This window comes from Rhodovulum sp. PH10 (genome assembly GCF_000293785.1).
In the GTDB taxonomy this organism is placed as follows: domain Bacteria; phylum Pseudomonadota; class Alphaproteobacteria; order Rhizobiales; family Xanthobacteraceae; genus Rhodoplanes.
Genome location: NZ_AKZI01000008.1, coordinates 114,241 through 171,911, shown reverse-complemented (window position 1 = coordinate 171,911; position 57,671 = coordinate 114,241). Strand labels below are relative to the sequence as shown.

Sequence of the window (57,671 nt, the reverse complement as noted above, 5' to 3'; positions counted from 1 at the left end):
TCGGCGAGCTTTCCGGGCTCCACCGAGCCGATGTGCTTTGAGACGCCGTGCGTGATCGCCGGATTGATCGTGTACTTGGCGATGTAACGTCGCGCCCGCAGATTGTCGTTGTCGCCGGTCTCGTCGGGTAGACGGCCACGCTGCTTCTTCATCTTGTCGGCGGTCTGCCAGGTGCGAATGATCACTTCGCCGATCCGGCCCATCGCCTGCGAATCCGAAGACATCATCGAGAGCGCGCCGAGATCGTGCAGGATGTCCTCCGCCGCGATGGTCTCTTTCCTGATGCGGCTTTCGGCGAAAGCCAAGTCCTCCGCGATCGACGGGTCGAGGTGGTGGCACACCAACAGCATGTCGAGATGCTCGTCGATGGTGTTCTTGGTGAACGGCCGGGTCGGGTTGGTCGACGAGGGCAGCACGTTCGGCAGCCCCGCGACCTTGATGATGTCGGGTGCGTGGCCGCCACCCGCACCTTCGGTGTGAAAGGCGTGAATGGTGCGGCCTTTGAAGGCAGCGATGGTGTCCTCGACGAAACCGGACTCGTTGAGCGTATCGGTGTGAATCATCACCTGCACGTCGTGATCGTCGGCGACCGACAGGCAGCAGTCGATCGCTGCCGGCGTTGTGCCCCAGTCCTCGTGCAGCTTTAGAGCACACGCGCCGCCTTCGATCTGCTCGACCAGCGCGGCGGGCAGCGACGCATTGCCCTTGCCCGCAAAGCCGAGATTCATCGGGAAAGCGTCGGCCGCCTGGATCATCCGCGCGAGGTGCCACGGCCCGGGCGTGCAGGTGGTGGCGTTGGTGCCCTCCGCCGGACCGGTGCCGCCGCCCAGCATCGAGGTGATGCCGGCCATCAAAGCTTCCTCCACCTGCTGCGGGCAGATGAAGTGGATGTGAGAATCGAAGCCGCCGGCGGTGAGGATCTTTCCCTCGCCCGCGATGATTTCCGTGCCGGGGCCGATCACGATCGTCACGTCCGGCTGCACGTCGGGATTGCCGGCCTTGCCCACCGCGACGATGCGGCCGTTCTTCAGGCCGACATCCGCCTTGACGATCCCCCAGTGGTCGAGGATCACCGCGTTGGTGATCACGGTGTCGACGGCGCCGTCGCGGTTCGTCACCTGGCTCTGGCCCATGCCGTCGCGGATCACCTTGCCGCCGCCGAACTTCACCTCCTCGCCATAGGTGGTGAAGTCCTTCTCGACCTCGATGATCAGATCGGTGTCGGCGAGCCGCACCTTGTCGCCGGTGGTGGGCCCGAACATGCCGGCATAGGCACGGCGGGAGATTCTTGCGGGCATAGCGGAACCTCGAACCAGAGTCTGCTCACATCGTTCGTTCGCACGTCGTCAGACGACGTGGAGAACGCCCGTACCTACAACGGCCCCATCACGCCCTGCCGAAAGCCGTGGACCGTGCGGGTGCCGGCGAGCGCGACCAGCGTGACGCTGCGCGACTGGCCGGGCTCGAAGCGCACCGCGGTGCCGGCAGCGATGTCGAGCCGGAAGCCGCGCGCCTTGTCGCGGTCGAAGGCGAGCGCCGGGTTGGTCTCGGCGAAATGATAGTGCGAGCCGACCTGGATCGGACGGTCTCCGGTGTTGGTCACCGTCAGCGTCACCGTCTCGCGGCCGGCATTGAGGGTGATGTCGCCGTCCTGGACGAACAGTTCACCGGGGATCATGGATTGCTCCTCGAAGACACGTCCTGGCCGCGCTCTCGGCGTCGGGCGATCCGGGTCACCGGATCGGCTCGTGCACGGTGACGAGTTTCGTGCCGTCCGGAAAGGTCGCCTCCACCTGGACGTCGTGGATCATCTCCGGGATGCCGTCCATCACCTGGTCGCGCGTCAGCACGCCGGCGCCGTCGGCCATCAGCTCGGCGACGCTTCTGCCGTCGCGTGCGCCTTCCAGGATGAAGTCGGTGATCAGCGCCACGGCTTCCGGATGGTTGAGCTTGACGCCGCGCTCGAGCCGCCGCCGCGCCACCTGCGCGGCCATGGCGATCAGGAGCTTGTCCTTTTCACGGGGAGTGAGATGCATGGCTCGTCGACTGCTCTGATGGCCGGCGCGCGGCCGACGTCTCGCAGTGGCATCATACAACAGGCGCCGCCCAGGACCAGCCCCCGTGTGCGGATGGGAGACGACGTCGTAGGGTGTGCAAAGGCGCGCCAGCGCCGTGCGCACGCGGACGAAACCACGACGACGTGCGCACGCTTCGCTTTGCGCACGCTACGTCGACGTCGCGACCATGATGGCCGTGCGCACGCTTCGCTTTGCGCACCCTACGGCTGCGGCTGCCCGCACGCTGCCACCCCGTCAGTTCACCCACAAAGGCGGCAGCGGCCCGGCGAGCGCGAAGCCGAGCGCGGTGGTGAGGTCCTCGCGAAGGCTCTCACCGTCGGGGGCACAAAAGCGCACCGCCGTCATGCCGTTCCAGGAGGAGGCGCCGACCTCGCCGTGCAAGCCCTCGCAGCGGCGCAGCGCGGCGACGAACGCCTCGTCGGCCGGCATCAAGAGGATGATCGCGATGGCGACGCCGTTGTTGGTCACCGCCGGCTCGCGCAGGGTTTCGGCGATCGCGCCGTCGAGCCGGATGGTCTCCGCATAGACCAGCCGGCCGGCGCGGCGCACCCGCCAGCGATCGGAGAACCAGCCCTCGTCGACCCGCTCCTTCATGCCGGAGCGGCCGAACACCACGGCCTCGGCGAGCAGCAGGCGGGAATCCTCGGCGAGATCGATGTCGATCGTGCGCGAGAGGCGCGAACGATCGAACAGAATCGTCTCGCGCGGCATCCAGGCGAGGCTCGCGCCCTGGCCGACGGTGAGATGCACCGCCATGGTCGCTTCCGCCTCGGGCGAGCGATAGACCTTCTCCGCCGACGCGGTGGTGACGCGCAGCGAGGCGCCCTCCTCCACCGCGATGTCGACCGCGGACTGGTCGCCGCCGGCGATGCCGCCCGAGGTGTTGACGATGACCGCCTCGAGGTCGTCCGGCCCGGCATCCGGAAACCGCACGCGCAGCGAGCCTTCCTCGAACACCTTGGTGCGGCGGCTCACGCCCTCGCGCATTCCGACCCGAAGAACGATGCGCCCGGCGGCCCGATTGGCGGCGAACGTCTCGCGCTCCGACCGCGTGTCCGTACCAGACAATGCGTCCGTCACTGATCCCCCAGCGGGTTCACAGCGCCAGCGCGCGGCGCAGCTCCCCCTCTTCCAGTTCCGCGCGGCTCGCCGCATAGACGACGCTACCGCGATCCATCACCGCGAAATGATCGCCGAGTTCGCGCGCGAAGTCGAGATACTGTTCCACTAGTATGATTGCGATCCCCCCCAGGCCGCGGAGGTAGGCGATGGCGCGGCCGATGTCCTTGATGATCGACGGCTGGATGCCCTCGGTCGGCTCGTCGAGCAGCAGGAGGCGCGGCCGCATGACGAGCGCACGGCCGATCGCGAGCTGCTGCTGCTGCCCGCCCGAGAGGTCGCCGCCGCGCCGGCGCAGCATGGTCTCGAGCACCGGGAAGAGCGAGAACACGTCCTCGGGGATGCTGCGCTCCTTGCGGGCGAGCGGGGCAAAGCCGGTCTCGAGATTCTCCTGCACGGTGAGCAGCGGAAAGATCTCGCGGCCCTGCGGCACGTATGCGATGCCGCGCCGGGCGCGGCGATCCGGCGAGAGGCCACGCAGGTCCTGTCCCTCCCACTCGATCGCACCTTTGGCGACGGCGTGCCGCCCGACGATCGCGCGCAAAAGGCTGGTCTTGCCCACGCCGTTGCGGCCGAGCACGCAGGTGACTTTTCCGGGTTCTGCCGAAAGGCTCACGCCGCGCAACGCCTGGGCCGCGCCGTAATGGAGGTCGATGTTTTTGACGGACAGCATGTGATGTCCTCGATCGGGCGAGTGGCGAATAGCGAATGGCGAATGGCGAATAGAGGAAGAGACGAGAGAGCAGGCGGGCAGTTCGATTGCAGAGGCTTGCGACGGATTTTCCCCGTCATCCCGAGGTGCTCGCGTCGCGAGCCTCGAAGGATGAACGACCACCGTCGCCCTTCGAGGCTCGGCCTGCGGCCGAGCACCTCAGGGTGACGGGTCGGAGATCTCGGCCGTCACTCTCACCACTCGCCATTCGCTATTCGCCATTCACCATTCGCTATCGTCCCAAATACACCTCGACCACCCGCTCGTTCTCGGAGACCTGATCGATCGAGCCCTCGGCGATCACGCTGCCCTCGTGCAGCACGGTGACTTTCACGCCGAGCGCGCGGACGAAGGTCATGTCGTGCTCGACGACGACCACGGTCTTGTCGCGGTTGATGATCTTCAACAACTCGGCGGTCTGCTCGGTCTCGGCGTCGGTCATGCCGGCGACCGGCTCGTCGACCAGCAGGAGCTTCAAATCCTGCGCGAGCAGCATGCCGATCTCGAGCCATTGTTTTTGGCCGTGCGACAGGTTGCCGGCGAGATTTTCACGGAGATCCCCGAGGCGGATGGTGGAGAGAACCGCGTCGATTCTCTCACGCTCCGCGCCGGTCTCGCGCCAGACGATCGCGCGGCTCGCCCGGCGGTCGCCGCGCAGCGCGAGGCGCAGATTGTCGAGCACCGTGTGGCTGTCGAACACCGTGGGCTTTTGAAACTTTCGCCCGATGCCGAGCACCGCGATCGCCGCCTCGTCGAGCCGTGTCAGATCGTGGGTGCCGTCGAACGTCACCTCGCCGCTGTCGGGCCGGGTTTTCCCGGTCACGACGTCCATCATGGTGGTCTTGCCGGCTCCGTTCGGACCGATGATCGCCCGCATCTCGCCGGGCGCGATGGTGAGCGACAGCTCGTTCAGCGCGCGAAAACCGTCGAACGCGACGCTGACGCCGTCGAGATAGAGAAGCGCAGGCGTCGTGCGGGCGTCCATGCGCGTCACTCCGCCGGCAGCGGCTCGACCGCTTTCCCGTCGTCGCCGCGCCGGGCCTTGCGGCGTGCGCGCCACTGCGCCCGCCAATGGGCGAGCGTGCCGACGATGCCGCGCGGCAGCAGCAGCGTCACGACGATGAAAAGCCCGCCGAGCAGAAAGAGCCAGTATGGCGCGAGCGGCCCGCTGGTGAAGGTGGTCTTTGCGTAGTTCACGAGAATCGCGCCGACGACCGCGCCGACCAGCGTGCCGCGCCCGCCGACCGCGACCCAGATCACCGCCTCGATGGAGTTCGCCGGCGAGAACTCGCTCGGATTGATGATGCCGACCTGCGGCACGTAGAGCGCGCCGGCGACGCCCGCCATGCAGGCGGACACGGTGAACACCACCACCTTGTAGGCCTCGACCCGGTAGCCGAGAAAGCGGGCGCGCGCCTCGGCGTCGCGGATCGCCACCAACACCATGCCGAACTTCGAGGCGACCAGCGCGCGGCAGATCAGATAACCCAGCGCCAGCGCGAGGCAGGAGGCGGCGAACAACGCTGCGCGCGTCTCGTCCGACTGCACGTTGAATCCCAGAATGTCCTTGAAGTCGGTGAGGCCGTTGTTGCCGCCGAAACCGAAATCGTTGCGGAAGAAGGCGAGCAGCAGCGCGTAGGTCATCGCCTGGGTGATGATGGAAAAGTAGACGCCGGTGACGCGGCTCCGGAAGGCGAACCAGCCGAACACCAGCGCGAGCAGGCCGGGCACGAGAAGCACCATCAGCATGGCATAAGGGAAGGATGAAAAACCCCACCAGGCGAGCGGCAGCTCCTTCCAGTTCAGGAAGACCATGAAGTCCGGCAGGATCGGGTCGGCATAGACGCCGCGCGAACCGATCTGGCGCATCAGATACATGCCCATCGCGTAGCCGCCGAGCGCGAAGAAGGCGCCGTGGCCGAGCGAGAGAATGCCGCAAAAGCCCCAGATCAGATCGATCGACAGCGCGAGCAGCGCGAAGGTGACGTACTTGCCGAACAGCGAGACGAGATAGGTCGGCACGTGCAGCGCGGCCGACTCCGGCGTCGTGAGATTGAGCACCGGGATCACGATCGCCACCGCCAGCACGAGGGCGAGGAAGGCGAGCGTGCCGCGATCGAGCGCACGGGTGGTCACGGCAACATCCTTCCATGCGCCCGCGAAAGGACCGGAGCAGAGCCCTGCAGCATCCGCCCCTCTCTCACGAGGGGAGAGCCATGAGATGCACACGAGAGCAGAATGCCGAGTGTTTCAGTGAGAGGAACGGAGGTCGACAAGCTCTCCGCCGTCATCGCCGGGCTTCGACCCGGCGATCCGTCAAACCGAAAACAAAGACACCTTCTGATTGCGATGGATGCGCGGGTCGAAGCCCGCGCATGACGGCTGCATGCATCCGAGACGACGCGTGCATGCCCGAGTGCGGGAGAGGGAACCGGAGGCCGTGGCTCGCTCTCGCCGAACCGATGTCCGCGCAGCGTGGACAGGAAAAGCGACACGGGTGTCCTCATGCCTCCACCGCCCTTCCCGCGAGCGCGAACAGGCCGCGCGGACGGCGCTGGATGAACAGGATCAGCAGCACCAAGATGAGGATCTTTCCCAGCACCGCACCGGCGAACGGCTCCAGAAACTTGTTGGCGATGCCGAGCGTGAAGGCGCCGACCAGCGTGCCCCACAGATTTCCCACGCCGCCGAACACCACAACCATGAAGGAGTCGATGATGTAGCCCTGGCCGAGATTGGGGCTCACATTGTCGATCTGCGACAGCGCCACCCCGGCAATGCCGGCGATGCCGGAGCCGAGCCCGAAAGTGAGCGCATCGATCCGCCCGGTACGGATGCCGACCGACGCCGCCATCGCCCGGTTCTGCGTCACCGCGCGCATCTCGAGGCCGAGTCGGGTGAAGCGCAGCATCAACAGGAGCGTCGCGAACACCGCGAGCGAGAAGCAGACGATCCACAATCGGTTGTAGGTGATGACGAGATGGCCGATCTCGAACGCGCCGCTCATCCAGGAGGGATTGCTCACCTCCTTGTTGGTCGGGCCGAAGGCCGTGCGCACCGCCTGCTGCAGCACCAGCGACAAGCCCCAGGTGGCGAGCAGCGTCTCCAGCGGCCGGCCATAGAGGAAGCGGATCACGCTGCGCTCGATCAAAATGCCGATCAGCGCGGTGACCAGGAAGGCGAGCGGCACCGCGATCGGCAGCGACCAGTCGAGCGACACCGGAAACGGTAGCGGCAGCGTGGTGCCGATGTCGGTGCCGGGGATCCACAGCGAGAATTTTTGCTGCCGGATCACCTCCTGCACGACGAAGGTGGTGTAGGCGCCGAGCATCACCATCTCGCCGTGCGCCATGTTGATCACGCCCATCACGCCGAAGGTGATGGCGAGGCCGATGGCGGCGAGCAGCAGCACCGAGCCGAGCGAAACGCCGTACCAGGTATTCTGGCCGGCCTCCCACAGCTTCAGGTCGCTGCGGATGGCGTCGGCCGCGGCATCCGCGGTGCGCTTCACGGTGTCGGGCGTGTCGTCGGGCAGCGAGGTCAGCAGCGCCAGCGCGCTCTGATCCCCGCGTGCGCGCAAGACGCCGATCGCGGCGAGGCGATCGAGATCCGGCGTGTCGCGGGCGTCCAGCAGAATGGCGGCGCGCGCCTCGGTCATCGCCTGCTTCACGCCGGGATCGGTCTCGGCGGCGAGCGCCGCCTCGAGCGCTTCGAGCGAGCCGGCGTCACGCGACTTGTAGACGGCCTCGGCGGCGGCGCGGCGGCGGGCCGGGTCGGCGGCGCGCAGCGTCAGCGTGCCGAGCGCGGCGGCGATCGCCCGGCGCAGGCGGTTGTTGATGCGGATGCGATCGAGATCGGCCGGCGACGACGTGATCACGTCGCCGGTCATGGCATCGCGCAGGGCGCCGTCGGCGCCTTCGACGACCAGCCGGGCGCCGGCGGGATCGTAGGACAGACGGCCGTCCAGCAGCGCGCGCAGCACCGGGGCCGCACGCTCGTCGGCGGAGGCGCCGAGCGCGTCGATCGCCTGCTCGGTCTGCTTGAAGGATTTGCCGGAAAGATTTGCCAGCGCGTCCTCGTAGGGGGCGGCGCCGACCGGCGGAGCGGCCAGCAGCACGCCCACGGCGAACGACAGGACGACGAGCCAGCGGATGATCGACATCAAACGGTTCCCGAGATATCGGGCCGGTCACGGCCTCCCGGACGGCGAGGAGACGGTGAAACGGGCGGTTCGAGACGTCGGTGAGAGGACCGCGAAGCCCCCTCACCCGACATCCGCGCGAGCGCGGACGTCGACCTCTCCCCGCGCGCGGGGAGAAGTGAATGCGGCGCCGGGCCGGCTCACCCGCCGCACTTCTCGGTCTTGGTGTTGTAGTTGCCGCATTTCATCTTCACCCAGTCGGCCTCGAGGTCCTTCGAGCCCTCGAGATAGTTCGACCAGGCGTCGCCGGGCACCAAACCCTCGGTCTGCCACACCACGTCGAACTGGCCGTCGTCGCGGATCTCGCCGATGAACACCGGCTTGGTGATGTGATGGTTCGGGAGCATCTCCGAGGTGCCGCCGGTGAGGTTCGGCGCGGTGGTGCCGGGCAGCGCGGCGATCACCTTGTCGGGATCGGTGGTGCCGGCCTTTTCGACCGCCTTCACCCACATGGCGAAGCCGATCACGTGGGCTTCCATCGGGTCGTTCGAGACGCGCTTCGGATTCTTGGTGAAGGCCTTCCACTTCTCGATGAACGCGGCGTTCTCGGGCGTGTCGATCGACTGAAAGTAGTTCCAGGCGGCGAGGTGACCGACCAAGGGCTTGGTGTCGATGCCGGCGAGCTCCTCCTCACCGACCGAGAAGGCGACCACCGGGATGTCGGTCGCCTTGACGCCCTGATTGGCGAGCTCCTTGTAGAACGGCACGTTGGCGTCGCCGTTGATGGTCGACACCACCGCCGTCTTCTTGCCGGCCGAGCCGAACTTCTTGATCTCGGCGACGCGGGTCTGCCAGTCGGCATGGCCGAACGGGGTGTAGTTGATCGAGATGTCGTCGGCCTTCACGCCCTTCGATTTCAGATAGGCCTCGAGGATCTTGTTGGTGGTGCGCGGATAGACGTAATCGGTGCCTTCCAGCACCCAGCGCTCGACGCCCTCCTCCTTCATCAGATAATCGACCGCCGGAATCGCCTGCTGGTTCGGCGCAGCACCCGTGTAGAACACGTTGCGCTCGCTCTCCTCGCCCTCGTATTGGACGGGATAGAACAGGATCGAGTTCAGCTCCTTGAACACCGGCAGCACGGATTTGCGCGACACCGAGGTCCAGCAGCCGAACACCACCGCCACCTTGTCCTTGGTGATCAGCTCGCGCGCTTTCTCGGCGAACAGCGGCCAGTTGGAGGCGGGATCGACCACCACCGCCTCGAGCTTCTTGCCGAGCAGGCCGCCCTTGGCGTTCTGCTCGTCGATCAGCATCAGCATCACGTCCTTCAGCGTGGTCTCGCTGATCGCCATGGTGCCGGACAGCGAATGCAGGACGCCGACCTTGATGGTGTCCTGCGCTTGCGCCTGGACCGGCAGCGCCGCCGCGCAAACGCTCATCGCGGCTCCCGCGAAGGCGGCGAGCATGCGGCCGAAAGGCCGTCTCCCCGTCCGAAGAGGTGCGTGCATCGTCACTCCCCTGTGATTCCTCGTGCCAGCGGCGGCCGAGCGGCCGTGGTTCCGAAATCGCAAGGAGCGTGCCAAGGCGGCGGGCGGCCGCCCTGCCCGGCAGGTCGCCTCCGTGCATCCCGTGCCGCCGGGAGAATACGGACAAGTCCGAAGGGGCGCGGCGCCTTCGGACCGGGCGGGGAGACGCCCGCATCCTGCGCCGTTTGCCCAAATTTTCACCGGGGCGCCGCCGAACGGATCGGCTTGTCGTCGGATCGGGCAGTCTGCCATGGTGGGAGCCCGGTCGACCCCCGACCTCGAACGCGATTCCCCTGACGCGAAAGGTGCCGGACGTGGAGTTCTCGGTCTTCGAGCTGGTGCTCGTCGAGTGGCTGAGTGCGGTGCTGCGGTGGCTGCACGTGGTGGCGGCGATCGGCTGGATCGGCAGCTCGTTCTATTTCATCCATCTCGATCTGAGCCTGAAGGCGCGGCCCGAGCGCCCGGCGGGCGTCGCCGGCGACGCCTGGCAGGTGCACGGCGGCGGCTTCTATCACATCCTCAAATACGTGGTGGCGCCGGCGCGGATGCCGGACGAGCTGACCTGGTTCAAATGGGAGGCTTATGCCACCTGGCTGTCCGGTTTTGCGCTGCTGGTCGTCGTCTACTACATGCAGGCCGACCTCTTCCTGATCGACCCGGCGGTGATGCGGCTGACCGCGCCGCAGGCGGCGGGGCTCGCCTGTCTCACGCTCGCCGTCGCCTGGCTCGCCTACGAGGGTTTGTGCCGCTCGCCGCTCGGCCGGCACGAGCTGGCGTTGTCGCTGGTCGGCTTCGTGTTTCTGGTCGCAGTGACGTTCGGCTTCACCCACGTGTTTTCCGGGCGCGGTGCGCTCACCCAGATCGGCGCGCTGATCGGCACCATCATGGTGGCGAACGTGTTCGTGGTGATCATCCCGCATCAGAAGAAGACCGTGGCGGCGCTGATCGCCGGCGAGACGCCGGACCCGCGCTGGAGCGCGATCGGCAAGCAGCGCAGCGTGCACAACAACTATCTCACGCTGCCGGTCGTTTTTTTGATGCTGTCGAACCACTATCCGCTGGTGTTCGCGACCCGCTGGAACTGGCTGATGGTCGCGATCGTGCTCGCGATCGGCCCGGTGATCCGCCACTTCTTCAACACCCGGCACGCCGGCAAGGGCAGCCCGTGGTGGACCTGGGGGGTAGCGGCGGCCGGTGTCGCGGCGATCGTGGCGCTGTCGATGGCGGGACCGCGCGGGGTCGACGTCGACACCGGCGCGCTGCCGGCGACGCCGAGCTTTGCCGAGGTCGGCGACGTCGTGATCTCACGCTGCAGCATGTGCCACGCCAAGGAGCCGGTGTGGGCCGGCCTCGCCCACGCGCCGAAGGGCGTGCGGCTCGACGAGCCGGACGAAATCCGCCGGCATGCGCGGATGATCGCGGTTCAGGCGGTGCATTCGAGCGCGATGCCGCCCGGCAACGTCACCGAGATGACCGGTGACGAGCGCCGCCTCCTCGCCGCCTGGCTCGCCGCCGGCGCGCCGGAGTGAATGTCGTGGTGACAGAGTCGCACCTCGTCCAGAGGAGCGCGCCGTAGGAGTGCGTCGCGAGGCAGGAGGGCACATCGGGCCTTCACCTCTTCCCGCTCGCGCTCCGGCATGCACACAGGTTCAAAATGCTCGGTGTTTCAGTGAGAGCCGCGGGATCGCCAGGCTCTCCGCCGTCATCGCCGGGCTTCGACCCGGCGATCCATCGCACCGAAAACAGAGACATTTTCAATTTTGATGGATGCGCGGGTCGAAGCCCGCGCATGACGGATGCATGCATCCGAAGCGATGTGTGCACGCCAGGGCACACGGCCAGGAGCGGGTGAGCCCCCGTCAAAAACCCCAGCGGTTCGCAAAACTGGAGGAGGAGCGCACCGGCTGGGCGCCGCTGATCAGCGTGCTGCCGGTGAAGGCGGTGGAGCCGGCGTCGGCCGCGGGAGCGTCGGAATTCGGCTGCGCCGTCGCCACCTGCGGCTTTGCGGGCGCCTGGGTCTGCACCTGCTGCGGGCGGGCCGGCGCCGGGCGGATCGCGCCGTTGGCCGGGCGCGACGAGGTCGAGGCGAGCGCGGGGCCGCTCGACCGGACGGGTGCGGGCGCCGGGCGCGGGGTCGGCGCGGCGCGGGTCGCGACCGCGGCCGGCTCGGCCTGCGCGGCCGGAGCGCCTTGCTGCTTCTGGCCGAAGCCGAGCCAGCCCTTCACCTTGCCCATGCCGTCCGAGCCGCCGGACCCGGCGTCGGCAGGCGCGGCCTGCGGCGCGGCGTTGCTCTCGCCCTTGCTGTCGTAGAGCGAGCCGAAAAAGTTCGCCGAGTGGTCGGCCGAGGCGACGCTCACCGCCGGCGAGGCGACCGGCTCGTATTTCGGCATGTAGACCAGCGTCGCCTTGCCGCCCGGCTCGCTCGGCGGCAACTTGGCCACCGTGCGCCCGTTGGCGACGAAGGTGTCGGAGGTGTCGAGCTTGGCGTAAAAACTCGGATGCATGCCGCCGTCGCCGTCGTTGCGCGCCGCGACCGGGCGGATGCCCTGCGACACCGCCTGCGCGAACAGGTGCTCGTCGCGGTCCTCCTTGGCCTTCACCGCGGAGGCGATCTCGGCCGGCACCTGATAGGCCGGGCAGCGGCCGGCAGGATCGAAGTCGCCCGAGACCGGCGTCGCGTCGAACACGTAGCGGCGCTCGCACACGTCGACCTTCGGCTCCTGCCGGGTGACCTCGAAATGGTCGTTGCCTTCCTTGATCATCCGCCAGAACGCCATGTGCGGGCTGTCGCGGTGGCGCGCCATGTTCACCGCCGTCATGCGGAACGGATAGGCCTGCACCTGAAAGCTCTTCTGGCCGCCGAGAAAGGCCTCGCGGCCGAGCGAGTAGATTTCCGAGATCTGCTCGTCGGTCATCGCGTAGCAGCCGGCGGACGAGCAGTCGCCATGGACCATCAGGAACTGGCCGGTGCGGCCGTTGGCCTTGTCGTAGGCGTTCGGGAAGCCGAGATTGAACGCGAGATAGTAGCTCGAGTTCGGGTTCATCTGGCCCGGCGTGATGGCGTAGAACCCTTCCGGCGCTTGGCGGTCGCCCTGCTTGATCTTCGGGCCGAGCGCGCCCGACCAGCGGCAGATCGGGTAGGTCTTCAGGAGGGCGTAGCGGCCGGAGCTGGTCTGCTTCCAGACCTCGAGCTCGGCCTCCTCCTTGAAGATGCGCACCAGGATCGGCGACTCGATCGGCATGCTCTTGGCGGCGAGGGTCGCCTTCATCTCCCGCGAGAGCGGTTGCATGGCCTTGCTCGGGATGCCGGAAATCCCGTCCGTCTGGCACCCCGCCAGCGCGACCGACACTGCGATCGCCGCCGACGCCATGAGCGCGCGGACCACGGCCGAACCACGGATCAAGAGGCACTCCCCCCAGAAAACCCCATACCGATCGACCCGTTAGCGCGGAGTTGTGGTTTATCCGTGGCAGCGGGTCGGGTCCGGCGTCGGCCGGCGACGGCGTGGCGTCGCCCGTGCGGCGGGACGGTTCGACGCTGGTGCCGATTGGTTGCGATCGGGTTAACGGATCGCCGCAAAAGCGAGCCTTTGCACCGCCGCGTCGGCCGCCGACCGGAGCCGCCGGAGCCGCCGGAGCCGCCGACACGGCCGGGACGATCGTTCTTCAGTGACCCGACGAGCTTCTCTTCGCGTTCCGCGCGATGGCGGCGGCCATCCGCTCCCACACCGGGGTCGGCATGTCGTGCCCCATGCCCTCGACGATCAGCAGCTCCGCCCCCGGTATGGTCCGGGCGGTATCCTCGCCGGCCTCGACCGGGATCAGCGGATCGGCGGACCCGTGGATCACCAGGGTCGGAGCGGCAATCGACGAAAGCGCCGGTCGTCGGTCGCCGGAGGCGATCACCGCCACGTTCTGGCGCACCATGCCCTGCGGACAGAAGGACCGGTCGTAGCCGGTCGCCAGAAACGTCCGGGCGCGCGCCTCCTCGAACGGAAACCCGGGGCTCCAGATCGCCCGCCAGACCGCGAGGTTGTGCTCGACATAGGCCTCACGCTCCGACGGCGCCGGCGCCAGGACGGCGGCGATCGCCTCCGGCCGGCCGTGCGGAAGCCCCGGATTGCCCGTGCTCGACATGATCGAGGTCAGGCTCGAGACCCGGTGCGGATGCCGGCAGGCGACGATTTGAGCGATCATCCCGCCCATCGAGGCGCCGCAGACATGCGCGGCCCCGATCCCGAGGGAGTCGAGCAGGCCGGCCGCGTCGTCCGCCATGTCGTCGAGGGAATAGGGCGGCTCCACCCGCCTGCCTTCTCTGACGGCCGTCACCACCGCCGAGATGTCCGGCGTCCCGGCCGCGTCGAATTTCGTCGAGAGGCCGGCGTCGCGGTTGTCGAACCGGATGACGAAGTGACCGGCTCTCGCCAGCATCTCACAGAATTCGGCGTCCCAGAACGTCAGCTGGGCCCCGCTTCCGGCAACCAGCAGGAGTGCCGACAACCTTCTGTCGCCAAACGTGTCGTAGGCGATCCGAATGCCGTTCGCCCCGATATCGGGCATTTCATTCCCCATGCCCGCCGCTGGAGTACCGCCCCTGCGGAGGTCGGGCGGGGCGGCCTCGGCCGGGCCTCGGCCGCCGTGCGAGGTCCGCTCAGGCGAGCGTGCGGCCGATCGCCAAAAACTTGTCGCGGCGATGCTGGCGCACCGCCTCGGGGCCGAGCTCGCGCAGCTCGTCGAACGCCTTGGCGATGGCGTCACCGGTGGCGTTGATCACCGCCGCCCAGTCGCGATGGGCGCCGCCCACCGGCTCGCGGACGATGTCGTCGATCACCCCGAGCTTCAGGAGGTCGTCGGCGGTGATCTTCATGTTGGTCGCCGCCTCCTGCGCCTTGCCGCTGTCGCGCCACAGGATCGAGGCCGCCCCTTCGGGCGAGATCACGCTGTAGATCGCGTGCTCGAGCATCAAGACCTTGTTGGCGGTGGCGATGGCGATGGCGCCGCCCGAGCCGCCCTCGCCGATCACCACGGAAACGTTCGGCACCCTCAGGTCGAGGCAGGCGGCGGTCGAGCGGGCGATCGCCTCGGCCTGGCCGCGCTCTTCCGCGCCGATCCCCGGATAGGCGCCGGCGGTGTCGACCAGGCAGAGCACCGGCACCTCGAAGCGGTCGGCGAGCTCCATCAGGCGCACCGCCTTGCGGTAGCCTTCCGGCATCGCCATGCCGAAATTGCGCTTGATGCGGCTTTCGGTGGAGGAGCCCTTCTCCTGGCCGATCACGCACACGCTCTCGCCGCGGAAGCGGCCGAAGCCGCCGACGATCGCCTCGTCCTCGCCGAATTTCCGGTCGCCGGCGAGCGGCGTGAAGTCGGCGATCAGGCCGCCGACATAGTCGAGGCAGTGCGGCCGCTGCGGATGGCGCGCGACCTGCGTCTTGTTCCACGGCGTGAGGGCGGCATAGAGGCCCTTCAGGGCCTCGTCGGCCTTGGCCTCGAGCCGGCCGATCTCCTCGCCGATCTCCACCGCCCCATCGGGCTTTTCGAGCGCGCGAAGCTCCTCGATCTTGGCTTCGAGCTCGGCGACCGGCTTTTCGAAATCGAGATAACTGCGCATTGCGATTGCGGGATCGATCAGGAACCACCGCCCGGGCGGCGGCGCGGCACAAGAGGCCCAATGGGCGGGGGAAGTCAAGTTCGACCGACGACCGCCCGAGAACGAAGGCGGAGGACGGGCGTCGAGCGCGCTACTCGCCGAGCCGCGCGAGCTCGGCCTCGACCACCGTCTCCAGCGGGCCGAGCCCGCCGTGGACGGTCTGCCAGATCATCGTCTCGCGAACGCCGTCGTATTCGTGGCGATAGATGTTTCCGGATCCGGCGATCTGCGCCCACGGAATGTGATCGTGCCGCTGCTTCATCTCGGCGGGCAGTCTCCGGGATGCCTCCGAGATGATCTCGAGACACCGGATCACCGCATACATGGTTTTTTGGTCCGCCTTGAACTCGGCGAACGACATTCCCCGCACGAACTCCCGAGCGAGCCTGATGTTCGTCGCAATTCCGGACAGAGCGAGCGCCGGAGATTTAGAAGGCATAAATCGAATCTCGTACGACGTCGTCGCGAATCATCGGCTTTATCGTCTCGCGATCGACGACGTCGACCGCGACGGGAAACAATTCTTCGATGTAATTTTTCAAGCCGACATACTGGAAGACGTCCATCGACAGGTCGGGTGCGAGGTCGATCACGATGTCGACGTCGCTGTCCGGCCGCGCGTCCCCGCGCGCGACCGAGCCGAACAAGGCGGCGTGCATCACGCCGCGCGCACGCAGGTCGTCCCGGTGGCGGCGCAGAATCGCGATGGCGGCCTGCCGGTTCACCGGCGCACTCCCGATGGTTGCTTCCGCCTCACAGAATACCCCGGACGCGAACCCCGTTCCAGCCAGCCGCCCCGCGGCTACGCGAGAACGGCACGGCGCGGCAGTCCGCTACCCCTCGGCGAGCGGGTGGAGGTCGCGGACCATCGCCTTGAGGCGCTCCTCGAGCACGTGGGTGTAGATCTGGGTGGTGGAGATGTCGGCGTGGCCGAGCAGCATCTGCACCGAGCGCAGGTCCGCCCCGTTCTGCAGGAGGTGGCTCGCAAAAGCGTGGCGCAGCACGTGCGGGCTGACCTTTTCGGGCCGCAGCCCGGCGGCGACGGCCAAATCCTTCAGCTCGCGGGCGGCGTGCTGGCGGGTCAGATGACCGGTCTCGCCGAACGAGGGAAACAACCACTTGCTCTCGTGCCGCCCGGCCTCCTTGCCCGCCACGACATAGGCCCGCATCGCCGCGCGCGCCGCGTCGTTGAGGATCACCATGCGCTCCTTGTCGCCCTTGCCGCGCACCACCAGCATCCGCTCGTCGCGCCGGGCGGCCGCGGCCGGCAGCGCGATCAGCTCGGAGACGCGCAGGCCGGTCGCGTAAAGCACCTCGAGCAGGCAGACGAGCCGCAGCCGCCGCAGCCTTTCTCCCTCGGTCACGTCGGCCACCGACGCCTGCAGGCGGGCGGTGTCGAGCAAGCGGTCGACCTCGGCGACGGTGAGAATTTTCGGCAGCGCCCGGCCGCGCTTCGGCCCTTCCAGCACGGCGGCGGGGTCGTCCTTGCGAAACCCCTCGGCATAGAGAAACCGGTAGAGCTGGCGCGTCGCCGACAGCTTTCGCGCGACCGAGGCCGGCTTGAACCCGCGGGCGGCGAGGCCTGCGAGATACGCCCGCAAATCCGAGGTGGAGGCGTCGAGGATCGCCCGACCGACCGCGCCGAGCCGGCCCGCGAGGTCGTCGAGGTCGCGGGAATAGGCAGCGAGCGTGTTCTTGCCGGCGCCGCGCTCGGCGGCGATCATGTCGAGAAACAGCGCGACGTGCCGGTCGCCGCGACCCGCGGTCGCGGCCTTCGCCCTGCCCTTCGCCCCGGGCGTTTTTTTCGCGGGCGTGGCGCACGGCTTCACGGCTGGCTTTTTGTCGGCTGCGACCTTCCCGGCTGCGACCTTCACGGCGGCCGTCCTGGCGGCCGGCGGGCGGCCCGCGGGTTTCTTCACCATCGGAGCGTCAGCGCGGCGGCTCGAGGAAACGGTCCGGCGGCACCGTCACGCTGATCTGGCGCGGCGGCACGGTGACGAACGTCGTCAGCGCCAGCATCGCCGCATAGGCGAGCCCGGCGATGATCGCGAGGACGGTGAGCAGGCGAAACAGGCTCGGCATGGCGGATCCCGTGGCGGCGGAGGCCAGTTCCGACGGGGCCGAGTACGATCACGTTCGGAACCGGCTGGCAACCCCCAGCGCCGCCGCGAGCCGATGGACGACCCGGCGGACGAAACGCCGAACCGGCGTTCGCCCGCGACGCCGTGCCCGCGCCGCCGCAGGGGTTTTTTCCGGCTCGAGCGGCAGCGTGACGCAGAACCGGCTCGGCACGCCGGGCAATGGCGCGACCACCGCGTCGCCGCCGTGCAGCCGGGCGATCCGCCGCACCAGCGACAGGCCGAGCCCTGTGCCGCGCGAATCGCCGGCGAGCCGGACGAACGGCGCAAACACCTGCTCGTGCCGCTCGGGCGGGACGCCCGGCCCGGCATCGGCGACCACCAGCACCGCCCGCCCGCTTTGTTCGCGCGTCAGCCGAACCTCGACCGGCGGCTTGCCGTAGCGCTCGGCGTTCTCGAGCAGGTTGCGCACCATCCGCCGCAACAGCCTCGGATCGGCCTGGAGCGTCACCGGCTCGCCGTCGAGCGTGCAGTCCCAGCGCGCCCCCTCCTCCGCCACCAGCGCGAGCAGGTCGACCTCCTCCAGCGCGGGTGCCGTGTCGACCGCATCGAGCCGGCTCGCCAGCAGGATTTCCTCGACGAGCGCGTCCAGCTCGGCGATGTCGCGCTCGAGGTCGGCGGCGTGGCGGGGATCGGGCCGGGTCTTCATCAGCTCGACCCCGAGCCGGATGCGCGAGAGCGGCGTGCGCAACTCGTGCGAGGCGTTGGCGAGCAGCAGGCGATGGGCGCCGACCAAGTCCTCGATGCGGGCGGCGGCGCGATTGAAGCTTTCGGCGAGCCGCGCCACCTCGTCGCGGCCCTCGACCGGCACGCGCGCCGCGAGATGGCCGGCGCCGAGCGTCTCCACCCCCGCCTGCAGCGCCTCGAGCCGACGCGTCAGCCCGCGCACCACCGGGAAGGCGGCGACCGCGACCACCACGGCGATCACCGCCAGCACGAGCACCAGCGCCAGAACGGGGCTGCGGTGATGCGGCGGCGGGCGGGCGACCAGCCAGCGGTCGTCCGGCAGGCGAAAGCTCCACGCCGGCCCCCCGCGCCCAAAGACCCAGCCGCTCTCGCGCTGCGGATCGGGCAGCGGCAGCGGCCGGCCGGAGGTGGCGATCAGGCCGAGATTTGGGCCATAGAGGGTGAGATCGATACGCAGGCGGTGCGACAGCGCCTCCACCGCGCGCTGCTGCTCGGGCGCCGGGGTGTCGGCCGGCGGCAGCGCGGCGGCGGCGAGCTCGCCGGCGAACTCGAAGCCCTGGCCGACCGGCGGCCCGCCCGGCCCGAACCGCCACGCCACACCCGCCACCGCCACCAAAAGCACCAGGCTGCCGATGATGGTGAGATAGATTTTTTGGTAGAGCCGACGCATCGCCTACCCGCCGACCGCCGCTCGAGAGGGTGAAAGCCGCGACGATCGTGGTGCGCACGACGAACGCATCCGCCTACTCCTGCACCTTGGAAAAGACGTAGCCGGCACCGCGCACGGTGATCACCCGGCGCGGCTTTTTCGGGTCGTCCTCGATCGCCGCGCGGATGCGCGAGACGTGGACGTCGATCGAGCGGTCGAACGCCTCCAGCCGCTCGTGCTTCATCCGGTCCATGATGGTGTCGCGGGTGAGCACCCGCCCGGCGCTCTCGGCGAGCAGCGCCAAGAGGTCGAACTGGTGCGGCGTCAGGGCGCACGGCTCGCCGTCGAGCCGCGCCTGCCGCGCCCCGAGGTCGATCTCGAGCCTTCCGAACCGCAGGATCTCGCTCGACGTCTCGCCGCCCTTGGCACGGCGCAGGATCGCCTTCAGGCGGGCCAGAAGCTCGCGCGGCTCGAACGGCTTCGGCAGATAGTCGTCGGCACCGATCTCCAGCCCGACCACCCGGTCCATCGCGTCGCCGCGGGCGGTGAGCATCAGGATCGGCGTGCGGGCACGGGTGCGAATGGTGCGGCAGACGTCGAGCCCGTCGATGTCCGGCAGCATCAAATCGAGCACCAGCGCGTCGAAGTTTTCACGATCGTGCAGCGCGATGCCGGCATTGCCGGTCGGGGCGATCGTCACCGCGAAGCCGGAGGCACCGAGATAGCTCTGCACCATCTCGGCGAGCCGGGGGTCGTCCTCGATCAGCAGGATGCGGTCGGTCACGGAGGCGTCTCGGAGGGCGAGTAGCGAATGGCGAGTGGCGAGTGGCGAGTGGCGAGTGGCGAGCGAGTGTAGAGCGCCGCCGTCCAGGAGGGAACGGCGGCGCTCACCGACATCAGCCGCGGGACCAGCCGTGCCGGAAGCCGAACATCGGCATGCGATCGCCGATCCGGCGCCGCTGCTCGGGGGTCAGGACGTCGGCGGCCTCGCCGAGCCCCTGGGTGATACGCTTGCTCGCCGCATCGGCGAGCGCGATCTGGTCGGCCCGCAGCTTCTCCAGCGCGGCGTGGTCGACCTTTTCGGCGAGCAGCAGGTCCCGCCCGGTCTCGCGCGCCGTGCGCAGCTTGTCGCGCATCGGCAGGACGTCGGCGAGCGTCGCCTTGACGATGCCGCGCAGCTTCTCCTGCTGCTCGGTGGTGGCGTCGATCTCGATCGCCAGATGGCGCACCATGCGGTCGGCGCGCTGCTCGATCTCCGCCGGGTCGAGCCGGCCGAACGGGCCGCCATGGAAGCCGCGAGCGAACGGCGGCGGGCCGAAGCCGAACCCCTCGCCGAACGAGGCGGTGGTGAAGATGCCGGCGCCGACCAGGCCGACGGCGAGCGTGCCGAGCACCGCCCACGAGGCGAGCCGGCGGCGCTTTTGGGTTTTGGCCGCGACGGGGCCGCTCGCGGCCGGGCCGGAGGTGGCAGGCTCGGGAGAATGGGTGGTCGGGGAATCGGTCATGGTCGTCTCCTCGTCTCGGATCCGGCGGTTCGGGGTCCCGGGGTCCATCGCCTCGGCACCCCGCCGTCCGTCGATGGCGCGACTGTGGGAGACCGGCGTTTCGCGGGCTTCTCCGGCATGTAAAGTTTTGTAAAGACGGGTGCTCGCCTTCGCCGCCGTGGACAGGGCAGCGTTGCGGCTGTATCGAGCGAACATTCGCGGAACGGTGGTTCGACTCTTCGGCCGGCCGTTCCGGCGAGGCGAGACCAGGCGACCCGGCGAGGCAGGAGAGCGGCGATGACCGATCACGATGCGGACGACACCGGCCGGATTTGGCCCGCCTTTTCGCGGCCGGCCTTTTTCCCCGCCGCCGCCCGACCGGGCCGAACCCGTGCATCCTGGGGTCGCGCATCCGGGAGCCGTGCATGACCGACCTCGCGCTGCGTCCCGCCACCGAGCCGTCGCCGCTCGCCGCCGCCATCGTGGCCGGGCTCGGCGACCGCTCGCTGGTGCTGATCGGCATGATGGGGGCGGGTAAATCCTCGGTCGGGCGCCGGCTCGCCGCCCGGCTCGGCCTGCCCTTCGTCGACGCCGACACCGAGATCGAGACGGCCGCCGGCATGTCGATCCCGGACATCTTCGCGACCCACGGCGAGGCCTATTTCCGGGCCGGCGAGGCGCGGGTGATCACCCGGCTGCTCGCCGATGGCCCGCGGGTGCTGGCGACCGGCGGCGGCGCCTTCATGAACGACGGCACCCGCGCGCTGATCGCCGCACGCGGCGTATCGGTGTGGCTCGAGGCCGAGCTCGACGTGCTGATGCGGCGGATCCGGCGGCGCTCCGACCGCCCGCTGCTCAAGACCCCCGATCCCGAGGCGACGCTTTCCAAGCTGATCGCGGAGCGCTATCCCGTCTATGCCGCGGCGGACCTCACCGTGCAGTCGCGCGAGGTGCCGCACGAGGTCATCGTCGAAGAGGTCATCGCGGCGGTCGCCGGGCACGTCGCACCGGGATCGTCGTCCGCCGGGAGAACCGCCCCATGAACACCCCCTCTCCCACCGGAGCGGCACCGGCCGCCAAAACGTCTCGCAGCGACGCGCCGGCCGCGCCGCCCCAGGTGGTCGAGGTCGGGCTCGGCGATCGCGCCTACGACATCGTCATCGGCCGCGGCGTTCTGACCGCGCTCGGCGAGCGCCTCGCCGCGCTGAAGCCGGGCGCCAAGGCGGCGCTGGTCAGCGACGTGACGGTCGCCGCGCTGCATCTCGGCGCGGTCGAGAAGGCGCTGGCCGCAGCCGGCATCAAGACCGCGCGGGTGATCGTCGGCGCCGGCGAGGGCTCGAAGTGCTTCTCCACCCTGGAGCAGGTGTGCGACGAGCTGTTGGCCGCGAAGATCGAGCGCGGCGACGTGGTGGTCGCGGTCGGCGGCGGGGTGATCGGCGACCTCGCCGGCTTCGCCGCGGCGATCACGCGGCGCGGCCTCGACATCGTGCAGGTGCCGACCACGCTGCTCGCCCAGGTCGATTCCTCGGTCGGCGGCAAGACCGCGATCAACTCCACCCTCGGCAAGAACTTGATCGGCGCCTTCCACCAGCCGATCCTGGTGGTGGCCGACACCGGCCTCCTCGACACGCTGGCGCAGCGCGAGTTTCGCGCCGGCTATGGCGAGGTCGCCAAATACGGGCTGCTCGGCGACGCCGAGTTCTTCTCGTGGCTCGAGGCGAACGCCGCGGAGATCTTCTCCGGCGGCCCGGCGCGCGAGCAGGCGATCGCCCATTGCTGCCGGATGAAGGCCGACATCGTCGCCCGCGACGAGCGCGAGACCGGCGACCGGGCGCTGCTCAATCTCGGCCACACCTTCGGCCACGCCTTCGAGGCGGCGGGCGGCTTCTCGGCAAAGCTCCTGCACGGCGAGGCGGTGTCGATCGGCATGGCGCTGGCGTTCCGCTTCTCGGCCCGGCTCGGCCTCCTGCCGAAGAGCGAGGTGGAGCGGGTGGTGCGCCATCTGGCGAGCGTCGGCCTGCCGACGCGCGCCGCCGACGTGCCGTTCCGCTGGCCCGACGCCGACCGGATGATGGATTTGATGGCGCAGGACAAGAAGGTGAAGCGCGGCAAGCTGACCTTCGTGCTGGTGCGCGGCATCGGCCGTGCCTATGTGACGCGCGAGGTCGATCCGAACGACGTGCGCGCCTTCGTCGCCGGCGAGCTGGCGTAAGCGTCTTCCGGACGCGAGCCCGGCGGGCACCGGCACGCCGGCCGGAGTCGTCCGCCCGTCACCGGGACGGCGCACACGATTGCTCGGAGCGGCCCCGCATGCCGTCCACCGGGTCCGCCGCCCACCGGATTCGCCGTCCGGCGGATCGCCGGTCCCGATGCGACGATACGCCGGCCCGACGCCCCCGCCCCGGACGTCGGGCTTCCGCCGCCGTGCAACGAGACGAGCGAAGCGAGACACGCGATGGAGATGTCGAACTGGCTGATCGCCGCCGCCGTTCTGGTCTGCCTCATGGCGTCGGCCTTCTTCTCCGGCAGCGAGACGGCGCTGACCGCCTCCTCGCGCGGCGCCATGCTGCACCTCGCCCGCGAGGGCAACGCCCGCGCCGGCATCGTCAACGCGCTACGCGAGGCGCGCGAGCGGCTGATCGGCGCGCTGCTGATCGGCAACAACGTCGCCAACATCGCCGCCTCGGCGATGGCGACCGGCCTGTTTCTCTCCTGGTTCGGCGACGTCGGCGTGTTCTACGCGACCGTCGCGATGACCGCCGTGGTGGTGGTGTTCTGCGAGGTCCTGCCGAAGACCGCGGCGTTCGACAATCCCGACCGCGTCGCGCTGATGGTCGCCCGGCCGATCGCCCTGACGGTCAAGCTGTTCGGGCCGGTGATCTCGGGCGTCACGATCCTGGTGCGCTGGCTGCTGGCGCGGCTCGGCATCGAGATCGGCGCGAGCGTGCCGATCCTGTCGCCGCACGAGGAGCTGCGCGGCGCGGTCGACCTCTTCCACCGCGAGGGCACGGTGGAGAAGCTCGACCGCGACATGCTGGGCGGGCTCCTCAATCTGCGCGACCTCACCGTCGCCGACGTGATGATCCACCGCACCGACGTGATCATGGCGAACGCCTCCGACCCGCCGGAGAAGATCGTCGAGGCGGTGCTGTCGGGGCCGAAGACCCGCGTGCCGCTGTGGCGCGACACGCCGCAAAACATCGTCGGCATCCTGCACGTGAAGGACGTGCTGCGCGCCGCCCACGACGCCGCCGGCGACTTCACCAAGGTCGACGTGGTGGGGCTCGCCCGGCCGGCCTGGTTCGTGCCGGAGATCCGCACGCTGTCCGATCAGCTCAAGGCGTTTCGCCGGCGCAAGTCGCCGTTCGCCCTGGTGGTCGACGAGTACGGCGAATGGATGGGCCTCGTCACCCTCGAGGACATCTTGGAGGAGATCGTCGGCGACATCTCCGACGAGCACGACGTCGAGGTGCCGGGCGTGCGGCCGCAGCCGGACGGCTCGGTGAACGTCGACGGCGCGGTGCCGATCCGCGACCTCAACCGGGCGATGGACTGGGATCTGCCGGACGAGGACGCCACCACCATCGCAGGCCTCGTGATCCACGAGGCGCGCTCGATCCCGGAGCCGGGCCAGAGCTTCACCTTCCACGGCTTCCGCTTCCACGTGCTGCGCAAGCAGCGCAACCGCATCACCGCGCTGCGCATCACGCCGCTGGTGCGCCGCGCCGCCCCGGCCCGCACGGCGGTGTGAGCGGGGGGAGCGGGGGAGCGGGGGGAGGGAAGCGAGCGACCGTTGCCCCTGCCCGAAAACTCAGCGCGGCCGTTCGGACGGCGCGTAATTGCTGAAATGGCCTTCGCGTGCGGCCTGCGCGCGGGCGGACTTGATCAGGCTTCCGCTCTTCGGCTCGGGCGCCGGGCGCGACACCAGCCGTGCGAGGTCGAGCCCGCCGCAGGCCGGGCACACCGGCGTGTCGGACGAGCGGATCAGAAGTTCGACATCCTTGTCGCAAGTCCCACAATGATAGCCGTAGAGCGGCACGACGGCCTCCCGAATCTCGTTCTCGTCACGAACACATCAGGAACAGATACGGATCACGTCTGCTCCTCCACCTGTCGATCCTCGGCTTTGCAAGCGCCGGGCCAAGTTTCGTCCCGACGAACAAGTCCGTCCGACGAAAAAGCCGCCGCCCCGAGGGACGACGGCTTTGCTTTCGCGCTTCGCTCCGAAGGCCGACGCGGGTCTCTCGCATGAAGACCGGCCGCGCTCCGGCCGGGTCACGGCGAAAGACCTCACATCATCAGGCCCGGCAAGAAGGTCGAGACGAACGGCATCAGCGACAGCAGAAAGAGGCCGACGATCAAGGTGATCAGGAACGGCCAGATCTTGCGCACCAGCTCCCCGATCGGAACGTCCGAGACGCCGCAGGTGGCGAACAGCGCGATGCCGACCGGCGGCGTCGCCATGCCGATCGCCAGCGCGATCACGGTGACGACGCCGAAATGCACCATGTCGATGCCCAGGCTGCGGGCGATCGGCTCGAACACCGGCACCACCAGCAGGATGATCGCCGCCGTCTCCATGAAGGTGCCGAGGATCAGATAGATCACCAGAATCAGCCAGAACAGCACCAGCCAGTTGTCGGAGAGGTTCAGGATGCCCTGCGAGGCCATCTGCGGCACCTGCTCGACCGTCATCAGGAAGCCGAACGGGCTCGCCGCCGCGATCAGCGTCATGATCATCGCCGAGCCGAGCGACGCCTTGTAGAGCACCGGCACCAGATCCTTCAGGCCCATCTCCTTGTAGACGAACAGGCTGACGAACAGGCCCCACACCACGGCGATGCCGGCCGATTCGGTCGGCGTGAAGACGCCCGACATGATGCCACCGAGAATGATGGCAGGCATCATCAGGCCCCACAGCGCATCGAGGAAGGTCTTGGTGCGCTCGCGCCACGACGCGCGCGGCTCGATCGGATAGCCGGCCTTGCGCGCCATGTAGTAGTTGGTGCCGATCAGCATCAGCGCCAGCAGAATGCCCGGCACGATGCCGCCGATCAGCAGCGCGCCGATCGAGACGTTGGCCACCACGCCGAAGATCACCATGGTGATCGAGGGCGGAATGATCACGCCGAGGCACGACGACGCCGCGACCACGGCGGCCGCGTAATCACGCGGATAGCCGCGCGCCTCCATCTCCGGGATCGTCAGCGCGCCGACCGCCGCGGCGGTCGCCGGCGTCGAGCCGGAGATCGCGGCGAAGAAGGCGCAGGCCATCACCGACACCGCGGCCAGGCCGCCGCGGATGTGGCCGACCAGCGTCGAGGCGAGCGCGACGATGCGGCGCGACACGCCGCCGGTCTCCATGATGGCGCCGGCCAGCATGAAGAACGGGATCGCCAAGAGCGGAAACGAGTTGACGCCGGCGACCAGGCGCTGCGGCACTAGGTTCAGCGACATGCCGCCGCCGAACTGCAGCGCCACCACCGAGGCGATGCCGAGCGAGAAGCCGATCGGCACGTTGCAGACGAAGCAGATCAGAAGAGCGGCGACCATCCAGGACAGCATCGGTCCGCCCTCCTCAGCGCACGGTGCGGTGGGCGACGGCGATCGCCGCCGCGGTGTAGACGATCAGCAGCACGCCCATCACCGGCACCGCCGCATAGACCCAGCTCATCGGCAGGCCGAGCGCGGGCGAGTGCTGAAAGCGGGTGAGCTGCACCACGTTCCAGCCGTAGACGATCATCGCCAGGCCGAACAGCGCGATCACCACGTGGATGAAATAGGTGACGACCAGACGCACCGGACGCGGCACCGCGTTGTAGATGATGTCGATGCCGATATGGATGCCTTCCTTCACGCCGATCGCCGCGCCGACGAAGCTCGCCCACACGAACAGGAAGCGCACCATCTCCTCGCTCCAGGCGGGCGCGTCGTTGAAGCCGTAGCGCATCACGACCTGATAGAAGGTCAGCGCCGTCATGATCGCCATCAGCAGGGCCAGAATCCATTTCACGGCGACGTTCAGGCCGGAAAAGCCGAGCGCGATCGCGCCCGCCAGGCCTTGCGGCACACTCATGACCACCTCTCCCGGAACTTCCTCGCACGACGTCCACGACGCCGGAGCGGACCCGCCGCCCCGACGCCGCGGACCCGCCTCACTTCGTCGCGTCGATCGTCTTCTCGACCAGCGCCTTGCCGGCCGCGGCGTCGCCACGCCCGATCTTCTGATAGAACATCGGATAGACCTTCTCACGAGCGGCGGCGGCCCAGACGTTCTTCGTCTCGAGCGGCAGCTCGTTGATCGCCATGCCCTTGTCCTTCAGCTCGGCGGCCATGGTCTTGGCGTAGGTGGCATAGGTGTCGCGCTGGACCTTGCAGGTCTCCTTGGCGGTCGCGGCGAGCACCTCCTGCTGCTTCTTGTCGAGCCGGCTCCAGAACGCCTCCGACACCATCACTTGGCGCGGATAATAGAAGTGGCCGGACAGCGTGAGATACTTCTGCACCTCGTAGAAGCGCTGCGAGTAGATCAGGTTCAGCGGGTTCTCCTGGCCGTCGACGACGCCCTGCTGGAGCGCGCTGTACAGCTCGCCGAACGACATCGGCAGCGCAGCGGCGCCGAACGCCTTCATCGAGGCGACCATCACGTCGCTCTCCATCACGCGGATCTTGAGACCCTCGAGATCGGTCGGCGCGACGATCGGCCGGCGGTTGTTGGTGAAGTGACGGAAGCCGCCGTCGTCGTAGCACATGTGGCGGATGCCGACGTCGAGATACTTCTTCTGGATCATCTGGCCGATCGGGCCGTCGAGCACCTTGTGGGCCACCTCGATCGAGGTGAACATGAAGGGCAGATCCCACACCGCCGCCTCGGGCACGAAGTTGCCCATCGGGCCGTTCTCGATGTCGGCGACCTCCACCGTGCCCATCTGCAGCCCTTCGGCGAGCGTGCGGGCGTCACCGAGCTGGCCGGCCGGATAGAGCTGCACCTTCAGCGTGCCGCCGGAGCGCTCCTCGAGCGTCTTCTTGAAATATTCGGCGGCGACGTTCTGCGGGTCTTCCTTGATGGTGTTGCTGTTGTGGGCGTACTTGACCGTGAAGCTGGCGGCATCGGCGGTCGCGAGCCCGGCGAGCGCCAGGGCGGCGGCGATGCCGAGGGTCGTCACGATTTTCATTCCAATCCCCTTCTTTCTTGCTGCACCGAATGTCTTGCTGCGCCGAACCGGGTTTCGCGCCGAGCCGCCGGCGCCCGTCACGAGGCGCGGGGCCGGGCTCGTCGGCGCCTGTGAAGAAGCGAGGTGAGACCGACGGTGGAGCACCGTCACCGCGTCCCGACGGCCGCCGACGGCAATGTCTCGGGTGATCCGATCGACGATCCGATCGACGATCCCGGCCGGCAGCGTGGTGCGATGAATCCGGGCGAAGCCGACGGCCGGGACATCTTCACCGTTTCGAGGCGCAAACGTGCCGCGCGGTCGAGTCACGACAGCCTCTCGTGCGCCGGGCCACCGGGGCCTGCGCCAATGTCGGTGAAATGATCAGGACCGGGGACACCCGGCCATGTGCTCCGACCGAAAGGTCATACTAAAGTCGGAACCATGTCAATGAGGGGGGCAGTGGGATACCCGGCGTGGTCCGGAAAGCATTGCGTCATGTGCATACATGGATGCTGCCGCGATGCAGCGTATGCTTTGTCGCCGAAGTGGCCGCCGTGCGCGTCGCGCGCAGCTCACTGCTCGCGACGAGCAGCCGCGAGATTGCGCTTCAGCACCGGCTGGTCGGACAGCTCGGCCGCCTTGGCGAAAGCGCGCGCCGCGGCCTCGCGGTCGTGCGCGTGATCGAGCAGCAGCGTGCCGAGATTGTTGAGCGCGACGAAGTCGGTCGGATCCGCCTCGGCGGCGTGGCGAAAGGCGGTCAGCGCGCCGGCCGCGTCGCCGCGCGCGAGATAGGCGTTGCCCTCGGCGAAGGCGTGCTTGCCGGTCATCGCGCGGAAATGCGCGGTGGCGTCCTCGCACAAAGCGAGCCGCCTGGTCAGCAATGCGCGATCCGGGCAATTCTCGTGTTGCAGTGCAGCAGAAATCCGCGCGAGCGCCTTCTCGCGGTCGCCCGAGAGATAGCCGACCTCGGCCAGCGCGCGCAGCACCGCCGGCTGCTCGCCGAACCGCTCCGCCTCCTCGCACAGCAGCGTCTCGGCCTCGGCATGATCGCCGCGCGCGAGGCGCACCAGCGCCAGATTGTGCAGCACCCGCTGCGAGCGCCCCTCGTGCGCCAGCATGCGGCGGAACCAGCGCTCGGCACGCGGATAGTCGGCACGCGCCATCGCATTGAAGGCGAGGCGCTCGTGAAGGCGAAGCAGCAGACGCGACAGCATGGCTCATCCGGAACGAGAAGGGCGGCGCCGACGCCGCCCCGATTCGCAATCGCATTCATGTAAGCGCGAATCGAGAGGCGGCGGCAAACCGCCTCCCGGCTTTCACCCGAACGCCCGCCCACGCGGGCGCCCACTCGCCCGCGGCTCACATCGCGGCGAGCGCGAGCGACAGCAGCCAGGCGGCACCGAAGGCGACCAGGCCGACCACCAGCGTCGCGGTGGTGTACAGCTTGTACGCGACCGCGACCGGCATGTTCGAGAACTGCGACACGACCCAGAAATAGGAGTCGTTGGCGTGCGACACCACCATCGCGCCGGCGCCGATGACGATCGTGGTGATCGCCGGATCGAGCCCGAGCGGACCGAGCAGCGGGGCCATGATCGCCGCGGTGGTGATGATCGCGACGGTGGAGGAGCCTTGCGCGGTCTTCAGCGCCGCCGAGATGGCGAACGGCAGGAAGAGGCCGAGCCGCAGGTCGCCCATGTTGGTGGAGATGAAGTCCTTCATCGGCGAGGCGCCCAACACCTTGCCGAAGGCGCCGCCCGCACCGGTGATCGCCAGGATGATGGCGGCGTCCTTGATGCCCTGCCCCATCCACGAATCGACCGCGAGCGAGAGATGCCGGCGCGGCACCAGGAAGAGGCTGGCGATCACGCCGAGCATCAGCGCGGTCACCGGGTCGCCGACGAAGGCGATGAAGGTGGCGAGATCGCCGGTGCCGAACGGATGCGTCGGATAGGCGGCGATCGACTTCAGGAGGATCAGCACGATCGGCAGCACGAGCGGCAGGAAGCTCATGAAGGCGCTCGGCAGGATCAGATGCTGCGCCACCACCTCGTCGGAGGTCTCCTCGACGCCGGGCGAGATGTCGTACTTGCGGCCGAGCACCAGCGCCCAGGCGAGGCCGGCGAGCGACGCCGGGATCGACACGATCAGGCCGTAGAGGATGACCATGCCGAGATCGGCGTTCAGCGTCGCCGCGGCGGCCAGCGGGCCGGGCGTCGGCGGCACCATCGTGTGCGTGGCATAGAGGCCGGTGGCGAGCGCCACCGCCATCACGCCCATCGAGGTCTTGGTCTCGGCGGCGAGCGCCTTGTTGAGCGGCGTCAGGATGACGTAGCCGGAGTCGCAGAACACCGGGATCGAGACGACGTAGCCGGCGATGTTCATCGCCAGCGGCGCGCGCGAGCGGCCGACCAGCGAGAGGATGGAGCGCGTCATCACCAGCGCGGCGCCGGTCTTCTCCAGGATGTAGCCCATGATCGTCCCGGCGACGATCACGATGCCGATATAAGCGAGCGTCCCGCCGAAACCGTCGCGGATCGTCTTGACGACGTCGAGCGCCGGCATGCCGATCGCGAGCCCGTAGGCGAACGCGACCACGATCAGGACGACGAAGGCGTTGACTTTCCACTTGCCGGTGGCGAGCACGATCAACACGACCGCGGCCGCCAGCAAGAGGATCGAGACCGATCCTGATACCATGTCGATTGTCCCCTGCCGACCGGAGGAGGTGTGTGGGAGTACGGTCGGACAACTCCTCATACGACGGGGTTTCGGATGCCGGCATCAGGAAACTTGCGAAGGTGACGCGGCGCCTCCACCCGCATGCCGATTTTTTGCATGCACGCCTGATGGGAACCCGCGACGCCGCGGTTCCGGTTCCGTCACGCGCCGCAACCGCTGCGTGCTTTCGCACGAAACCGTCCGCGATCCTCCGCGCGGCGCGGGCCGGCGGAACTGATCACATCCGGTCGCAGGCGGGCGACGGCAGAACCACCGCGCGGTTGTCGGAGAGCGGCGCGACGGAGCCGCCGGCCGGCGCCGGCAGCGGCCGCTCGTCGTCCCGCGGCAGGAGCACGGGGGGCGGAACGATATCCTCCGGCAGCGCGGCGAGGCCGGTCCGCCGCATCCAGGCGCCGAGCGCGGGCGACGCGGTGGCGACCGCGAACGGAACCGCGAGCGCGGCGCCGCCCATATAAAGAAGCGCGACCGGCAGTGCCGCCGGATCGGCAAATGCGATAGTGGCGAGCACCACGAGGCCGAAGGCCGTCTGCGGCCAGACGAGGCGGGCCGCGGCGGCGAGGCCGAGCCGGTGGTCGTCGCGCGTCTGGCTCGCCCACCCGGCGGCGCCACCGAACGGCAGGCGCGCCAGCAGCAGCGTGTGCGCGATCGCCATGATCGGCGCGAGCGTTTGCACGAACAGGAGGGCGACGACGATGCCGGCCGCGAATTTTTTCCGCCCGCCATACGCTGCCGAGGTTTTCGCGTGCAGCAAGACGTCGGCGGCGCTGGCGACCTGCGGCGCGACGGTGGTGAAGAACAGCATCGCCACCAGCAAAACCCCGGCGGCGGCATCGATCTCGGCGGCGAGGTCGCCGGCGAGCGCGAGCGCGGCGGTGCCGGCCGAAAGCAGCGCGATCCACACCGGCGAGCCGAGGAACATCAGCATCGCCAGCGCGAGCTGCACGCGGCTCGTCGGCACCAGGCCCGGCAGCGCGAGCAGATGGCGGTACTGCATGTTGCCGCGGCACCAGCGCAGGTCGCGCCGCAAGAACTCGACGAGCGTCGGCGGATTCTCCTCGAAGCCGAGCGTCTCCTCCGGCAGCACGCGCACCTCGTAGCCGGCGCGGCGCATCAGCACCGCCTCGATCTGGTCGTGACTGAGCACCGGCTCGCCGCCGGGCAGCGCCGGCAGCGCGCAACAGGCGATGAAGGGCTTCAGGCGGAGCACCGCGTTGTGGCCCCAATAGGGGCCGCAATCGGCCTGCCACCACGCGCTGCCGAGCGTGTAGGAGCGCATGCCGAGCCGCATCGAGAGCTGAAACAGGCGGGTGAAGGCGCTGGTCGCGGGACGGCCGATCACCAGCGCCTGCAGGATGCCGATCTCGGGCGCGGCCTCCATCAGCCGCACCATGCGCAGCACGGCGGAGGCCGGCATCAAACTGTCGGCATCGAGCACGACGGCGAGGTCGTGCGCCTCGCCGAGCCGGGCGCAGAACTCGGCGATGTTGCCGGCCTTGTAGCCGGTGTTCTCGGTGCGGCGACGATAGGTCACGGCGAGACGCCCGCCGAAACGGGCGGCGAGCGCGCCGGCCAAAGCCTCCTCCTCGGCGGCGATCACCGGGTCGTCGGTGTCGCTGAGGACATAGGCGTGGACGCGCTCGCAAATGCCGGCGGCGGCGAGCCCGTCGAGCAGCGGGCGAAGATTGCTCACCACGCGCTCGGGCCGCTCGTTGCGCACGCACATCAGCACCGCGATCCGGCTTTTTATCGGCGCGTCGGCGCGCAGGCGGCGCACCGCGGGCAGCACCACTGCGACCGGATCGGCACACGCGCGCATGAGCCAAAAGCCGATCACCGCGTTCCAGAAGCCGAGCACCGGCCATGGCAGCGTCGCGGCGAACAGCAGGATCAGGGAAAGCTCGAGGAGACCGATCCCGCCCGGCGCCAGGGTCGCGACCGCGAGCGTGACGAACGCCGCCACGGTGAGCGCGACCAGCCCCGCCACCAGCAGGCGGCGCCGTAGGACGGTGCGCCGTGCGACGGCACGCGGATGCGGCGGCGCATCCGCGCTCTCTCCTTCGTCAGCCATCGCCGTCGGCCCCCGTGCAAGGTGCAGCTCGCGGTCCTATATCGGGAGGGCGAGCGCCCGCTCCAAGCCCCGACGAGAAACCCGGCCAGCAAGGAACAATCCCGTGGAACCCTCCGACGTGGGCCGGCAGGCGAGCGCCCTGTGGTATGTCGCGCCCGGCCGCGGCGAGATCCGCGACGAGCCGGTCCGCGCTCCCGGCGCGGGCGAGGTTCTGGTGCAGACCCGCTACACTGCCCTCAGCCGCGGCACCGAGCGGCTGGTGTTTTCCGGCCGGGTGCCCGAAAGCGAGCGCACCCGCATGCGGGCGCCCTTCATGGGTGGCGACTTTCCGTTCCCGGTGAAATACGGCTACGCACTGGTCGGCACGGTGCGCGCGGGCTCGCCCGACCTTCTCGGCCGCACCGTCTTTGCGCTCCATCCGCACCAGACGGCTTGCACCCTGCCTGCCGAGGCGGTGCTGCCGGTGCCGGAGGGCGTACCCACGCGCCGCGCGGTGCTCGCCGCCAACATGGAGACCGCGCTGAACGCCGTGTGGGACGCCGCCCCCGCCCCGGCCGACCGGATCGCGGTGGTCGGCGGCGGGGTGATCGGCTGCCTGATCGCCTGCCTGTGCGGCTCGCTCGCCGGCGCCGAGGTGACGCTGGTCGACCTCTTGCCGGCGCGTGCGAAAATCGCCGAAGCTCTCGGGGTCGGCTTCGCCCTGCCCGACGATGCGCCGGAAGACTGCGACCTCGTGATGCATGCGAGCGCCTCGGCCGCCGGTCTCGCCACCGCCCTCCGGCTCGCCGGCGAGGAGGCGACCATCCTCGAGGCGAGCTGGCACGGCGAAGGCACCGTCGCGGCGCCGCTCGGCGGCGCGTTCCATGCAAAACGCCTGCGGCTCCTGTCGAGCCAGGTCGGGCGCGTCGCCCCGTCGCACCGCCCCCGCTGGACGCCGCGGCGGCGGCTCGCGGCAGCGCTCGATCTGCTCGCCGACGCGCGGCTCGACGTCCTGCTCGCATCCAACCTGCCGTTTGCTGCGTTGCCGAAGGAGATCGGCACGATCCTCGCCCCGCAGAGCGACGTGCTGTGCCAGGTGATCGACTATCACCCGCAAAACCTCGAACCGATCGGACAGGAGGAGTCGTGGGAAAAGCCATCGTGACCGTCGTCGTATCCGTTGCCGTCGTTCTCGGCGCTGCGACCGTCCTGATGCTCGCCCGCGGCGGCGGCGTCTTTGGGCAAGGCATGACGGGTGGCGGGATGATGGGCGGCGGCATGATGGGCCGGGGCATGATGGGAAACGGGATGATGGGGTCCGGCGGCAGCATCGCGCGGCACCGGTACGTCATGACGTCCGGCGTGCCCGCCCCTTACGACGCGATGCGCGTTCCAGCGCCGCGCACCCCGGCGACGCTCGACCGCGGCGCTGCCGTCTATGCCGAAAACTGCGAATCCTGCCACGGCCCGCGCGGCGAGGGCGACGGCCCGGCCGGCAAGGACTTGTCGCCGCCGCCGGGAAACCTCGCCGCGATCGCGCAGATGCCGATGATGGCCTCCGACGGCTATCTCTATTGGACGATTGCCGAGGGCGGCGAAAAATTCGGCAGCGCCATGCCGGCCTTCCACGATGCGCTGTCGAAGGACGAGATCCAGGCGGTCGTGGCCTATGTCCAGGCAGGCCTGCCGCCGCGCCGCGACGACCAGAGCACCGACCGGAGCGCCGCCCACTGACGCGCCGGCCGGCTCCCGCCCGCCGCGTGCCGGGCGTATGCTGCGGCGCAGGCCGCCGGTCGCTGCGGCCGATGGGAGGCTTTCTTTGTTCGCCCTCGAAGTCCGCCGCCACGTGATGATCGCCCACTCCTTCCGCGGTGCCGTGTTCGGCCCCGCCCAGGCGCTGCACGGCGCGACCTTCCTGGTCGACGCCGCCTTCATGACGGAAACGCTCGATCCGCACGGGCTGGTGGTCGATATCGGCCGGGCCGGCGACGTGCTCGAGGGCGCCCTCGCCCCCCTCGCCTATCGCAATCTCGACGACCTGCCCGACTTTTTGGGCGTCAACACCACCACCGAGTTCTTGGCGAAGCACATCCACGACCGGCTCGCCGAGGCGGCGCGCGCCGGCGCGCTCGGCCGCGCCGCGAGCGAGATCGCGGCGATCCGCGTGACGCTGTCGGAATCGCACGTCGCCCGCGCCTGGTACGAGGCGCCGCCGTGAGGCGGCTGGTGCTCGCCGTGCCGGGCTCGCTCGACACCCCGACCGGCGGCTACGCCTACGATCGCCGTGTGGCGGCGGAGATTTTTCGGCACGACATCGCGGTCGACGTGCTGGATCTCGGCACCGGCTTTCCCTCTCCGACCGATTTGCAGCGAAGCACTGCGCTCGAAGGCTTGAAAAACTTGCCGGCGGGCGTGCCGGTGGTGGTCGACGGGCTCGCCTGCGGCGTGCTGCCGGAGATCGCGACCGTCTGCCACGACCGGCCGGTGGTCGCGCTGGTGCATCACCCGCTCGCCTGCGAGAGCGGCCTCGCGCCGGAGGCCGCCGCAAAGTACCGGCGGAGCGAGCGGGCGGCGCTCGCGGCGGTCCACCGGGTGATCGTCACCAGCGAGACGACGGCCCGCCTGCTCGCCGCCGACTACGCGGTGCCGCGCGAACGAATCACCGTGGCGCCGCCCGGCCTCGACCGGCGCCCGGACGCGGCCACGCCGCCACGGCAGGGCACCCCGGACGAATTGGAATTGCTCGCGGTCGGCGCGGTGATTCCCCGCAAGGGATACGACGTGCTGGTGGCGGCGCTCGCGGGCCTGAAACACCTGCCCTGGCGGCTGACGATCGCCGGCGCGCTCGATCGCGACGCGGTTTTTGCCGCGCGGCTTTTTGCACAGATCAACGAAACGGGGCTCGAAACGCGCATCGTGCGGGCCGGCGCGGTGACGGTGGAGCGGCTGGCGTGCCTCTATGGCGCCGCCGATCTGTTCGTTCTGCCCTCGCGATACGAGGGATACGGCATGGTGTTTTCCGAGGCGGCGAGCTACGGTCTGGCGATGATCGGCACGACGGGAGGGGCGACGCCCGAGACCATTCCACCGGGCGCCGGCCTCCTGGTCGCGCCGGACGACGTGAAGGGTCTCTCCGCGGCGCTCCACCGGCTGATCACCGACCACGACATGCGGTCGCGCTGTGCGGCCGCGGCCCTCGCCGGTGCGGCGACACGGCCGACCTGGGACGAGACCGCCGAACGAATCCTCGCGGCCGTCCGTTCCGCAACCGACGAGGCGCGCTCGTGACGATGTTCTCCGCCGGCTGGCTGCAGCGGCGCGAGCCGCACGATCGCCTCGCCCGCGACCCCGACGTGCTGAAGGTGGTGGCGGAGACGTTTCGGTCCGATGCCGCCATCTCGGTGGTCGACATCGCCTGCGGCACCGGCGCGATGATGCGGGCGATTCACGACGTGCTGCCGATGCATCAGCACTGGCGGCTGGTCGACAACGATCTCGGCCTGCTCGCCCGCGCGAGCGCCCCCGCCGACCGCGACGTCCGCATCTCCCCGATGCCGCTCGATCTCGACCGCGACCTCGAGGCGGCGCTCGACGGGCCGGTCGATCTGGTGGTCACCTCGGGCTTTCTCGATCTCGTCTCGGAGCGCTGGCTCGATCGGCTGGTGACCGAGCTCGCGGTGCGCAATTTGCCCTTCTACGCGACGCTCTCCTATGACGGCCGGGTCGAGCTCGAGCCGTGGGACGAGGCGGACCGGGCGATGGTGTCGGCCTTCAACCGCCACCAGACGCTCGACAAGGGTTTTGGCGGCGCACTCGGCCCGGAGGCGGCGGCGCAGGCGGTGACGCTGTTTCGGCGGCTCGGCTACGAGGTGACGATCGGCCCGGCCGACTGGGCGGTCGAGGCGAGTGCGGCGATCCATGCCGAGCTGATCGCCGGGCTCGCCGGCGCGGCGCGCGAGCTGGTCGGCATTCCGGAGACCACCATCGACGCCTGGGAATCGCGCCGGCTCGCTTGGCTCGACGACGGGCTCGGCCTGCTGCGGATCGGTCACACCGACTTCTTCGCCCGCCCGACCGTCCGGCGCTGAGCCGCGAGGTCGCAGTCGAACAAGACCTCGTCTCCCAGAGGATGCACCCGCGTGCGCGGGCGCAGCGCCTCGTCGGCATCGGGGATCGGCGGCAGCGTGCAGCCGGCCCGGCCCGAGCCGAGGATCACCGGCGCGACCACCACGTGCAGGCGATCGAGGCAGCCGGCGGCGAGAAAGCGCGACAGCGTGTCGGCTCCGCCCTCGATCAGCACCCGCCGAAATCCTTTTGCCGCCAGCGCACGAAGGATTGCGGCCGGCTCCAGCCGCCCGTTTCCGGCGGGCAGCGGCAAACGCTCGACGCCGTCGGGAAGATCGGGACGGGTGGTTTGGGCGGTGACGACGAGGCGGCGGGTACCGTCGTCGGCGAGCAGGGTGGCGTCCGCCGGCAGCTTGCCGTGCGGGTCGATCACCACGCGGGCCGGGTTTTGGCCGGACACGCGCCGCACGGTCAGCCGGGGGTCGTCGCACAAGGCCGTGCCGACGCCGACCACCACGGCATCGACCACCGCCCGCAGCCGGTGCAGATGGGTGAGGCCTTCCGGGCCGTTGATCGTCTCGAGCCGGCCGCCGGCGGTGGCGATCCGCCCGTCGAGCGACTGGCCGAGCTGGCCGACCACCAGAAGATCGTCGACGAGACCGTGACGCAGGGGGTCGAACACCGCCTCGAAGGCGGGCGGCAGCCGGCCGCCGGTGCGGATCGCCTGCGGCACGGCGTCCCACTCGTGGGCCCAGTCGTCGACCGGCGGATCCACCACCGGCGCATCGGCGACAGGGGCATCGACGACCGGGTCATCCCTTCCGCGATCGGTCCACGCCTCGTCGACCGACACGAGCCGGCGACGCGCGGCCAAAAATGGTCGGGATTGCGATCCGAGCACGCTCGCCCCCTACGGGCGCGCCCATACCGGGCGTCGCCCCGAACAGACGCCGGCGAGAACCGGCCGGGATGGTGTCGAGCGACAACCGGCGAGACGGTGCCGGGTTCCACCCGGCCGAGTCGCACGCTTCCGTACACACGCCGCGATTGCGGGCGCAACGATCGCCATGCTCGCGCGTTCCCTCGCCGCACCGGTAGCGAGCCACGGTGAGCGAGGCACGATGAGCGAGGCACCGGCGCCCGGCCGGTGCCTCACACCACGATCGGCAGCAGGAGGTCGGCATGGCGACGCTCGACACGCGCGCGCGGGAACGGGACGCAGACACGGACACGCGCGACGGGCGCGCGCTGCCGGGCTACACGCTCACCGCCCGCACCCTGCACTGGGTGACGGCGGCGATCGTGATCACCATGATCCCGATGGGATTCCTGCTGGAGAGCCTGCCGCGCGGGCCGATCCAGAACACGGCGTTCGACCTGCACCGCTCGTTCGGCATTCTGGTCCTGCTGCTGGTGGTGGCGCGGTTCGTGTATCGCCAGATCAATCCGCCGCCGCCGCTGCCCGCCGACGTGCCGGGCTGGCAGCGCTCGGCCGCGCACGCCAACCACTACGCGCTCTATGCGCTCCTGATCCTGCAGCCGCTGGTCGGCTGGGTCGCGACCTCGGCCTATGGCGCGCCGGTGGCGTTCTTCTGGCTGTTCGAGCTGCCGCCCGCGTGGCCGCAGAACAAGGAGTTGTCCCACACGCTGTTCGAGCTGCACGGGCTGATCGGCCTCTTGCTCGGCGCGCTGATCGTGCTGCACGTCGCCGCCGCGCTGCACCACCATTTCGGCCGCCACGACGCGACACTGATGCGGATGCTGCGCGGCTGACCGATCCTCGCCGGGCGCATGGTCAGGCGGGGGTCGGGCTCGGCGCCAGAAGCTGCTCGCGGGCGAGCGCGGCGAACCGGCCGTCCGCCGCCATCAGCGCATCGAACGAGCCGCGCTCGACCACCCGCCCGTGGTCGAGGACCAGGATCTCGTCGGCGCGGCGAACGGTCGCCAGCCGGTGGGCGATCACGAAGGTGGTGCGCCCGCGCATCGCCTCGTCGAGCGCCGCCATCAGCTTGGCCTCGGTCGCGGCGTCGAGCGCCGAGGTCGGCTCGTCGAGGATCAGCACCGGCGGCGCCTTGAGGAGCACGCGGGCGATCGCCAGCCGCTGCCGCTCGCCGCCCGACAAGAGGCGGCCGCGCTCGCCGACCCGCGCCGCGAAGCCGCCCGGCGTTCTGTCGATGAAATCGAGCGCCTGCGCCCGCTCGGCGGCGAGCCGCAGCTCGGCCTCGGTCGCGTCCGGCTTGCCGACCCGCAGATTGTCGGCGATCGAGCGGTCGAACAAGAGCCCTTCCTGAAACACGACGCCGATGTTTCGCCGCAGCCCCGCCAGCGTCATCGTGCGGATGTCGATGCCGTCGATGGTGATGGTGCCGGAATCCGGATCGAAGGCGCGGTGCAGCAGCGCGAGCGCGGTCGATTTTCCTGCCCCGGTCGCGCCGACCAGCGCGACGCAGCGGCCGGGCGCGACGGAGAGCGTGAGGTCGGTGACCGCCGGGCGGGTGCCGTCGTGGGAGAAGGAGACGCGGTCGAACACGACCGCGCCTGTCAGGCGGCCGGGATCGATCGCGCCCGGCGCGTCACGGATCGCCGGCTCGGCGTCGAGCAGCGCGTAGAGCTCGGCGAGCCGCGGCGCCTCGGCGAACACGCGGGTGACGAACCACACGGCGTCCTGCAGGCGGGCGATCAGCAGGCCGGCAAAGCCCATGAAGGTGACGATCTCGCCGATCGAGGCGAGCCCCGCGAGATGCAGCACCGTGCCGTAGACGACGATCGCGAGCAGCGTCAGCGTGGTCGCCGCGCGGGTGAGGACGGCGACCAGCGCCCACCACCACAGCACCGGGATCTGCGCCGCGAGCAGCGTCTCGATCATCGCCCGCAGGCTCCCCACCTCGGCGTCGACGCGGGCGAAGGAGTGCACCAGCGCGATGTTGCCGAGCGTGTCGGAGGCGCGCGCGGCGAGCTCCGAATAGTTCGACTCGACCTTGCTCTGAAGCTGCTCGGTGCGCCGCATCACGAAGGCGGTGAGCAGCGTGAAGGCGACCGCCAGCAGCACCAGCAGCGAGGCGAGCCGCCAGTTCATCACCAGCGCGATCGGCAAGAGCACGAAGAACGAGGCGATCGAGGCGAGATTGTCGCGGAAGAAGGCGAGCCAGATGCCCCACAGCGCATCGGTGCCGGCGAGCATCACCTTCAGGAGCCGGCCGGAATGGGTGGCGCCGTGAAAGGCGAGCGGCAGGTCGAGCAGATGCTCGAAGGCGTCGGTCAGCACCGCCTGGCGCTGGCGGTGCGCGAGCCGGTCGGCATTGAGCGCGACCAGCGTGCCGGCGACGATGGAGAACAGGCCGAACGCGACCCAGGCGGCGAGCAGCCAGCCGAGCCGCGCGAACGGGAACGGCCCGGCCGCCGCCTGCGCACCCGCCAGCGTGTCGATCACCCGGCCGAACAGCACCGGCTCGGCGAAGGCCGCTGCCGCGAGCACCAGATTGGCGAGGGCGAGCAACCGCGCCAGCCGCTTCTCGCGCGACAGGAGCGACAGCGCACGCAGATAGAGACGAACGACCGACATCTGGTTCCCGTGCGGAGTCCGGCGAGGCGTACCGGGCCGCAGCATCGACAGGAAACACGGCCGCCGTGCGGCGGTGGGGGGTGCGGCGGTGGGGCGCGCGACGGCGCGCCGGGCGGCCGCAGCGCGGCGCTATCTCACCAGCCGGACGGAGCCGCCGCCCCCGGCGCCGCCGATCGTGCGGCTCGCGGCCGGCGCGAGATTCCAGCGGGTCTGGTCGAGAATGAGCGTCCTGAACACCAGCGTCGCCTTGTCGGTCGCGAGGTTCGACTTGGCGTTGAAGGTGACGTCGCGGCTCGGCAGATAGATCAGCCCTTCGAGCTCGTTGGCGACGGAATCGTTGAACACGAACTGCGAGCGCGACAGGCCCGGCGGCTCGTACATCAGGATGCCGGAATAGGTGCCGCTGGTCGGCGCCTTCAACGTCGCCGAGATGCCGCTGTTGAACTGGATCTTCGAGGTGTCGGCGAAATAGAAGGTCACGCCGGTGCCGGTCCAGCGGCCACCATTGACGTTCCAGCCGCCGTTCTTGATCACGTAGAGGCCGGGCGCGAGCGTCACGGTCGGCGCCCCGTTGAAGTTGAACCAGCCGCAATAGACCCCCGGCGACAGCGACACCGAGCCGCCGTTGAAATTGCCGTTGCTCGCGGTGCACGAGGTGCTTTCCGGCACCGGCAGCGCGCCGGCGAACGGATCGGTCGCGGCCGAGCAGCGCGTCTCGACATTGGCGACGGTGGTCGAGTTGTAGATCGGCGTCGAGCCGGCGAGGCAGGTCTTCTTGGTGGTGAAGGTGGTGCCGGCATTGAAGATCGCCGCCGGCGAGCCGGTCGAGCGGACGTGCACCTCGCAGTCCGGCGCGTTCAGCACGGCACCGCCATTGACCAGCAGCGGCTGCGAGCCGGTCGGCTCGACCAGCAGCACGCACACGGTCGAGGAGGATTTCTTCGCGGTCGCCGTGGCGCGCGCGGTCAGCGTCTCCATCCGGGCGATGCCGAGAAAGCCGGTCGGCACCGCGATCGCGGCGGTGCCGGTCAGCGTGTCGGAGCCGAGCGTGAAGTCGGGCCCCGACAATGCGCCTTCGGTGCCGGACAGGTTGGCGGAAAACACGCTTCTGGCGACCGCGACGTCGTCGGCCCCCAGGCCGGCGAGAACGGCGGCGTCGAGCGCCGCCTGGAGGCGCGCCTCGACGTTCTGGGTCCGGGTGTAGTCCACCATCCCGCCGGCGAGCAGCACGACCGGGACGAGGACGAGCGCGAATATCACCGCGATGTTGCCGCGGGTATCGGACCAGAAGGACATTTCGACTCGAATTCGAGATTGCTTCGATCGAAACGTTCTAGGCCGGACCGGTCTAGAAAGGATTACCGCGACCCTCGAATATGGAGGTATCAAAAAACCTTCTAACGTCCCCGCCGGCCCGCTCTCATTTCTCCGCGCGGGTCTCCGGCGTCTTGCGGGTCGCGACCAGAACGTTGGACTGGTTCGGCCGCCAGCGATAGCCGATGCCGAAATCGATCGGCGTGCTCTTGCGGAACAAGCGCGCATAGCCCGCCTGATAGCGGCCGGGAAACAGCGCGATCGGCCCGAGATAGCGGCCGAACGGCGCGAGCTCCCAGGTGCCGGCATCGTAATGCGCGAGCGGGATGCCGGAATCGTCCTGCACCATGGTCGCCGTCTCTGCGAGCAGGAATTTCCGCACCGTCGAGAACGAGCCGGAATGCAGCAGGTAGGACGCGCTCTTCACGAAGCCGTCGGCCGGCGCCAGCGTGCGGCAGAAGGCGAGGAAGCCGCTCGTCTCCACGCTGCGGTCGGAAAGATCGGTGGTGAAGTAAAAGAGCGTACGCGGCTTCTGGTCCGGCCCGGAGAAGACGATCTTGACGCCGTGCGCGCCGGATTTCCGCACCGTCTCGTCGTCGGGGCGCACCGTGCCGTCGGCCGCGAGCGCGACCCGCTCGACCGAGCGCACCGTGTGCCCGGTGCGGGCGAGAAACACGTAAATCACCGGCAGCGTGCCGGTGATCCGGCCGGCGCGGAGATTGGTCTTCATCTTCTTGGTGACGAAGAAGCTGTAGGCGAGGATCGAGTCGAGCGAGCCTTGCAGCTGGCGCAGCTCGCCGCCGAGCGTGCCGCGCGGCAGATCGGCCAGATCGGGCACCGCACCGACCGGCTCGAGCCCGCTCAGAACATAGGTCTCCGCGTTCGGAAAGAAGGCGTCGGCATAGAGGAAGTCCGGGCCGCTGAACATGTAGAACAGCGTCGGCTTTTGGCGGGTCAGATGCGCCTTCGACCACGCCCGGATTTTTTCCAGCTGCCGCCGCTCGAGCCGCCCGAACGCCGCATCGAACGCTCTCGCGTGTTGTTGCCAGGCGGCCGTCTTCGTCAGCGGGGCGAGCGGCGAGCCGGCGTCCGGGGCGAGACCGGCGAGCACGCGAGCGGTGTCGTTCGCGCTCGCGGTGTCGGCCGCCCGCACGGCGGGCGCGGCGACGAGAAGCAGCAGGGCCGCGGCCGCCGCGGCGAGCATTTTTACGACGGGCATGGTCGCTCGCTCAGTTGGAGGTGGCCGGGACCGGCGCCCGGGTTCGCGACAGCGCGTAGAGGAGAAGCCCGGAGGCCATGAACAGGATCCCGATCAGCGCCTGGGTCGGCCGGCTGGTGACGAGGTGGTACATCATGAAGCCGGTGACGGCGAGAAACACGATCGGCGTCACCGGAAAGCCCCAGGCCCTGTAGGGCCGCGGCAGGTCGGGCCGGGTGATGCGCAGCTTGATCACGCCGACCACGGCGATGAACGAGCAGGCGATCAGCGAGAACTGGATGAAGTCGAGCACCGCCTCGAAGCTCTGGGTGAGCAGCATCAAGTTGGACATCGCGAGCTGAAACAGGATCGCCGCGACCGGCACGCCGCCCGCCGAGGTGCGCGAGAAGAACCGCAGCGCCGGCAAATCCTCGCCCATCACCATCGCGACGCGCGGGCCGATCCACATCATCGCGCTCACCGATGAGACGAGGCCGATACAGATCAGCGCGCCGACCACCCGGCCGCCCGCCTCGCCGAAAATATGGGTGCCGGCGACCGCCGCGACGTCGAGCTGGCCGGCCATCGCCGCGATCGGCGTGGTGTAGAGAAACAGCGCGTTGAGCGCGACATAGAGCGCGATCACGATCAGCGTGCCGGTGAGCAGCGAGCGCGGCACGCTGCGCTGCGGATCGTCCATCTCGCCGACGATGTAGGTCGCGGCGTTCCAGCCGGAATAGGCGTACATCACGAACACGAGGCCGATCGCGAACGGCGCGCCGGTGACGTGAGAGAGATCGGCCATGCTCGGCGCGAACGAGATGTTTTGCGGCGTGCCGAAGGCGAGGCCGGCGACGATGAAGGCGACGATCAGCGCGACCTTCAGAATGGTGCCGGCGGACTGAAAGAGGCTCGAATTGCGCAGGCCGGTCAGCGCGATCAGCGACACGATCCAGGTGAGGCCGAGCCCCAGCACCAGCGGCGGCACGGCGCCGGGCGCCACCGCCTGGGCGTATTCGCCGAACGCTATCGCCGCGAGCGCCACCGGTGCGGCGAAGCCCACCGTCGCCGACAGCCAGCCGGCGAGGAAGCCGAGGGCAGGATGAAACGCGCGGCGCAGATAATTGTACTCGCCGCTCGAGCGCGGGAACATCGCCGCCAGCTCGCTGTAGCAGAACACCCCGCACAGCGCGACGAAGCCGCCGACCAGCCACAGAAGCAGGATCGAGAAGGCCGACGGGATGTCCGCGACCTGAAAGCCGAGGCTCGTAAAAACGCCGACGCCGACCATGTCGGCCACCACGATGGCGGTCGCGGTGGCGGCCGAGACGCCGCGCCCGGTGTTTTTGCCCGTGGCCTTGCCGGGTGCCGCCTGCCGGTCCGGACGCGGCGGCACCTCCGTCCCGCCGGCTGGCGGGCCTTCCGATTCCGCTGCGATCATCCGAACGGTCCCCGCGAACGGTCCCCTCTAACGGTTCCTCGGCACCGCATTGCGAGCGGAACTGTAACGCGATCCACCGGGAGCCGTGCAAGTCTCTTTTATGGGCCCGTTAGGGTTAAGGATCGGACAATGCTTTGCCGGCAGACTGCGACGGGGGACGAAGCGGGCGAGACCGGGCCGTTCCGAGGCCGGCTCGGAACCGGCACCGAAATGGGCGCGTCTCCCTCGAGACGACACATTCCGATGTCTTCACTGCGCGCGCAAGTGGGGAATATCGGCTCGACACGTCACAGGGTTTTCCGCGCTCCCGGCGCAGATCGCGCCGGCATGCACGATCGGAGCAGCGTGGGGAATGGGCTCGCAGGCCTGCTCGACAGCCGGTTCGAACGGCGAGGGGGATTTTCTGCCCGCACGCCTGGGCGGCGGCGTGTGGCTGCCGCCACGCCGGCGCCCGGTCGGCCGCCGCATCCTCCGGCTGGTGGTCCCGCTCGCGACAATGGCCGCGCTCGGCCTGCTGACGGTGCAGGGCTGCGTCACCGACGGCGCCAAGAGCACGCCCCCCTCGGCCTCCGACGCCCCGGCATCTCCGTCCACGCTTTCGCAAAAAGCCGACCGGCTGGTGCCGCGCGGGCTGGTCCGCGGCGGCGGCATCGCCAAGGCCGACCGTTTGGCGGCGCATGCCCGCCCCTCGGCCCGCGTCGCCTCCGCCGACGGGACACCTTTTGCGCAGCGCTTCCCTGTCGCGAGCCTCTTTGCATCGCCCCGCAAGGGCACGCAGGCGCCGGACGCTTCTCCGGAGACGACCGAGGGGCTGCCGCCGGGCTCGGTTCGCACCGCCTCGCTCGCGCCCGATCCCGCCGTCCATCTCGGCACCCCGCAAAAGGCGCGCACCGAGCTGATCGCCTTCGACAACTCGGCCTTCCCCTATGACGGGCGCAACCCACGCTCGGGCACCGGCGGGCGCTCGCGCTGGCAGGCCGCGCGCTATCGCGACGACCGCGTGCTGATGCACATCCCGCGCGGCTTCGATCCGCACCGGCCGGGGGTGATCGTGGTGTTCTTCCACGGCCACGGCGCGACGCTTTCCCGCGACGTGCGCGACCGCCAGCTGGTGCCGGAGCAGATTTCGGAATCCGGCGTCAATGCCGTGCTGCTCGCCCCCCAGCTCGCGGTCGACGCCGCCGATTCCTCCGCCGGAAAGTTCTGGGAGCCCGGCGGGTTTTCCCGCTTTCTGAACGAGTCCGCCGGCCGGCTCGCCCGCCTCTATGGCGACCCCGACACCGAGAAGCTCTTTTCCCGCATGCCAGTGGTGGTGGTCGGCTACAGCGGCGGCTATGTCCCGACCGCCTGGAGCCTGCATGTCGGCGGGCTCGGCAACCGCATCCGCGGCGTGCTGCTGCTCGACGCGCTCTATGGCGAGCTCGACAAGTTCGCCTCCTGGATCGGCAAGCACCGCAACGCCTTCTTCGTCAGCGCCTACACCCATTACACAAAACGGCGCGACGACGAGCTCGCCCGCATGCTGAGCAGCCGCGGCATCCGCGTCGCGCGCGAGCTCGACGGCCCGCTCACGCCCGGCACGGTCGCCTTCCTCGCCACCGGCGAGGGCATCCGCCACCGCGACTACGTGACCCGCGCCTGGACCCGCAACCCGATCGAGGACGTTTTGGTGCGGATGGCCCGCCGCGCGCCGAACGCCGGCAATCGCAGCGCCGCCGCGCTGGTCCGCCCCTGAGCGTATCGCCGCCCCCGCCGGGCCGCCGAGACGGCGCAAAAATACCTCCGCGAAAGCCGCCGCTGCCGCGCCCTTCCATTTCGCCGCGGCGCACCTACATGCGAACCATCGTCAACAACCGAAAGGAGGTGATCCAGTGTCTCATTGTCTTTCGCCGCGGCCGGCGGTCACGACCTGGATTCTCGCCTCTGCCGAGGTTTGCGTCGCCTGAGGCGGCGTTCCAGGTCCCTCGCCGGACCCGGCTCGACAATGGAAGGGCTGCCCTCGCGGGCAGCCCTTCGCATATCGACGTCCTGCCGAGCCGCGTCCCCTGCCGCGTCCCCTGCCCCGCCGGGTGGCGCCCATTGCAAAAACCCGCTATCGCGGCGCCATGACCGAACCTTCCGACGCCCCTGCCGAAACGATCCGCATTCTTGTCGACGCCGACGCCTGCCCGGTGAAGGACGAGGTGTTTCGTGTCGCCGCCCGCCACGGCGTGCCGGTGACGGTGGTGGCGGCGGGCTTCATCCGCGTGCCGCAGGACCCGTCGATCGAGCGGATCGCCGCCGGTCCCGGCCTCGACGCCGCCGACGACGTGATCGCCGAACGGGCGAGACCGGGCGACGTGGTGATCACCGCCGACATCCCGCTCGCCGACCGCTGCGTGAAGGCCGGCGCCACCGTGGTCTCGCCGACCGGAAAGATCCTGACCGAGGCCGAGATCGGCATGGCCCGCGCGGTGCGCGACCTGATGACCGACCTGCGCTCGGCCGGCCACGAGACGTCCGGCCCAAAACCGTTCGCGCCGCGCGACCGCTCGGCCTTCCTCCAATCGCTCGAGACGGTGGTGCGCCGCTCCCTGCGCACCAGGGCGGGCGTGTGATGGCGCCGCCGCTCCTTCAGCTGAAAAACATCGGCCTCGGCTTCGGCGGCCGGCCGCTGCTCGACGGCGTGGAGCTCACCGTCGGCGCCGGCGAGCGCGTGTGCCTGGTCGGGCGCAACGGCTCCGGCAAATCGACGCTGCTGAAGATCGCCGCCGGCCAGATCGAGGCCGACCACGGCAGCCGCTTCGTGCAGCCGGGCGCGACCGTCCGTTACCTCCCCCAAGAACCCGATTTCTCCGGCGCCGCCACCACGCTCGCCTATGTCGAGGCCGGGCTCGGCCCGGGCGACGACCCGCACCGCGCGCGCTTTCTGCTGGAGCAGCTCGGACTGACCGGCGAGGAGGACCCCGCGACGCTCTCCGGCGGCGAGACGCGCCGCGCCGCGCTCGCCCGCGCGCTGGCGCCCGAGCCCGACATCCTGCTGCTCGACGAGCCGACCAACCATCTCGACCTGCCGGTGATCGAATGGCTCGAGGACACGCTGAAAAGCTCGAGCGCGGCGATGGTGATGATCAGCCACGACCGGCGCTTCCTCGCCGGCCTGTCGCGCGTCACCGTGTGGCTCGACCGCGGCACGCTGCGGCGGATCGAGCGCGGCTTCGACGCCTTCGAGACCTGGCGTGACGAAATCCTCGCCGAGGAGGAGCGCGAGCAGCACAAGCTCGACCGAAAAATCGTCGCCGAGGAGCACTGGATGCGCTACGGCGTCACCGCGCGCCGCAAGCGCAACATGCGCCGGGTCGGCGAGCTGGAGGATTTGCGCCGGGCGCGGCGCGAGTTTCGCGGCGCCGCCGGCAGCGTCGCGCTCACCGCCGCGCAAGCGGACAATTCCGGCGCGCTGGTGATCGAGGCGGACGGACTGTCCAAGGCGTACGACGGCCGGCCGATCGTGAAAGACTTCTCCACCCGCGTGCGGCGAGGCGACCGCATCGGCATCGTCGGCCCCAACGGCACCGGCAAGACGACGCTCCTGTCGCTCCTCACCGGCACGCTCGCGCCCGACGAGGGAAGCCTGAAGCTCGGCACCAATCTCGAGGTCGCGACCCTCGAGCAGACCCGCGAAAGCCTCGATCCGAACGCCACCGTCGCGGCGACGCTGACCGGCGGGCGCGGCGACAGCGTGACGGTCGGCGGCAAGCCGCGCCACGTGATCGGCTACATGAAGGATTTTTTGTTCGCCCCCGAGCAGGCCCGCACGCCGGTCGGCGCGCTGTCGGGCGGCGAGCGCGGCCGGCTGATGCTGGCGCGGGCGCTGGCAAAGCCCTCGAACCTGTTGATCCTCGACGAGCCGACCAACGATCTCGACCTCGACACGCTCGACGTGCTCGAGGAGACGCTTGCGGACTATTCCGGCACCGTGCTGCTGATCAGCCACGACCGCGACTTTCTCGACCGCATCGTCAATGCGGTGATCGTGCCGGAGGGCGACGGCCGCTGGACCGAATATGCCGGCGGCTATACCGACATGCTGGCCCAGCGCGGCCGGGATCTCTCTCGCTCGACCGCCGGCAAGGCCACCAAGGACGAGCCACCGGAGCCGAAGGCGGTTCGTGATCAGGAGCCGAAGGCGGCCAAGCGCCGGCTCGGCTTCAACGAGAAGCACGCGCTCGAGACGCTGCCGAAGCGGATGGCCGAGCTGCAGAAGAAAATCGCGGCGTTGCACGAGAAGCTCGCCGACCCGTCGCTCTATTCGCGCGACCGCGCGGCGTTCGACGAAATTTCGGCGGATGCTGCGAGCGCCGAGACGGAGCTCGCGACCGCCGAGGAGCGCTGGCTCGAGCTCGAGATTCTGCGCGAGGAGATCGAGGGGCGCTGACCGCCCCTCCTCCGTCGCCTCTTCGTCGCCGCTCGTCGCCTCGCTGGTGCCCCGTTCCTCGCCCGCGCCGTCAGTTCGAGGCCAGCGCGTTCAGCCGCATCAAGTCCTTCGACAGTCGCTCGAGGATCGCCTCGGACGGGATGATCCGCGCCAGATGCCCGCGCGGGTCGGCGGCCCAGTCGGGGTTCTTGGCGTGCAGCCGGGCGATCATCCGCCGAGCGGTCTCGGCCTGGTTGCGGGCGCCGGCCAGCAGCGCACGGCTGACCAGATTGTACTCGAAGTCGTCCGTCATCTGGTCGGCGCACAGGGCGGCGGTGTCGAGATCGTCCTGCAGATAGGCGGCGAGAAACAGCGACCACGCCAGCGGCAGCGGCAGCACGGCGCTCGCCTGTCGCGCCTGCTCGAGATAGGCCCGCCCCCGCGCGATCTCGCCCTTTCCCACCAGATGGCTGCCGTATCGCGTCAGCACACGGATGTCGAACGGGTTGAGGGCGAGCGCCCGCTCGCCGAGCATGGTGGCGTCGTCGACGAAGCCGCGGGCGACCTGCACCTGCATCAGCGTGAAGTGAGCCCGCGCGCTGGTCGGCCCCAGCTCGACGCCGCGGCGGGCATAGTCGAGGGCGCGATCCAGCTCGTCCGGCGCCGGCTTGCCGGCATAGATGTAGCCGCGCAGATGCATGCGGGCGAGCGCGACGTAGCCGAAGCCGAAGCTCGGGTCGTCCGCCACCGCCTTCTCGAGGCATTCCCGGGCGCTGTCGCGCGTCGCCCGGTCGAAATAGCGGCTGGCCTGCATCGCATCGAGCGCGCAGTGGTACGGCCGGCGCGGCTCGCCCGCCTGCACCCGGCCGCGCTCGATCGCCGGGACGATCCCGGACGGCTGCAGCAGCATCGTCACCGCCGACAGGATGAACTGGTCGCGCACGGGCGTCGCGTCGCCGGCCGCGGCGGGAACGTATTCGCGCTGCCACAGCACCGCGCGACTGCGCGCATCGGTGAGCCGCAGGCGCAGCGGGCTGCGCGATCCGGCGGAACCACGGGCGTCGGCGATCGACAGGACGTAATCGGTCGGGATCGCAGCAATGGTGGTCGGATCGTCGTCCCCTCCCGGCGGTGGCAGCACCACCACGATCTCCTCGAAGCGGGACAGCACGTCGATCAACCGGTTCTCGAACTCCGCGCTGACATTCGTTCGGGCCGTGCCCACCGACTCCACCAGGATGCGCGGCTCGCCGTGGCGAGGGGCGACCGGCCGGGACAGGCCGGCGGCGTCCGCCTGCCGCATCCCGCGGGCCGGCTCGAGCCAGGATTCCAGGACGAAGGCGTCGAACGCGGCGTAGCCGAACAGCGCGACGACCAGCCCGAGCAGCGCCGGCACCGCGCCGCGCAGCATGCCCGAGCGGGCCCGCGGACGGCTCGCCGGTTGCGGCTCGGCGGTGGTCGGCGCGGGCGGCAGAACGCCCGGCATCGGCGCGGCCGGATCGGCGGCGCTCGGCGACGCACCCGGCGGCACGGCGGCGAGCGACGCCGGAGCCGGCACGGCAGCCGGCGCCGGCTCCTCCGGAGCCGTCTCCTGATGATAGACGAACTCGGGAACGTAGCGCCCGCGCGGCAACAGGATGCGCAGCGGGTCCTGCCGGCCGATCCCCTCGAAATAGCGGGCGAGCTCGTTGCGCAGCCGCGCCGCCTCGGTGCGGACGATCGACTGGCTGTTGGGATCGAAGCTCTCGTCGCGGCCCAGCGCCTCCACCGCGATGGTGTAGCCCTTGATCAGCTCCGCCTTGCCGGCGAGCGTCGTCTCGACGACGTAACGCAGGAACGACGAAATCTGCGGGGAGTCTCGAAACCGCGGACTCTTCAAGACGCGACCGAGCGCCTCCCGAATCTCGTGATCCGACGGCCGGTCGTTCTCGTTGGTTTCGTTGCAGATCGGCACGGCTAGACCGCCTTTGTTGGTTATTAGTCTCTTCTGTCACATTCCGCCAACTCTACGCGCGTACGGCCGAACACGACCGATACATTCGTCGTCATGCAGACATAACGCGGCGTGATTTGGTATTGTTGCAACTACGAACCCACAACTATAGGTTCACAATCAGGTAATGAATTGCCGACGTCTCGTGATCGGGAATACTCCGGATCCGTGTTTCTCCCTGCTGACCGTCAGTTGACCGCGCGATCTCTCGAGAAATGACGAAGGTCGGATGGCGTACATGTGAGCGCGAGCGATTCGCGCGTCACATGGCGGAGCAGCGGTCGCGAATTCCCTCCGATCGCCCCTGCTCGGCCTTCCAAGCCATGGTAACCGTGTCGAAGCTTGGTACCGTTGCAGCCGACCGAACGCGCCCACGGCGGCCGTGTTCACGTCGCGCTCACGAGGATGTGTTCCATGCCGATGCTCGAACGTCCCGATGGCGATCTCCCCTACGAGGTGACCGGCAGCGGTCCGCCGCTCGCTCTGGTGTCGGGCCTGTCGGGCGCCGGCGCGTTCTGGTCGAATCTGGTGCCGGCGCTCGCCGAGCATTTCACGGTGGTCACTCACGACCACATGGGCACCGGCCGCTCGCGCTCGCGGCGCACGCATCACACGGTCGAGGCGTTGGCGGTCGACGTCGATGCGCTGATGACGCATCTCGGCTTTCCGGTCTATCGCCTGCTCGGCCATTCGACCGGCGCCGCGGTCGGCCAAATTCTCGGCGCCGAGACGCCGGAGCGGATGTCGCGGCTGGTGCTGTTCGGCGGCTGGGCGGGACCGGACCCGCATTTCGCCCACTGCTTCCGGGTGCGCAAGCGCGCGCTTCTGGAGCTCGGCGTCGATGCCTATGCCGAGGCCGGGCCGCTGTTTCTCTATCCGCCGCGGTGGAACGCCGAGAACCCGGAAAAAGTCGCGGCGATCGTCGCCGCCGGCACCGCTGACGCCCCGCCGGCCGAGGTGACCGCGGCACGCATCGACATGATCGTCGCGTTCGACCGCCGTGATCGCCTGAAGGCGATCGGCGTGCCGACGCTGGTGGTCTGCGCCGCCGACGACATGCTCACGCCGCCGCATCTCTCCGAGGAGATCGCGCGCGGCATTCCCGGCGCGAAACTGAGAATTCTGCCGTACGGTGGTCACGCATGCTCGCAGACGGCGGGCTCCGATTTCCTCGGCATCGTGCTACCCTTCCTGCGGAGCGCCGAGAACTCCCCGTCGACATAGAGGGACGCGGCGCAAAACCGGAGGATTTGCCCGTGTCGCGTCACATCGTCTGCCTGTCCATCGAGCTCGACGCCGAAGCGCCCTACATCGCCCGCGGCGAGACGTCCGCCGGGCCGCTCGCCCGCGGCGCCTACGACGCCGTCGGCGCCGGCCGCCTGCTCGATCTCCTGACCAGTCACGCCGTGCCGGCCACCTGGTTCGTGCCCGGCGTCACGCTGGCGAGCCACCCGAAGGCGTGCGAGCGGATCGTCGCCTGCGGCCACGAGATCGGCCATCACGGCTGGGCGCACGTACCGCCGCTGCAGCAGACCCGGTCGGAGGAGGAGGCCGACTTCGTGCGCGCCGAGGACGCGATCCGCGCTCTCACCGGGGCGAGCCCGCACGGCTTTCGCGCGCCCGGCTGGGACTTGCGCGATCACACGATCATGCTGCTCGAGTCGTACGGCATCGTCTACGACTCCTCGCTGATGGGCGGCGACGTGTGGCCCTATCCGCTGGCCGCCGCCGGCACCGCGCTGCCCGGCTTGCCCTATGCCGCCGGTGCCGAGACCGACATCGTCGAGATGCCGATCGCCCCGACCCGGATCGATCAGCCGGACGGCGCCGACCCCTATCGCGACGGCGCCGCCCCCGGCGGCCCGCTGCCGGCGCTGCTCGCCGCCGCCTGGCGCGACGAGTTCCTCGCCATGCGCGACGTCACCAGCTGGGGCGTCGTCACCTACACGCTGCATGCCGGCGCCAGCGGCCGCGGCGCCATGCTGCGCGCGCTCGACGGGCTGATCGACGACCTGTTGGCGGACGGCGCGGTGTTCGCCACCATGGAGACCGCCGCCCGCGAGGCGCGCGAGCGTTTGTTCGGCGCGATGATGCAGGCCGAGCCGGCCTGAGCCGGCACGTCGTCGGTGACGCCGCCGTCGGCGACGGCGGTGAAGACGATGGCGATGAAGACACCGCTGCGACGACAATGGCGGCGACGGGTGCGAGTCGGTCCGACACATTCGCATCCGTCGACCCGATCGGCGTATTCCTCGACCCGATCCCCGCGGCCGGCTCGCGCCGACCGCGGCGCAAAGTGCTGCTCCGTGAAAAGATTGGTCTTGTCCCCCCGCACGGCGCGTGATGGCATCTCGCCGGCCCGTCGCTAACGAATCATCGACCGATGCGATCGTATGGAACGGTGCCGGCCGGCGGCTGCCGCCGGCGCGACGACATGGTGACGGACGTCTGGGGGACGAGATGCGGTTGCCGCTGAAACTTTCATTCGCGCTCGGTCTGATGCTCTGGGTCGGCGCGCAGCCGGCCGCCGCGCAGCAGCCGCAGGCCGGCCAGACCGTGCCGGTCGGGGTGGTCAAGGCGGAGACGAAGCCGGTCACCCACGGCGCCGATTTCGTCGGCCGCATCGACGCGATCGAGCGGGTCGAGGTGCGCGCCCGGGTGAAGGGCTATCTCGAGGCGGTCAACTTCACCGAAGGCGACCGGATCAAGACCGGCGCCTCGCTCTACACGATCGAGAAGGGGCTGTTCCAGGCCGCCGTCGAGCAGGCGCAGGGCGCGCTCGACCGCGCCGAGGCGGCGCTGACGCTCGCCACGCTGCAGCGCCAGCGCGCCCAGGACCTCGTCGACAAGAACGCCGGCACGGTGGTCGCCCGCGACCAGGCGGTCGCCCAGGAGCAGCAGGCGCAGGGCGCCGTGCTGACCGCCAAGGCCGACCTCGACACCGCCAAGATCAATCTCGGCTACACCGACATCACCTCGCCGATCGACGGCAAGATCGGCCGCACCTCGATCACCAAGGGCAACGTGGTCGGCCCCGACGGCACGACGCCGCTGACCACCATCGTCAGCCAGGATCCGATGTACGTCTCCTTCCCGGTCAGCCAGCGCGACCTGCTCGAGGCCGCCGCCAAGGGCGGCAAGAAGAGCGCCAAGGATCTCGCGGTGACGATCCGGCTCGCCGACGACACCGTCTACGACCAGAAGGGCCGGCTCGACTTCCTCGACGTCAGCGTGAGCCGCTCGACCGACACCGTGCTGGTGCGCGCCGTGATCGCCAACCCGAAGGGCACGCTGATCGACGGCCAGCTGGTGCGGGTGAAGCTCGAGACGGTGCAGCCCGAGGAGCGGGTGGTGGTGCCGCAGGCGGCGCTGATCGCCGATCAGCAGGGCCTCTACGTGTTCGTCGTCGAGGACGGCAAGGCGGTGGTGCGGCGCGTGAAGGTCGGCCCCGGCGTCGGCACCGACCAGGTGGTGGAGAGCGGGCTCACCGGCGGCGAGCTGGTGGTCGTGCAGGGGCTGCAGAGCCTGCGGCCCGGCACCGCGGTGCGGGCGACGCCGATCCCGACGGTCGGCCGGAGCTGAACCGATGCTGTCCTCGATCTTCGTCGATCGGCCGCGCTTCGCGATCGTCATCGCCATCGTCACCACCATCGCCGGCCTGATCTCGCTGTCGGCGATCCCGTTCGCCCAGTATCCCGACATCGTGCCGCCGCAGGTGTCGGTGACCACCAACTATCCCGGCGCCTCGGCGGCGGTGGTCGAGGCGACCGTCGCCCAGCCGCTCGAGGCGCAGGTGGTCGGCGTCGACAAGGCGATCTACATGAAGAGCGTGTCGGGCGACGACGGCAGCTACACGCTGCTGGTCTCGTTCGAGCTCGGCACCGACCCCGACATCAACACCGTCAACGTCAACAACCGCGTGCAGGTGGCGCTCTCCAAGCTCCCGAGCGACGTGCAGCGCCAGGGCGTGACGGTGAAGAAGAAGTCGTCGGCGATGCTCGGCGTGATCGCGGTGTCGTCACCGAAGCAGACCCACGACCCGCTGTTCATCTCCAACTACGTCACCATCAACATTCTCGACCAGATCAAGAGCACGCCCGGCGTCGGCGACGCCTCGCTGTGGGGCCCGCAGGACTACTCGATGCGGGTGTGGGTGCAGACCGACCGCTTGACCGGCCTCGGCCTCACCACCGGCGACGTGATCTCGGCGATCCAGGCGCAGAACGTGCAGGCGGCCGCCGGCCGGATCGGCGCCCGGCCGATCTCCGACGACCAGCAGCTGCAGCTCAACATCCAGACCAAGGGGCGGCTCACCTCCACCAAGGAGTTCGAGCAGATCGTCGTGCGCACCAACCCGGACGGCTCGGTGCTGCGGCTCGCCGACGTCGCCCGCGTCGAGCTCGGCGCCGCCTCCTCGGACACCTCGACCCGGCTCGACGGCAAGCCGGCGGCGGCGATCGCCGTGTTCCAGGCACCCGGCGCCAACGCGATCACCACCCTCGACAATGTCCGCAAGCTGATGACCGAGCTCCAGACGCGGTTCCCCGAGGACCTCGCCTGGAAGGTCACCTACGACCCGACCACCTTCGTCAAGGCGACCATCCACGAGGTGCAGAAGACGCTGATCGAGGCGTTCGTGCTGGTAGTGCTGGTGGTGTTCCTGTTCCTCGGCAGCCTGCGCGCCACGGTGATCCCGACGGTGGCGGTGCCGGTCAGCCTGATCGGCACCTTCATCGTGCTCAACGCGATCGGCTACTCGGCGAACTCGGTGTCGCTGCTCGCGGTGGTCTTGGCGATCGGCATCGTGGTCGACGACGCGATCGTGGTGGTGGAGAACGTCGAGCGGGTGATGGAGGAGCGGCCCGACTTGACGCCCGCCGAAGCGACCAAGCTGGCGATGCGCGAGATCACCGCGCCGATCGTCGCCATCACGATGGTGCTTCTCTCGGTGTTCGTGCCGGTGGCGTTCATTCCCGGCATCTCGGGCGAGCTGTTCCGCCAGTTCGCCGTCACCGTCGCGGTGGCGATGTTCCTGTCGGCGATCAACGCGCTGACGCTGTCGCCGGCCTTGTGCGCGGTGATGCTGCGGCGGCACGAAGGGCCGCGCCACGGGCCGATCGGGTACGTCATGCGGGCGATAGACCGGGTGCGCGACGCCTATGGCCAGGTGGTCGCCCGGCTGGTGCGCATCTCGGTGATCGGCATCGTCGCGGTGGCGGCGGCCGGCGCCGGCGCCTGGGGGATGATGGCGGCGACGCCGACCGGCTTCCTGCCGTCCGACGACCAGGGCGGCTTCTTCGTCGTGGTGCAGCTGCCCGGCGGCGCCTCGCTCAATCGCACCACCGACGTGGTGCGCCAGGCCGAGGAGGCGATGCACCAGGAGAGCGCGATCGACGACTTCACCTCGGTGGTCGGCCTCAACTTCATCGACAACTACGCCCAGTCGAACGCCGCGTTCATGGTGGTCACCATGAAGCCGTTCGACGAGCGCACCGACCGCACGCAGTCGGTGCAGGCGGTGATGGCGCGGCTCGCCCAGAAATTCCGTCAGATCGAGGGCGGCACCGTGCTGCCGATGCTGCCGCCGCCGATCATCGGCCTCGGCACCGGCGGCGGCTTCACCTATGTGCTGGAGGACCTCCAGGCGGGCGACCCCAAGGTGCTCGCCCAGGTGCTGCGCGGCCTGCTGATCCAGGCCAACCAGAACCCGCAGCTGTCGCGGGTGTTCTCCACCTTCTCGGCCACCAACCCGTCGATCCACCTCGACATCGACCGCGACAAGGTGCAGGTGCTCGGCGTCGAGCTGTCGGCCGTGTTCCAGGCGCTGCAGGGCACGCTCGGCGGCGCCTATGTCAACGACTTCAACCTGTTCGGCCGCACCTGGAAGGTCGAGCTGCAGGCCGAGGCGAGCGACCGCGCGCGGGTCGACGACATCTACCGCATCAATGTGCGCAACAAGGCGGGCGACATGATCCCGCTGCGCAGCCTGGTCGACGCCTCGCTGGTGGTCGGCTCGCCGTCGCTGATCCGCTACAACAACCGCCGCGCCGTCACCATCCAGGGGGAGCCTGCGGCCGGCGTGTCGTCGGGCGAGGCGCTCGCCGCGATGGAGACGGTCGCCGCCAAGACGCTGCCCGCCGGCTATGCCGGCGAGTGGACCGACACCGCCTTCCAGGAGAAGCGGGCGGAGGGCAAGACCGCGATGATCCTCGGCTTCGCGGTGCTGTTCGCCTTCCTGTTCCTGGTGGCGCTGTACGAGAGCTGGACCATCCCGGTGCCGGTGCTGTTGTCGGTGACGGTCGGCCTGTTCGGCTCGTTCGTCGGCATCGTGCTCGGCGGGCTCACGCTCGACCTCTATGCCCAGATCGGCATGGTGGTGCTGATCGGGCTGGCGGCGAAGAACGGCATCCTGATCGTCGAGTTCGCCAAGGAGCAACGCGAGCGCGGCGTGCCGCTGGTCGAGGCCGCGACCGAAGGCGCCCGCCTGCGCTTCCGGCCGGTGATGATGACCTCGTTCGCCTTCATCCTCGGCCTCTACCCGCTGGTGGTGGCGACCGGCGCCTCGCAGCTCGCGCGGCGCGACGTCGGCACCCCGGTGTTCGGCGGCATGATCCTGGCGTCGCTGGTCGGCATCTTCGTGATCCCGCCGCTCTACGTGATGTTCCAGGCGATCCGCGAAAAGGTGCGGCCGGGCGCCCGGCCGAAGCACGACCAGACGCCCAAGGAACCGTCCGGCACGCCGCCCGGCACGACCTCCGGCGCGACGCCGGCGGAGTGAAGACCATGAGGTTCGACAGGCCTGCGCGCCGCCGCGGCGCGCGATCGGAGGACGACATCATGACCCGCAACCCGAGCCGTTCGCGTCTCGTAGGGATGCTGCCGACGGCAGCGCTCGCAGCCTGCGCCGTCGCGCTGCTCGCCGGTCCGCTGGCGACGCCCGCGGCGGCGGCGGACCTCAGCGGCGCCTGGGCGACCGACGGCTCGGCCTGCGACAAGCTGTTCGAGAAGACCGGAAAGGGGATCGTCTTCCGCACCGATTCCGAGGTGTTCGGCGGCGGCGTGATCATCGACGGCACGAAGATCCGCGGCAAGGCGATCGCCTGCTCGATCAAGGCACGCCGGGTCGCCGGCCCGGTCACCCACCTGCTCGCCTCCTGCGCCTCCGACATCATGACGTCGAACGTGCAGTTCTCGGTCGAGCTGCCCGACCCCGACACGATGGTGCGGGTTTTTCCGGGCATGGAGGGGATGGAGCTGACCTACAAGCGCTGCCGGATGTGAGAGCGGCTCAGGGAGCCATGACCTCATCCCGAGGGCTGCCGGAGGCGGCGTCTCGAAGGATGAGGACGAGGTCTCACCCTCGTCCGTGCCCTCGTCCTTCGAGACGCACTCCTACGGAGTGCTCCTCAGGACGAGGTCGAACTCTGTCGCCGTTGGTATGGTTTTTTCGGGCAGCCTCCCCGGCCACCCACGAAGGAAAAAGGCGGGCACGGCGAAGAACGCCGGCCCGCCTTCGTCGTTTTCCAGAGCCGCGGCCGGAGCCGTCGCGACGCCCGTCGTGACGCCCCCGGCTCCTCC

The 57,671-nt window shown here is 69.5% G+C and carries 51 protein-coding genes (1 of these 51 running past the window's edge); 19 read left to right on the top strand and 32 right to left on the bottom strand.

Features of this window, described 5'->3' with window-relative positions:
• The 9 genes from ureC to urtA form a co-directional block, all read right to left on the bottom strand.
• Positions 1–1,298, bottom strand: the 5' portion of a protein-coding gene (gene ureC, locus A33M_RS01920) for an urease subunit alpha (protein WP_008382797.1). It extends 412 nt beyond the left edge of the window; the window shows 1,298 of its 1,710 coding nt (coding positions 1–1,298); its start codon is at positions 1,296–1,298; its stop codon lies off the left edge, out of view.
• Between the two features lie 74 nt (positions 1,299–1,372).
• A complete protein-coding gene (locus tag A33M_RS01915; RefSeq protein WP_008382796.1) occupies positions 1,373–1,678 on the bottom strand; it encodes an urease subunit beta in 306 nt (101 codons plus the stop codon).
• A gap of 55 nt (positions 1,679–1,733) precedes the next feature.
• On the bottom strand, positions 1,734–2,036 hold the full coding sequence (locus A33M_RS01910; RefSeq protein ID WP_008382795.1) for an urease subunit gamma: 303 nt from the start codon (positions 2,034–2,036) through the stop codon (positions 1,734–1,736).
• A 276-nt stretch (positions 2,037–2,312) separates the two neighbouring features.
• Entirely contained in the window at positions 2,313–3,053 is a 741-nt protein-coding gene (locus tag A33M_RS01905; protein ID WP_202801759.1) for an urease accessory protein UreD, read from the bottom strand.
• A gap of 121 nt (positions 3,054–3,174) precedes the next feature.
• Positions 3,175–3,870, bottom strand: coding sequence for an urea ABC transporter ATP-binding subunit UrtE (gene urtE, locus A33M_RS01900; protein ID WP_008382793.1), 696 nt, complete (start codon positions 3,868–3,870; stop codon positions 3,175–3,177).
• Positions 3,871–4,141: 271 nt separating this feature from the next.
• Positions 4,142–4,894: an urea ABC transporter ATP-binding protein UrtD gene (urtD, locus tag A33M_RS01895; protein WP_008382792.1), complete on the bottom strand. Its 753-nt coding sequence runs from the start codon at positions 4,892–4,894 to the stop codon at positions 4,142–4,144.
• Positions 4,895–4,899: 5 nt separating this feature from the next.
• Positions 4,900–6,045, bottom strand: a complete 1,146-nt coding sequence (urtC, locus tag A33M_RS01890; RefSeq protein WP_008382791.1) for an urea ABC transporter permease subunit UrtC — start codon at positions 6,043–6,045, stop codon at positions 4,900–4,902.
• Between the two features lie 367 nt (positions 6,046–6,412).
• Complete coding sequence (urtB, locus tag A33M_RS01885; protein WP_008382790.1) at positions 6,413–8,071, bottom strand: urea ABC transporter permease subunit UrtB; 1,659 nt, start codon at positions 8,069–8,071, stop codon at positions 6,413–6,415.
• 179 nt (positions 8,072–8,250) lie between these two features.
• Positions 8,251–9,492 carry an urea ABC transporter substrate-binding protein gene (urtA, locus tag A33M_RS01880; protein WP_237718248.1) on the bottom strand — a complete coding sequence of 414 codons (1,242 nt, stop codon included), beginning with the start codon at positions 9,490–9,492 and terminating at the stop codon, positions 8,251–8,253.
• A gap of 401 nt (positions 9,493–9,893) precedes the next feature.
• Between urtA and A33M_RS01875 the strand changes: the two genes are divergently transcribed.
• Positions 9,894–11,108 carry a urate hydroxylase PuuD gene (locus A33M_RS01875; protein WP_008382787.1) on the top strand — a complete coding sequence of 405 codons (1,215 nt, stop codon included), beginning with the start codon at positions 9,894–9,896 and terminating at the stop codon, positions 11,106–11,108.
• Between the two features lie 330 nt (positions 11,109–11,438).
• On the opposite strand, the gene A33M_RS01870 is transcribed toward A33M_RS01875, so the two are convergent.
• The 10 genes from A33M_RS01870 to A33M_RS22030 all read right to left on the bottom strand — a co-directional run bounded on the left by A33M_RS01870 (position 11,439) and on the right by A33M_RS22030 (position 20,205).
• Positions 11,439–12,869, bottom strand: a complete 1,431-nt coding sequence (locus A33M_RS01870) for a L,D-transpeptidase family protein (protein ID WP_202801758.1) — start codon at positions 12,867–12,869, stop codon at positions 11,439–11,441.
• A gap of 376 nt (positions 12,870–13,245) precedes the next feature.
• A complete protein-coding gene (locus A33M_RS01865; RefSeq protein ID WP_008382784.1) occupies positions 13,246–14,139 on the bottom strand; it encodes an alpha/beta fold hydrolase in 894 nt (297 codons plus the stop codon).
• 91 nt (positions 14,140–14,230) lie between these two features.
• Positions 14,231–15,187 carry an acetyl-CoA carboxylase carboxyltransferase subunit alpha gene (locus A33M_RS01860; protein ID WP_008382782.1) on the bottom strand — a complete coding sequence of 319 codons (957 nt, stop codon included), beginning with the start codon at positions 15,185–15,187 and terminating at the stop codon, positions 14,231–14,233.
• Positions 15,188–15,317: 130 nt separating this feature from the next.
• Positions 15,318–15,665: a HepT-like ribonuclease domain-containing protein gene (locus tag A33M_RS01855; protein WP_040618862.1), complete on the bottom strand. Its 348-nt coding sequence runs from the start codon at positions 15,663–15,665 to the stop codon at positions 15,318–15,320.
• Complete coding sequence (locus A33M_RS01850; RefSeq protein ID WP_008382777.1) at positions 15,655–15,951, bottom strand: nucleotidyltransferase family protein; 297 nt, start codon at positions 15,949–15,951, stop codon at positions 15,655–15,657. Before A33M_RS01850 ends, A33M_RS01855 begins: the two co-directional genes overlap by 11 nt.
• Positions 15,952–16,059: 108 nt before the next feature.
• The gene (locus A33M_RS01845; RefSeq protein WP_008382775.1) at positions 16,060–17,055 is read right to left on the bottom strand and encodes a site-specific tyrosine recombinase XerD; all 996 of its coding nucleotides are present in this window, start codon (positions 17,053–17,055) and stop codon (positions 16,060–16,062) included.
• Between the two features lie 100 nt (positions 17,056–17,155).
• Positions 17,156–17,308: a hypothetical protein gene (locus tag A33M_RS01840; RefSeq protein ID WP_008382773.1), complete on the bottom strand. Its 153-nt coding sequence runs from the start codon at positions 17,306–17,308 to the stop codon at positions 17,156–17,158.
• Between the two features lie 48 nt (positions 17,309–17,356).
• Positions 17,357–18,721, bottom strand: coding sequence for a sensor histidine kinase (locus A33M_RS01835; protein ID WP_008382770.1), 1,365 nt, complete (start codon positions 18,719–18,721; stop codon positions 17,357–17,359).
• A gap of 73 nt (positions 18,722–18,794) precedes the next feature.
• A complete protein-coding gene (locus A33M_RS01830) occupies positions 18,795–19,484 on the bottom strand; it encodes a response regulator (RefSeq protein ID WP_008382769.1) in 690 nt (229 codons plus the stop codon).
• A gap of 112 nt (positions 19,485–19,596) precedes the next feature.
• Positions 19,597–20,205, bottom strand: a complete 609-nt coding sequence (locus A33M_RS22030; protein ID WP_008382766.1) for a Spy/CpxP family protein refolding chaperone — start codon at positions 20,203–20,205, stop codon at positions 19,597–19,599.
• A gap of 404 nt (positions 20,206–20,609) precedes the next feature.
• Between A33M_RS22030 and A33M_RS01820 the strand changes: the two genes are divergently transcribed.
• The 3 genes from A33M_RS01820 to A33M_RS01810 all read left to right on the top strand — a co-directional run bounded on the left by A33M_RS01820 (position 20,610) and on the right by A33M_RS01810 (position 23,935).
• Positions 20,610–21,227 (top strand): shikimate kinase, encoded by a 618-nt coding sequence (locus A33M_RS01820; RefSeq protein ID WP_008382765.1) that lies wholly within the window; start codon positions 20,610–20,612, stop codon positions 21,225–21,227.
• On the top strand, positions 21,224–22,396 hold the full coding sequence (gene aroB, locus A33M_RS01815; protein WP_008382762.1) for a 3-dehydroquinate synthase: 1,173 nt from the start codon (positions 21,224–21,226) through the stop codon (positions 22,394–22,396). Before A33M_RS01820 ends, aroB begins: the two co-directional genes overlap by 4 nt.
• Positions 22,397–22,639: 243 nt before the next feature.
• A complete protein-coding gene (locus tag A33M_RS01810; protein ID WP_008382759.1) occupies positions 22,640–23,935 on the top strand; it encodes an HlyC/CorC family transporter in 1,296 nt (431 codons plus the stop codon).
• Between the two features lie 60 nt (positions 23,936–23,995).
• Here the strand turns inward: A33M_RS01810 and A33M_RS01805 are convergent, their stop codons facing one another.
• The 4 genes from A33M_RS01805 to A33M_RS01790 form a co-directional block, all read right to left on the bottom strand.
• Positions 23,996–24,223 (bottom strand): FmdB family zinc ribbon protein, encoded by a 228-nt coding sequence (locus tag A33M_RS01805; protein ID WP_008382756.1) that lies wholly within the window; start codon positions 24,221–24,223, stop codon positions 23,996–23,998.
• Between the two features lie 251 nt (positions 24,224–24,474).
• Positions 24,475–25,749, bottom strand: a complete 1,275-nt coding sequence (locus A33M_RS01800; protein WP_008382753.1) for a TRAP transporter large permease — start codon at positions 25,747–25,749, stop codon at positions 24,475–24,477.
• 13 nt (positions 25,750–25,762) lie between these two features.
• On the bottom strand, positions 25,763–26,260 hold the full coding sequence (locus A33M_RS01795) for a TRAP transporter small permease (RefSeq protein ID WP_008382751.1): 498 nt from the start codon (positions 26,258–26,260) through the stop codon (positions 25,763–25,765).
• 79 nt (positions 26,261–26,339) lie between these two features.
• Positions 26,340–27,356, bottom strand: a complete 1,017-nt coding sequence (locus tag A33M_RS01790) for a DctP family TRAP transporter solute-binding subunit (RefSeq protein WP_040618860.1) — start codon at positions 27,354–27,356, stop codon at positions 26,340–26,342.
• A 135-nt stretch (positions 27,357–27,491) separates the two neighbouring features.
• Between A33M_RS01790 and A33M_RS23620 the strand changes: the two genes are divergently transcribed.
• Complete coding sequence (locus tag A33M_RS23620) at positions 27,492–27,719, top strand: hypothetical protein (RefSeq protein WP_157223287.1); 228 nt, start codon at positions 27,492–27,494, stop codon at positions 27,717–27,719.
• 191 nt (positions 27,720–27,910) lie between these two features.
• On the opposite strand, the gene A33M_RS01785 is transcribed toward A33M_RS23620, so the two are convergent.
• From A33M_RS01785 to mdoH, 3 genes are all read right to left on the bottom strand, one after another.
• Positions 27,911–28,552: a hypothetical protein gene (locus tag A33M_RS01785; RefSeq protein ID WP_008382747.1), complete on the bottom strand. Its 642-nt coding sequence runs from the start codon at positions 28,550–28,552 to the stop codon at positions 27,911–27,913.
• A gap of 145 nt (positions 28,553–28,697) precedes the next feature.
• Positions 28,698–30,038, bottom strand: a complete 1,341-nt coding sequence (locus A33M_RS01780; protein ID WP_008382746.1) for a GntP family permease — start codon at positions 30,036–30,038, stop codon at positions 28,698–28,700.
• A gap of 259 nt (positions 30,039–30,297) precedes the next feature.
• Complete coding sequence (mdoH, locus tag A33M_RS01775) at positions 30,298–32,148, bottom strand: glucans biosynthesis glucosyltransferase MdoH (RefSeq protein WP_008382744.1); 1,851 nt, start codon at positions 32,146–32,148, stop codon at positions 30,298–30,300.
• A 103-nt stretch (positions 32,149–32,251) separates the two neighbouring features.
• On the opposite strand from mdoH, the gene A33M_RS01770 reads away from it, so the two are divergent.
• From A33M_RS01770 to A33M_RS01750, 5 genes are all read left to right on the top strand, one after another.
• Entirely contained in the window at positions 32,252–33,292 is a 1,041-nt protein-coding gene (locus A33M_RS01770; protein ID WP_237718247.1) for a zinc-dependent alcohol dehydrogenase, read from the top strand.
• On the top strand, positions 33,289–33,861 hold the full coding sequence (locus tag A33M_RS01765) for a c-type cytochrome (protein ID WP_008382740.1): 573 nt from the start codon (positions 33,289–33,291) through the stop codon (positions 33,859–33,861). Before A33M_RS01770 ends, A33M_RS01765 begins: the two co-directional genes overlap by 4 nt.
• An 85-nt stretch (positions 33,862–33,946) precedes the next feature.
• Positions 33,947–34,345, top strand: a complete 399-nt coding sequence (locus A33M_RS01760; RefSeq protein ID WP_008382738.1) for a 6-pyruvoyl trahydropterin synthase family protein — start codon at positions 33,947–33,949, stop codon at positions 34,343–34,345.
• Entirely contained in the window at positions 34,342–35,415 is a 1,074-nt protein-coding gene (locus tag A33M_RS01755; protein ID WP_008382737.1) for a glycosyltransferase family 4 protein, read from the top strand. The genes A33M_RS01760 and A33M_RS01755 overlap by 4 nt, the downstream gene beginning before the upstream one ends.
• Complete coding sequence (locus A33M_RS01750) at positions 35,412–36,215, top strand: class I SAM-dependent methyltransferase (RefSeq protein ID WP_008382735.1); 804 nt, start codon at positions 35,412–35,414, stop codon at positions 36,213–36,215. Before A33M_RS01755 ends, A33M_RS01750 begins: the two co-directional genes overlap by 4 nt.
• Here the strand turns inward: A33M_RS01750 and A33M_RS01745 are convergent.
• Complete coding sequence (locus A33M_RS01745) at positions 36,176–36,970, bottom strand: RibD family protein (RefSeq protein WP_237718246.1); 795 nt, start codon at positions 36,968–36,970, stop codon at positions 36,176–36,178. The two genes, A33M_RS01750 and A33M_RS01745, sit on opposite strands and share 40 nt — an antisense overlap.
• Positions 36,971–37,374: 404 nt before the next feature.
• Between A33M_RS01745 and A33M_RS01740 the strand changes: the two genes are divergently transcribed.
• Positions 37,375–37,965, top strand: coding sequence for a cytochrome b (locus A33M_RS01740; protein WP_008382730.1), 591 nt, complete (start codon positions 37,375–37,377; stop codon positions 37,963–37,965).
• Positions 37,966–37,987: 22 nt separating this feature from the next.
• Here the strand turns inward: A33M_RS01740 and A33M_RS01735 are convergent, their stop codons facing one another.
• From A33M_RS01735 to A33M_RS01720, 4 genes are all read right to left on the bottom strand, one after another.
• On the bottom strand, positions 37,988–39,754 hold the full coding sequence (locus A33M_RS01735; protein WP_008382728.1) for a glucan ABC transporter ATP-binding protein/ permease: 1,767 nt from the start codon (positions 39,752–39,754) through the stop codon (positions 37,988–37,990).
• Positions 39,755–39,883: 129 nt separating this feature from the next.
• Positions 39,884–41,050 carry a TadE/TadG family type IV pilus assembly protein gene (locus tag A33M_RS01730; RefSeq protein ID WP_008382727.1) on the bottom strand — a complete coding sequence of 389 codons (1,167 nt, stop codon included), beginning with the start codon at positions 41,048–41,050 and terminating at the stop codon, positions 39,884–39,886.
• Between the two features lie 124 nt (positions 41,051–41,174).
• The gene (locus A33M_RS01725; RefSeq protein ID WP_008382725.1) at positions 41,175–42,287 is read right to left on the bottom strand and encodes a hypothetical protein; all 1,113 of its coding nucleotides are present in this window, start codon (positions 42,285–42,287) and stop codon (positions 41,175–41,177) included.
• Positions 42,288–42,297: 10 nt separating this feature from the next.
• A complete protein-coding gene (locus tag A33M_RS01720; RefSeq protein ID WP_040618917.1) occupies positions 42,298–43,662 on the bottom strand; it encodes an APC family permease in 1,365 nt (454 codons plus the stop codon).
• 472 nt (positions 43,663–44,134) lie between these two features.
• On the opposite strand from A33M_RS01720, the gene A33M_RS22025 reads away from it, so the two are divergent.
• From A33M_RS22025 to A33M_RS01705, 3 genes are all read left to right on the top strand, one after another.
• The gene (locus tag A33M_RS22025) at positions 44,135–45,442 is read left to right on the top strand and encodes an alpha/beta hydrolase (RefSeq protein WP_157223286.1); all 1,308 of its coding nucleotides are present in this window, start codon (positions 44,135–44,137) and stop codon (positions 45,440–45,442) included.
• Between the two features lie 370 nt (positions 45,443–45,812).
• Entirely contained in the window at positions 45,813–46,304 is a 492-nt protein-coding gene (locus A33M_RS01710) for a YaiI/YqxD family protein (RefSeq protein ID WP_040618915.1), read from the top strand.
• Positions 46,304–48,121 (top strand): ATP-binding cassette domain-containing protein, encoded by a 1,818-nt coding sequence (locus A33M_RS01705; protein WP_008382716.1) that lies wholly within the window; start codon positions 46,304–46,306, stop codon positions 48,119–48,121. Before A33M_RS01710 ends, A33M_RS01705 begins: the two co-directional genes overlap by 1 nt.
• A gap of 70 nt (positions 48,122–48,191) precedes the next feature.
• On the opposite strand, the gene A33M_RS01700 is transcribed toward A33M_RS01705, so the two are convergent.
• Entirely contained in the window at positions 48,192–50,054 is a 1,863-nt protein-coding gene (locus A33M_RS01700) for a tetratricopeptide repeat protein (RefSeq protein ID WP_008382714.1), read from the bottom strand.
• A gap of 453 nt (positions 50,055–50,507) precedes the next feature.
• On the opposite strand from A33M_RS01700, the gene A33M_RS01695 reads away from it, so the two are divergent.
• From A33M_RS01695 to A33M_RS01675, 5 genes are all read left to right on the top strand, one after another.
• Complete coding sequence (locus A33M_RS01695; protein ID WP_008382711.1) at positions 50,508–51,317, top strand: alpha/beta fold hydrolase; 810 nt, start codon at positions 50,508–50,510, stop codon at positions 51,315–51,317.
• A 32-nt stretch (positions 51,318–51,349) separates the two neighbouring features.
• Positions 51,350–52,204, top strand: coding sequence for a polysaccharide deacetylase family protein (locus A33M_RS01690; protein WP_008382710.1), 855 nt, complete (start codon positions 51,350–51,352; stop codon positions 52,202–52,204).
• Positions 52,205–52,553: 349 nt separating this feature from the next.
• Positions 52,554–53,675 (top strand): efflux RND transporter periplasmic adaptor subunit, encoded by a 1,122-nt coding sequence (locus A33M_RS01685; RefSeq protein ID WP_052026800.1) that lies wholly within the window; start codon positions 52,554–52,556, stop codon positions 53,673–53,675.
• A 4-nt stretch (positions 53,676–53,679) separates the two neighbouring features.
• Positions 53,680–56,871 (top strand): efflux RND transporter permease subunit, encoded by a 3,192-nt coding sequence (locus A33M_RS01680; protein WP_008382705.1) that lies wholly within the window; start codon positions 53,680–53,682, stop codon positions 56,869–56,871.
• Between the two features lie 59 nt (positions 56,872–56,930).
• Positions 56,931–57,374 carry a hypothetical protein gene (locus A33M_RS01675; RefSeq protein ID WP_008382703.1) on the top strand — a complete coding sequence of 148 codons (444 nt, stop codon included), beginning with the start codon at positions 56,931–56,933 and terminating at the stop codon, positions 57,372–57,374.
• The last annotated feature ends 297 nt before the right edge of the window (positions 57,375–57,671 follow it).

Bases quoted from the DNA above. Each gene is read 5' to 3' on its own strand.
- A33M_RS01785 (WP_008382747.1), bottom strand. From the start codon at position 28,552: ATGCTGTCGCGTCTGCTGCTTCGCCTTCACGAGCGCCTCGCCTTCAAT.
- A33M_RS01735 (WP_008382728.1), bottom strand. From the start codon at position 39,754: ATGTCGGTCGTTCGTCTCTATCTGCGTGCGCTGTCGCTCCTGTCGCGC.
- A33M_RS01835 (WP_008382770.1), bottom strand. From the start codon at position 18,721: ATGCGTCGGCTCTACCAAAAAATCTATCTCACCATCATCGGCAGCCTG.
- A33M_RS01840 (WP_008382773.1), bottom strand. From the start codon at position 17,308: ATGCCGAGCCTGTTTCGCCTGCTCACCGTCCTCGCGATCATCGCCGGG.
- A33M_RS01810 (WP_008382759.1), top strand. From the start codon at position 22,640: ATGGAGATGTCGAACTGGCTGATCGCCGCCGCCGTTCTGGTCTGCCTC.
- urtD (WP_008382792.1), bottom strand. From the start codon at position 4,894: ATGGACGCCCGCACGACGCCTGCGCTTCTCTATCTCGACGGCGTCAGC.
- A33M_RS01685 (WP_052026800.1), top strand. From the start codon at position 52,554: ATGCGGTTGCCGCTGAAACTTTCATTCGCGCTCGGTCTGATGCTCTGG.
- A33M_RS01740 (WP_008382730.1), top strand. From the start codon at position 37,375: ATGGCGACGCTCGACACGCGCGCGCGGGAACGGGACGCAGACACGGAC.
- A33M_RS01730 (WP_008382727.1), bottom strand. From the start codon at position 41,050: ATGTCCTTCTGGTCCGATACCCGCGGCAACATCGCGGTGATATTCGCG.
- aroB (WP_008382762.1), top strand. From the start codon at position 21,224: ATGAACACCCCCTCTCCCACCGGAGCGGCACCGGCCGCCAAAACGTCT.
- A33M_RS01680 (WP_008382705.1), top strand. From the start codon at position 53,680: ATGCTGTCCTCGATCTTCGTCGATCGGCCGCGCTTCGCGATCGTCATC.
- A33M_RS01790 (WP_040618860.1), bottom strand. From the start codon at position 27,356: ATGAAAATCGTGACGACCCTCGGCATCGCCGCCGCCCTGGCGCTCGCC.
- A33M_RS01675 (WP_008382703.1), top strand. From the start codon at position 56,931: ATGACCCGCAACCCGAGCCGTTCGCGTCTCGTAGGGATGCTGCCGACG.
- A33M_RS01705 (WP_008382716.1), top strand. From the start codon at position 46,304: ATGGCGCCGCCGCTCCTTCAGCTGAAAAACATCGGCCTCGGCTTCGGC.
- A33M_RS01710 (WP_040618915.1), top strand. From the start codon at position 45,813: ATGACCGAACCTTCCGACGCCCCTGCCGAAACGATCCGCATTCTTGTC.
- urtE (WP_008382793.1), bottom strand. From the start codon at position 3,870: ATGCTGTCCGTCAAAAACATCGACCTCCATTACGGCGCGGCCCAGGCG.
- A33M_RS01865 (WP_008382784.1), bottom strand. From the start codon at position 14,139: ATGCCCGATATCGGGGCGAACGGCATTCGGATCGCCTACGACACGTTT.
- A33M_RS22030 (WP_008382766.1), bottom strand. From the start codon at position 20,205: ATGACCGATTCCCCGACCACCCATTCTCCCGAGCCTGCCACCTCCGGC.
- A33M_RS01820 (WP_008382765.1), top strand. From the start codon at position 20,610: ATGACCGACCTCGCGCTGCGTCCCGCCACCGAGCCGTCGCCGCTCGCC.
- A33M_RS01910 (WP_008382795.1), bottom strand. From the start codon at position 2,036: ATGCATCTCACTCCCCGTGAAAAGGACAAGCTCCTGATCGCCATGGCC.
- A33M_RS01855 (WP_040618862.1), bottom strand. From the start codon at position 15,665: ATGCCTTCTAAATCTCCGGCGCTCGCTCTGTCCGGAATTGCGACGAAC.
- urtB (WP_008382790.1), bottom strand. From the start codon at position 8,071: ATGTCGATCATCCGCTGGCTCGTCGTCCTGTCGTTCGCCGTGGGCGTG.
- A33M_RS01795 (WP_008382751.1), bottom strand. From the start codon at position 26,260: ATGAGTGTGCCGCAAGGCCTGGCGGGCGCGATCGCGCTCGGCTTTTCC.
- A33M_RS01860 (WP_008382782.1), bottom strand. From the start codon at position 15,187: ATGCGCAGTTATCTCGATTTCGAAAAGCCGGTCGCCGAGCTCGAAGCC.
- A33M_RS01780 (WP_008382746.1), bottom strand. From the start codon at position 30,038: ATGGTATCAGGATCGGTCTCGATCCTCTTGCTGGCGGCCGCGGTCGTG.
- A33M_RS01695 (WP_008382711.1), top strand. From the start codon at position 50,508: ATGCCGATGCTCGAACGTCCCGATGGCGATCTCCCCTACGAGGTGACC.
- A33M_RS01870 (WP_202801758.1), bottom strand. From the start codon at position 12,869: ATGCAACCGCTCTCGCGGGAGATGAAGGCGACCCTCGCCGCCAAGAGC.
- A33M_RS01915 (WP_008382796.1), bottom strand. From the start codon at position 1,678: ATGATCCCCGGTGAACTGTTCGTCCAGGACGGCGACATCACCCTCAAT.
- urtA (WP_237718248.1), bottom strand. From the start codon at position 9,492: ATGAGCGTTTGCGCGGCGGCGCTGCCGGTCCAGGCGCAAGCGCAGGAC.
- A33M_RS01800 (WP_008382753.1), bottom strand. From the start codon at position 25,749: ATGCTGTCCTGGATGGTCGCCGCTCTTCTGATCTGCTTCGTCTGCAAC.
- mdoH (WP_008382744.1), bottom strand. From the start codon at position 32,148: ATGGCTGACGAAGGAGAGAGCGCGGATGCGCCGCCGCATCCGCGTGCC.
- A33M_RS01725 (WP_008382725.1), bottom strand. From the start codon at position 42,287: ATGCCCGTCGTAAAAATGCTCGCCGCGGCGGCCGCGGCCCTGCTGCTT.